The organism is Clostridiales bacterium, from assembly GCA_017569285.1.
GTDB lineage: Bacteria > Bacillota > Clostridia > Christensenellales > Aristaeellaceae > Aristaeella.
The window spans coordinates 2,704,655-2,762,325 of the sequence record CP069419.1; the positions used below are offsets into that span (position 1 = coordinate 2,704,655).

Here is a 57,671-nt window from a genome sequence, read left to right on the forward strand (position 1 = left end):
TATGCCTGCGATATCACGCTGGGGGACCGGCCAGAGATGATCGCCGTGCTGGGCCACCTGGACGTGGTGCCGGCCGGGGACGGCTGGAATTATCCGCCCTTCGGCGCGGAAATGGACGGGACGCGGATCTACGGGCGGGGAACCAGCGATGACAAGGGCCCCGCGCTGGCGTCGCTGTACGCGATGCGCGCGATCCGCGAGGCGGGAATCCCGCTGAAGAAGAGCATCCGCCTGATCCTGGGCTGCAATGAGGAAACCGACTGGAAGGACATGGAGTGGTATTCCGCCCACGCGGAGATCCCCGCGGTCGGGTTCAGCCCGGACGCCTCCTTCCCGGTAATCAATACGGAAAAGGCGATTATCCACCTGCGCTTTACCGCGCCGGAGACCGGCAGCGGCCTGCAGGTGGTCGAAATGTCCACGGGCGAACGCCCGAACGTCATCCCCGGGGAATGCACCGCCGTGGTGCGGGGCGGGGAGGAGCTGGCCGGGAAGGTCCGGACCTGGGGCCTGGAGAAGAACCTGCCGGTGAACGCAGAAGTAGTGCCGGAAGGCGTCCGCATCACCGCGGAAGGCATCCCGGGACACTCCGCTTATCCGGAAGGCCGGCGCAACGCGATCGGCATGATGATCTGCCTGCTGCGTGACCTGGGGGCGGAAGGCCCGCTGAAGGTGCTGGCGGACGCCGTGGGGATGACCCATGACGGAAGCGGCCTCGGATGTGCCTGCAGCGACGAGGTCTCCGGACCGCTGACCTGCAACATGGGCATCCTGCACCTGAAGGACGGCGCATGGACGGGCACGCTGGACATGCGCTGCCCGGTGAACGCGGACCTGCCCGCGCTGCGGGACGCTGCGAAGGCGCACCTGCCCGGGTTTGAGGTGGAAACGCTGGAGATGAAGCCGGCCCACCATGTGCCCGCGGACAGCGAGCTGGTGACCCAGCTGCTGGCAGCCTACGAGGAGGAGACCGGCCTGCCGGGCGAGACGATCGCCACCGGCGGCGGCACCTACGCGAAGGTGCTGAGCCAGGGCGTCGCCTTCGGCGCGACGTTCCCGGACGACGAGGACCTGGCGCACCAGGCCAATGAATACGCGGACATGGACCGCCTGGTCACCGCCGCGAAGATTTACGCGAATGCCCTGATCCGGCTGGCCGGGGATTAAGAACGAACGAATCGGAATGAGGTAGACAGACCATGATCACAGTAAGCAACGTATCCCTGACATTTGGCGGGCAGAAGCTTTTCTCCGGCGCCGACCTGAAGTTCCTGCCGGGCAACTGCTACGGCATCATCGGCGCGAACGGAGCCGGGAAATCCACGTTCCTGAAGATCCTGAGCGGCGAGCTGGAGCCGACCACCGGCTCGGTGACCATTCCGCCGAACGAGCGGATGAGCACCCTGAAGCAGGACCAGTTCATGTATGACGAGTATCCGGTGATGGATACGGTGATCATGGGCAACCAGCGGCTGTACGACATCATGAAGGAAAAGGACGCGCTGTACGCCAAGCCGGATTTCAGCGAAGCGGACGGCGAGAAAGCCGCGGAGCTGGAAGGCGAGTTCGCCGAAATGGACGGCTGGAACGCGGAAAGCGACGCCGCGACGCTGCTGACCGGCCTGGGAATCCCCGCGGACGAGCACTACACGCAGATGGCGGACCTGCAGGCGGGCGACAAGTTCAAGGTGCTGCTGGCGCAGGCGCTGTTCGGCAACCCGGACATCCTGCTGCTGGACGAACCGACGAACAACCTGGACAACCGCTCCGTGGCGTGGCTGGAGGAGTTCCTGATGGATTTCCCCGGCACCCTGATCGTGGTGAGCCATGACCGGTGGTTCCTGAACAACATCTGCACCCACATCGTGGATATCGACTACAACCAGGTGAAGCTGTACGTCGGCAACTATGACTTCTGGTATGAATCCAGCAAGATCATGCAGGCGCTGATGAACGACCAGAAAAAGCGCCGCGAGGACAAGATCCGCGAGCTGCAGGCCTTCATCCAGCGGTTCTCCAGCAACAAGTCGAAGGCGAAGCAGGCCACCAGCCGCCGCAAGCTGCTGGACCAGCTGACCATCGAGCAGATGCCGGCTTCCAGCCGGCGGTATCCCTGGGTGAGCTTCACGCCCGACCGGGAAGCCGGCAAGGACATCCTGCAGGTGACCGGCCTGAACTACACACAGGACGGCGTGCAGCTGCTGAAGGACGTTTCCTTCCTGGTGACGAAGGGGCAGAAGATCGCCCTGGTCGGCAACGAGCAGGCGCAGACCGCGCTGTTCCGCATCCTGGCGGAGGAAATCCAGCCGGACAGCGGCACCGTGAAGTGGGGCGTGACGATCAGCACCAGCTATTTCCCGAAGGACAACAGCAAGTACTTCGACGGCTGCGACATGACGATGATGCAGTGGTTTGCCCAGTACTCCCCGGAACAGCTGGAGACCTACATGCGCGGCTTCCTTGGCCGGATGCTCTTCAGCGGAGACGACGTGTACAAGCCCGTGAACGTGCTGTCCGGCGGTGAGAAGGTCCGCTGCATGCTGAGCCGCATGATGCTCTCCGGTGCGAACTTCCTGATGCTGGACCAGCCGACCAACCACCTGGACCTGGAATCCATCACCGCCGTGAACAACGGCTTGATCAACTTCCCCGGCAACGTGATTTTCACGAGCCAGGACCACCAGTTCATCAGCACGGTGGCGGACCGGATCATCGAAATCCGGGATGACGGAACCATCGCCGACTACCTGTGCAACTATGAGGAATACCTGGAGAAAGTCAAGGAAACGTTTGCGCCCATTAAGTAAGTATGCTATACTGCCCACATATGGCCGCCCGGTTGTCCGGTGCGTGCCGGACGAATGCATGGATGGAGGTAATTGCCCATGAAGTTCGGTCATTTTGACGACAAAGCGCGGGAGTACGTGATTGAAACGCCCCGGACACCGTATCCCTGGATCAACTACCTGGGATGTGAGAAGTTCTTCGGAATCATCAGCAACACCGCCGGCGGCTACTGCTTCTACCGCGACGCCCGCCTGCGCCGGATTACCCGGTACCGCTACAACAATATGCCGGTGGACAACGGCGGACGCTATTTCTACATCAATGACAACGGCACCGTCTGGAATCCCGGATGGAAGCCTGTGAAGACCGAGCTGGATGAGTATTCCTGCCGCCACGGCATGGGCTATACGATCATCACCGGCAAAAAGAACGGCCTGAAGGCGAGCCAGAAGAGCTTTGTTCCGATGGGCTTTGACGCGGAAGTGCACCAGGTTTCCCTGGCGAACGAAAGCGACAGCGCGAAGGACGTCATCCTGACCAGCTTTGTGGAGTTCTGCCTGTGGAACGCGCAGGACGACATGCTGAACTTCCAGCGCAACTTCTCCACCGGCGAGGTGGAGGTGGAGGACGGCGTGGTCTACCACAAGACCGAGTACCGCGAGCGCCGGAACCACTATTCCTTCTATGCCGTGAACGTGCCGGTGGACGGCTTCGACACGGACATGGAAACCTTCCTGGGCATGTACAACGGGTTTGACGCCCCTCAGGCCGTTTTCAGCGGAAAGATGGGCAATTCCGTCGCGTCCGGCTGGCAGCCCATGGCGGCGCACCAGATCAGGGTGCACCTGGAAAAGGGCGAGGAAAAGAAATTCAACTTCGTGCTGGGCTATGTGGAGCTCCCGGTCGAAGAGAAATGGGAAAAGAAGGGCATCATCAACAAGAAGCCCGCGAAGGCCATGCTGGCCCAGCTGTCTACGGACGAGCAGATCGACAAGGCCTTCAATGACCTGAAGGCGCACTGGGACAACCTGCTGAGCGCGTATGTGCTGAAGGCGTCCGAGGAGAAGCTGAACCGGATGGTGAACATCTGGAATCCCTACCAGTGCATGGTGACCTTCAACATGAGCCGGAGCACCTCCATGTTCGAGAGCGGCATCGGCCGCGGCATGGGCTTCCGCGATTCCAGCCAGGACCTGCTGGGCTTTGTGCACCAGATTCCGGAGCGCGCCCGCGAACGGATCCTGGACATCGCTGCGACCCAGTTCCGGGACGGCGGATGCTACCACCAGTACCAGCCCCTGACCAAGAAGGGCAACAACGACATCGGCGGCGGCTTCAACGATGACCCGCTGTGGCTGATTGCCGGCACGGCTGCCTACATCAAGGAGACGGGCGATTTCGCCATCCTGGATGAGCCGACCCCCTATGACTGCAATCCGGATGACTGCGGCACGCTGCTGGAGCACCTGGAAGCGAGCTTCATGCACGTGGTGAACAACCGCGGACCGCACAAGCTGCCCCTGATCGGCCGCGCCGACTGGAACGACTGCCTGAACCTGAACTGCTATTCCGATACGCCGGATGAAAGCTTCCAGACCTTCTCGAACCCGAACGCGCCGGACGAGCGCGTGGCGGAATCCGTGCTGATTGCCGGCATGTTCGTCTCCATCGGGCCGGAGCTGGTGGCCATCGAGCGTATGAAGGGTGACAACGCCAAGGCCGATAAGTACCAGGCGGACATCAACGAGATGATCCAGGCCGTGGAAAAGGACGGCTGGGACGGCGAATGGTTCGTCCGCGCGTACGACGCCATGGGCCATAAGGTCGGCAGCAATGAGTGCGAGGAAGGCAAGATCTTCATCGAATCCCAGGGCTACTGCGTGATGGCCGGTATCGGTGTGGAGAACGGCAAGGCGGAGAAGGCGCTGCAGAGCGTCCACGAGCGGCTGGAAACGAAGCACGGCATCGTGCTGCAGCAGCCTGCCTACAGCGAGTACCACATCGAGCTGGGCGAAGTGAGCTCCTACCCGCCGGGATACAAGGAAAACGCCGGTATTTTCTGCCACAACAACCCGTGGATCATCGCCGCGGAGACTGTGGTGGGACACGGTGACCGGGCCTTCGATCTGTACAGCCGCATCGCTCCCGCCTGGCGCGAGGAGATTTCCGAGCTGCACAAGGTGGAGCCCTATGTGTACAGCCAGATGATCGCCGGCAAGGACGCGAAGAACTTCGGCCAGGCCAAGAACAGCTGGCTGACCGGTACGGCCGCGTGGAACTTCTACGTGATCAGCAACTACATCCTGGGCATCAAGCCCGACTGGAACGGCCTGAAGATCGATCCGTGCATCCCGCACACCTGGGACGGATATACGGTCAGCCGCCGGTTCCGCGGCGCGGTCTACGACGTGGAGATCAAAAACCCGAAGCACGTGTGCCGCGGCGTGAAGGAAGTCACCGTGGACGGAAAGAAGACGGAAGGCAATGTGCTGCCGGTCTTCGCCGACGGAAAGAACCACAAGGTGGAAGTCATCCTCGGATAAGTGGAAAACCAACCCCGAACCATCATCAGCGCCCGCCGCAGACCGCGGCGGGCGCTTTTGGACGGATTCCCGCACAATGACATGAAGAAAGCCCCGGCAGAACTGCCGGGGCCCCTTTATATAGGAGGTTGACTCTGGATGGCTTGGGATTATTCGCCGAGGAAGGCCTTCAGCTGGGCGTTGGCTTCGTCCACGACCTTCTGCATTCCGGCACCTTCCAGCTTGGAGAGGAGCTCGGGCAGCTTTTCGTCCACGTCCACCGCGCCGGTGCACAGGCTCAGGGAGTAGGCTTCCTTGATGTTGGCGATCTGGGCGATTTCGGTTTCAACGGGCTTGCTGTCGAAGGTGAAGCCGTAGATCGGAAGCTTCTTGGAGCCGGCATAGAACTCAGCGAACCGCTGCTGGAAGTCAGCGCCCTGACCCTTCTGCGGGGGCAGCAGGGTGACGTTGCCCAGGCCGTTGGTCCAGGGGGAGTAGGTGGAACGGGCATCGGTGAATTCAACTTCACCCGCGTCGTTCAGGTTGTAGTGGATGCCTTCCACGCCGTAGTTCATCAGGGTCATGACATAGGGATCGGTGTTCAGCAGGTTCAGGAACTTCATGGCCTCGACCGGATGCTCGCTGTTGGCGGAAATCGCCATCATGGCGCCCTGGACGGAGGTGTTGTCGATGTAGGGGGCATCGGTGGTCATCACGTAGGCGACCTGGATGCCGCGCTGCTCGGAAGTGGTGAACTCATAGCCGTAGAGGGAAACTTCGGAAGAGATCAGGTAGTTCGCGGTGTTCTGGGCATTGCGCCAGGTATCGGTCGCGGTTTCGCCGATGGCGATGGCGGGATCGATGTAGCCGGCCAGGTAGTATTCACGCATCTGCTTGGCGAACTTCTCGAACTCGGGGGTCGCGAACTTGTTGAAGATCACGTTGCCGTAGGCACCGGGGGTGGAAACGTCTTCGGTGTTCATGTAGTAGCTCAGCAGGCCGTTGGCATCGCCGGTGACGATGGGCGTTCCGGTGACATAGCGTTCCACGACAGCGCCTTCAAAGATGAAGGGGTAGAAGACCTTTCCGTCTTTTTCCTCGCCGGCCTTCACGGTCGCGAAGATGTCATTCCAGCCGTAGAAGCCGGCCTTTTCCACGTCTTCCAGGGTGTAGCCGTATTTCTCGAGCAGGGTGACGTTGACGTCCCAGGTGTTCATGGTGGCAAAATCCTTGAAGCCGGGAACCGCGTAGATGCCCTTTTCTCCATCGGGACCTTCGGTCAAGGCGCCTTCAAACAGCAGCTCGGGCAGGACGGTCTTCAGCTCCGCACCGTACTCGGCGAGCAGGTCGTCTTCCGGGTCATCCAGGCGGACGTAGGCGCCCTTCTTGGCGTAGGGAGCATACTCGTTCGCGGTCCAGGAGCAGGTGAACAGGATGTCGTATTCGGAACTTCCGGAGTTCACCGCGTTCTGGGCGGTCTGGTCAAAGTTGCCCCAGGTTCCCCAGGTGGGAACGATGGAGACGCCGATCTTTTCGTTCAGGTAAGCATTCAGCTTTTCGAGGACGGCGGCGTCATCAGTGACGTTGTTGCCTTCCAGCAGGATGGTGATTTCCACGGGGGAATCCGCCATTGCCGGGACCAGGGAGAGCAGCATCATGGCTGCCAGGATGAGGGCCAGGAACTTCTTCATAACAGTACCTCCAAATAAGATTTTGTATTTGCAAGCAGCGGCAGGACCACCGCTGTTCTTACCGGGGATTAATCGCAACCTCAATCGGCGCAACTCCGCACTGCGGAGATTGCTTGTTTCGGTTGAATTCAGAACCGATGAAATATCCGCCACAGGCGGTCATCGGTTCTTCATCCCTTGACCGATCCTATCGTCAGTCCGGCCACCACATAGCGCTGGAAGAAGGGGTAGGCGCAGGCGATGGGCAGGACGATGAACACGACGACGGCCATCCGCATGGTCTGGCTCGGGAGCGCCGCGATGGCGGACGCGCCGGAGGCGCCGATCATCGAGGAGTTGCGGGCCAGGAACTCGGCGTTGCGCTGCATCTCCATCAGCAGGTACTGCAGGGGATACAGGTCGCGCTTGGTGACATACAGCAGGCACAGGAACCATTCGTTCCAGTAGGCCAGGGCGGTCAGCAGGGCCACGGTGGCGATGCCGGGTTTGACGATCGGCAGGATGATGCGCACCAGGGTGGTGTATTCGCCGCTTCCGTCGATTGTGGACGCTTCGATCAGGTCGAAGGGAACCGACGTCTGGAAGAAGGTGCGCATGATGATGATATTGAACGGGCTCACCAGCATCGGGACGATCAGGGCCGCGTAGTTGTTGCCCATGCCCAGCAGGTTGCGGCAGATGATGTAGGTGGGGATCAGGCCGCCGCCGAAGATCATCGTGAAGAAGCTGAGGAAGCTGAAGAACCCGCGGAGCTTGTAGTCCTTCCGGAACAGGGGGTAGGCGTACAGGACGCACATGCTGACGCTGAGCACCGTACCGACGATCGTGATAAAGAAGCTGTTGAAATAGCTGCGCCAGAGCGCGTCACCCAGGTTGAACACCTGTTTGTAGGCATCCAGGGACAGGGCGGCGGGAGTGAAGGAATAACCGATCTGCCGGATGCTGTCCTCCGAGGAGAAGGAAATGATGATGACGAAGATGAACGGGATGATACAGGCCAGGGCAAAAACGCCCAGGATCAGGTGAAAAACGCTTTCGGTTTTCCGGCTGATCATGTTCAGGCGGAAGGCGCCGGCTTTTTTCTTCACTGCGGTCGTCATGACGTTTCCTCCTTCCTTTATTACAGTGTTTAAAACAAGCTGCTATCCGAATCCAGTTTCCGGACAATCCCGTTGGCGGCCATGATGCATACGAAGCCGACCAGGTTCTGCAGGAAGCCGGCCGCGGTACTCATGCCGACGTTGCCGGTGGAAGTGTAGGCGCGGTATACGTAGGTATCGACCACCTGGGTGACCGGGAACAGCGGCGCGGAGTTCATTGGGACGGACCAGAAGAGGCCGAAGTCTGCGTTGAAGATCTTGCCGACGTTCATGATCAGCAGGATGATGATCATGGGCTTCAGGTGGGGCAGGGTGACATGGATCACCTGCTGCCACTTGGTGGCACCGTCCACGGAGGCCGCCTCATACTGCGTGCGGTCGATGCCCGTGATCGCGCTGAGGTAGAGCACGGTGGAATAACCGGTGTTCTTCCAGATGGAGCAGATGGTGAGGATGTACGGCCAGTAGCCCGGTGAGTTGTACCAGTCGACCACGTCGCCCCCGGCGGCCCGCTGCGCGCGGACGATCATGCCGTTGGTCGGATCCAGGAAGGCGAACAGGAAGTAGGAAACAACGACCCAGCTGAGGAAGTAGGGGAAGAACATCATGGTCTGGTAGGTCTTGGCCAGGAATTTCCGCGTCAGCTCGCTCATCATGATGGCGAAGGCGACGGAGATCAGCAGGCCCAGTACGATCCACAGGGCGTTGTAGCCGATGGTGTTGCGGATCATGGTGACGCTCTCGCTGGTGAAAAGGAACTGGAAGTTTTTCAGCCCGACCCAGGGACTCTTCAGCAGGTTCATCGGGAACGGGATCTTCCGCGTCGGCAGCTTGTAGTCCAGGAAGGACATCATGATGCCGAACATGGGAAGGTACCGGATCAGCAGCAGCCAGATGGTGGCCGGCAGCATCATCGTGGTGAGCCAGAATGTTTTCTTCCGGGAAGCGGAAGGGGTGCGGCGCATGCGGAGATCGGCCTGGCGGGCTTTTGTTTGCAGCGTGGACATGGAACCATTTGCCTCCTCTCCGTAGTGCCTGGTTTTGCTTTGTCCTATCTGGTACCTGAATTCTACAAAAAAGACAGGAGCCGTGTCATTATCTCCGTTTGTGAATTCTTGCCTCCGGTTGTTGTGTTGGCAAAACCGGACAATTGGGTATTGAAAACCGCCGGAATCTGCGATACCCTAACATCAGAAAACAGAACAGGAGTGTGGGAATATGCTGATCCGGAATGCCCGGCTTTATATAGGAAATGATTTCGAAAACGGTTCGGTCCGCCTGCGGGACGGAAGGATCGCGGAGGTCGGGAAGGACCTGCGCGCGGAAGCCGGGGAACGTGAGACTGACCTGGGCGGGGACTTCCTGCTGCCGGGATTTGTGGACGTGCATATCCACGCGTTCGGCGGAAGGGACACCATGGAGGGCGAGGACGCGGTGCGGGCGATGAGCCGGGAACTGCGGAAGCTGGGTGTCGCGGCATTCTGCCCGACCACCATGAGCGCGGGCCCGGAGGACACAAAGAACGCCGTCGCGGGCATCCGCGCGGTGATGGAGAAGCCGGAGAAGGACGGAGCCCTGGTCCTCGGCGCGCACATGGAGGCGCCTTTCCTGCAGGAGAGCAAGGCCGGCGCCCAGCGGAAGGAATTCTTCCTCAATCCTTCATTTGAAAGACTGGAAGAAATGACCGGGGGAGATCCCGGAATCGTGAGGCTGATCACCATGGCCCCGGAAAAGGACGGCAGCGAGGCATTCATCCGCCGCGCAGCGGAGGCCGGGATCCATGTGTCCATCGGCCATACGGCGGCCACGGCGGAGGAGACCCACCGGGCGGCGGAATGGGGCGCGGACCATGTGACCCATACGTTCAACGCGCAGACGCCGCTGACGCACCGGGCGCCGGGAGTCCCCGGCGCGGCGCTGACGGATGACCGGCTGTACTGCGAAATGATCTGCGACGGAATCCACCTCCACCGGGACACCGTGCGCCTGCTGGCAAAGTGCAAGGGACCGGAGCGGGCGGTGGCAATCACCGACGCGATGGAAGCTGCCGGCCTGCCGGACGGGGAGTACGCCCTGGGCGGGCAGAAGGTGTTCGTGAAGGACGGGGCCGCCCGGCTGGCGGACGGAACGCTGGCCGGATCCGTGCTGACGATGCCGCAGGCGCTGGAGAATCTGATCCACCGGTTCGGTATCCGCCCGGAGGACGCGTGCGCCATGTGCACCTGCACCCCCGCGGATTCCATCGGGGAGAAGCGGACCGGCCGGATCACGGCGGGCGCGCCGGCGGTGCTGACCCGCTGGAGCCCGGACTGGCACATGGCCGGGGTGATCACCGGAGACGCGGAATAAACAAGGACGCCAAAGAGAGACAATAAAGCACAACCCCATTCCTTGAACCGGATTTTGCGGAAGGTATAATAAAATCAGGAAAACCTGAATTTTATATACAGAACGGGGATGTGAATATGCGCTACGGTTTTTTTGACGATCAGGCGCGGGAATACGTGATTGACCGCCTGGATACCCCCCAGTCCATGACCAACTACCTGGGCACCCAGCGGATGGGCACCGTGATCTCCCACAATGCGGGCGGGTACTCCTGGCTGGACAGCCCCCAGCACCACCGGATTACGCGGTTCCGGCCGAACGGCGTGCCGATGGACTGGCCGGGGCACTACGTCTACCTGCGGGATGACGAGAGCGGAAAGTACTGGTCGCTGAGCTGGCAGCCGACAGGGCTTCCGGAGGGCGAAGCGAAGTATGAGGCCCGCCACGGGCTGAGCTATTCCCGCTTCCGGTGCGAGGCGCAGGAAATCGCCGGGGAGCAGGTGCTGTTTATTCCCCGGGAGGACGGGGACGACGATCCCGTGGAGATCTTTGACGTGAAGGTCCGGAACCTGTCGGACCGGCCCCGGAAGATCAGCGTTTACGGATATGTGGAATTCTCTTTCCATGAAATCGATATGGACAACCAGAACTTCCAGATGAGCCTGTATGCCGCCGGCTCCCACTACGAGGACGGCGCGGCGCTGTGCGAGCTGCACTATGAACAGGACGCCTGGCAGTTTTTTGCGGGCAATTTTGAGCCGGACAGCTTTGACGGTGTCCGGGAAGCCTTTATCGGGCCGTACCGCACGGAGCGGAATCCGCTGGGCGTGGAAGCTGGAAAACTGACCGGCTCCACGGAACTGGGCGGCAACCCCTGCGGCGCGCTGCAGAAGAAGCTGGAGCTTGCGCCCGGGGAGGAAGCGCGCGTGCTCTTCTACCTGGGAACCGGCCGGGGAAAGGCGGTCCGGCAGGCGAGGGAGAAGTATGACGAAGCCGGGACTGACAGGGCGTTCGCGGAGCTGAAGCAGTTCTGGGACGAAAAACTGGGACAGCTGCAGGTCTCCACACCCCATGAAAACATGAACCGGTCCCTGAACATCTGGAACCTGTACCAGAGCGAGATCAACGTGCTGTTTTCCCGCTTCTCCTCCTTTATCGAGGTGGGCGGGCGGACCGGGCTGGGCTACCGGGATACGGCGCAGGACGCCATGTGCATTCCGCACGCCGAACCGGACATGTGCATGAAGCGGATCCGCCAGCTGCTGCACGGGCAGATGCGCATGGGCTACGGCCTGCACCTGTTCGATCCCGCGGTGCTGGAGCAGGGAGAGGAGGACGGGTTCAAATCCCCGACGGTGATTCCCGAAACGGATAAGAAGAGCATGTTGCACGGGATCAAGGACGCCTGCGCGGACGACGCGCTGTGGCTGATTCCCGCCATTGTGGAGAATGTGCGGGAAAGCGGCGACGCATCCTTTCTGGATGAGGTAATCCCCTTCGCGGATGAAGGCGAGGGCACCGTATGGGAGCATATGAAGGCTGCGCTGGACTTCTCCTACAGCCAGATCGGCGCCCACGGCATCACCAAAGGCCTGCGGGCGGACTGGAACGACTGCCTGAACCTGGGCGGCGGCGAGAGCGCGATGGTCGCGTTCCTGCTGGTGTGGGCCACGAACCACTTCCTCGATGCGGCAAAGGCGCTGGGCCGGACGGAGGACGAAAAACGGTACACGGAGCTGAAGGCGGGCATGGAGGAAACCTGCCGGAAGACGCTGTGGAACGGGGAGTGGTTCCTGCGCGGGTTCACGGCGGACGGCCGGGAAATCGGTTCCCGGGAGGCCGCAGAGGGCAAGGTCCACATGGAGAGCAATACCTGGGCGGTGGTGAGCGGAACGGCCACGCAGGAGCAGGGCCTGTCCTGCATGGACGCGGTGGACGAGTGGCTGTACACGCCCTGGGGCCTGATGCTGAACGCGCCGTCCTTTGTGACGCTGGACGACAGCATCGGGTTTGTGACCCGGGTATATCCCGGCGTGAAGGAAAACGGGGCGATCTTCAGCCATCCGAATCCCTGGGCCTGGGTGGCGGAATGCATGCTGGGCCGCGGAAGCCGTGCCATGAAGTTCTACGACGCGCTGCTGCCGGAAAACCAGAACGACAAGATGGAAATCCGCCAGGCGGAGCCCTACAGTTACTGCCAGTTCATCATGGGACGGGACCACACGGCCCACGGCCGGGCCCGGCATCCCTTCATGACCGGCTCCTCCGGCTGGGCATACTACGCGGCGACCCGCTATATGCTCGGTATCCGCCCCGGCTTCGACACGCTGACGGTGGATCCGTGCATTCCCGCGGACTGGGACGGCTTTGAGGCCGTGCGCCGGTGGCGGGGCGCGGAATACCGCATCACCGTGCGGAACCCCTGGCATGTGGAAAAGGGCGTGCGGTCCATCCGGGTGGACGGCGTGGAAGTGGCGGATATTCCTGCCTTCGAAAGCGGCACCCATCAGGTGGAGATTGAGATGGGAGGCGCGGCCGTATGATTCAGTTCGGTACAGGCGGCTGGCGGGCCGTGATCGGCGACGGGTTTACCCGGGACAATATCCGGCGGATCGCGGCGGCACTCGCCCGGCGGATGGTGCGCGAAGGCTGCGCGGGGCAGGGAATCTGCGCCGGGTATGACCGGCGCTTCCTGAGCCGCGAGGCGCTGATCTGGTTCTGCGAGGTGCTGGCGGGGGAAGGCGTGAAGGTGCGCTTCGTCAACATGTCCTGCCCGACACCGCTGGTGATGTTCACCGTGAAGCGGATGGGCCTGCCCTACGGCGCCATGGTGACGGCCAGCCACAACCCGGCCATCTGGAACGGCATCAAGCTGTTTACCGAAGGCGGCCGGGACGCGGCGGAAAACTATACGCGGGAGATTCAGGAGGAGGCCAACGCCCTGGACGAGGCCGGGATCCGGTCCGTTCCCTTTGAGCAGGCAAAGGCGGAAGGAAAGATTGAACTTGTGGACCCGCGGGACGAATACCTGGATTCCATCCTGCGGCAGGTGGACACGGACGCCATCCGGAAACGGCGGCTCCGCATCGTGCTGGACCCGATGTTCGGCGTGAGCCTGACCGGGCTGCAGACCATCCTGTACACGGCCCGGTGCGACGTGGACGTGATCAACGACCGGCATGACGCCTTTTTCGGACGCCACCTGCCGGCCCCGAACCCGGAGACGCTGGTGGACCTGCAGTACGCGGTGAAGGAACACCGGGCGGACGTGGGCATCGCCACGGACGGCGACGCGGACCGGCTCGGCATCATCGACGAGAACGGCCGGTATGTGACCGCCAACGAAACACTGGCGCTCATGTACTATTATCTGTTAGAATATAAGGGATGGCGCGGGGCGGTGGCCCGCAACATCGCCACCACCCACCTGCTGGACCGGATCGCGGAAGCCTACGGGCAGGTGTGCGCGGAGGTGCCGGTGGGCTTCAAGTACATCTCGGCCGGCATGGACGAGCATGATGCCCTGATCGGCGGGGAATCCTCCGGCGGCCTGACCGTCCGCGGGCATATCTCCGGCAAGGACGGCCTGTACGCGGCCAGCCTGCTGGTGGAGATGATCAGCGTGACCGGGAAGAAGCTGAGCGAGCTGGTGAACGACCTGTTCGCCCGCTTCGGGGAGCTGCATACGGCGGAGTATGACTGGCCGCTGACGCAGGAGCTGAAGGACCGCATCTTCCGGATGATCATGGAGGAGAAACGGGTTCCGGACCTGGGCCGGAAGGTTGAAAAAATCAGCTATATGGACGGATGCAAGGTTTACCTGGACGGCGGATGGGTGATCGTCCGCTTCTCCGGAACGGAACCGAGGGTCCGGATTTTCGCGGAGGCGGAAACGGAAAAGGCGGCGCGGAACCTGGTGGAGATCATGGCGCGCCATACCGGACTGCCCTGGACGGAATAAGAAACAAACCGGGAAGGAACGAAGGATACCATGGCAAAGGCAAAGGAAGGGAAGAAAGCATCCGGCGGATGGTTCCGGCGGCTGAATTCCCTGCGGAACCAGGTGGGCGCCATCGTGGTGCTCAGCTACCTGATTCCGGCACTGCTGCTGGGAACATTCACCGGCACCATCCTGCTGCGCGGGCTGGAGGAGAAAACGCGTTCGGCGGTTTCCTCCAGCGCCGAGCATGCCTTTACCATGATCCAGCAGAACGTGACCCGGGCGGTGGAGCTGGCCCGGGGCGCCACCTATGATGGGGAACTGACCTCCGCCTGGCAGAGATGGCAGGACGGCAGCGCCGCCCATACGGAGTTCCTCCAGATGTGCCGCCGGTACCTCGAGCGGAAATACAGCCGGGAGCCCCTGTTCAATTTTGCCGGGTTCTTCCCGGCGGGCCGGCCGGACCTGCTGAGCTATATCCGCAGCAGCGAGAGCCATACCCAGGAATACCTGAACAACCTCCTGGCGGAGGTGGCGCGGGCCGGGGAAACGCTGGATACCCGCAGCCGGTTTATCAGCTTCGGGAACCGGATGTTCCTGATCCGGAACCTGCTGGACCTGAAGATGGAACGCTACGGAATGCTGATCCTGGGGGTGAATCCGGACCGGATGTTCGAGCCCCTGAACGGCCTGCAGGAATCCTGGCAGGCGGAGGTGTCCGTGCGCCTGGATGACTACGCGCGCGGGGAGCCGGTCACGGACTGGAATACCCTCCGGGACGGGCTGACGGATGACGCGAAGGCAGGGAGGCTGCTGTACACGCAGCTGTCCGGCGGGGAGGAAAACATCGCGGACCTGATGCTCTCGGTGGACCGGCGGCAGCAGTTCAGCGACATGTATGCCTTCCGGCGGCTGACGATCGGCATGTTCCTGGCGCTGATTCCCTTCCTGATCCTGATCGCGGTCTACCTGCACCGGCGGATTACGAAGCCGATCAAGATCCTGTCGGACGCGAGCCGGCGGATCGAGGAGGGGGAGCTGGGCGTGACGGTTCCCATGCACGGCAGCGATGAGCTGGGCCGGCTGGGTGAAACCTTCTCCCACATGTCCCTGCGGCTGAAGGAGCAGATTGACAAGACCTACAAGGAAGAAATTGAACTGAAGAACGCACAGATCCTGGCCCTCCAGAGCCGGATCAACCCGCATTTCATGAACAACGCGCTGGAGGCGATCAACTGGGAGGCCCGCATGGAGGGATCGGAGACGATCTCCTCGATGGTCGGATCCCTTTCCATCCTGATGAACGCCACCATGGGCCGGAAGGAACGGCGCCTGGTGACGCTGCGGGAAGAGATGGAGGTTGCCGATGCGTATATCTATTTCGTCCAGCAGCGCTTCGGGCCGGAGCTGACCATCCGGCAGGAGATTGACGAGCCGGCGTATGACGGCATCCTTCCGCTGCTGACGGTGCAGCCCCTGCTGGAGAACGCCGTGGAGCACGGGATCGCCCCGGCGGGCGGCGGCGAGATCAACATCAAGTGCACCCGGGGCGGGGAATGCCTGCACCTGGGCATCATCAATACCGGAAAGACCGCGGACCCGGCCGACCGGGCGCGGATCGAGGCCGCGCTGCAGGGAAGGGCAGAGGAGCACCACCTGGGCCTGGCCAATATCGTGAACCGGCTCCACCTGATCTACGGGGAGCAGGTGCAGATCCGCGTGGATACGGACACGCCCGGGGAAACGGGCGTTTACCTGGATATTCCGCAGGACGTGACCGTAAGGGAGGGAAGGGAATGAACCTGAAGAAATGCCTGGCCGCGCTGCTTACGGCGGTGCTGCTGCTTTCCGCGGCGGGCGCCGCGGCCCAGGGGATTACCCTGCACACGATCAGCTGCTTTGCCGGCCCGGATGCCTCCGATGAGATTTACGTGGATATCCTCCGCCGCTATGAGGCGGAAACCGGCAATACGGTCCTGGACTCCTCGTCCGCCAGCGATGAGGCATGGAAAACCTCCGTGCTGAACGAATTCGCGGTGGGCAATGAGCCGGACGTGCTCTTCTTCTTCGCCGCCGGGGCGGACTCCCGGCCGATCCTTTCCCGGGTGGTCCCGCTGGAGGAGATTAACCGGGAATACCCGGAGATCCGCCTGCCGGAAACGGAAGCCCTGCGGGAAGAGGACGGCTCGGTCTACGCGGTTCCGGTGCGCGGCTACTGGGAAGGGCTGTATGTGCATACGGACCTTTTTGAGCAGTACGGCGCGCCGCTGCCCCGGGACTGGGATTCCCTGCTGGAAGCCATCCGGATTTTCCGGGAGAATGAGATCATCCCGATCGCCATCTCCCTGTCGGATATCCCGCACTACGTGGCGGAGCTCGCCATCCTCGCGTGCGCGGAACAGGAGGACCAGCAGGCCCGGCCGAAGACCCTGGAGGAAGTGCCGGCATCCTGGGTGGAGGCCATGCGGGTGATCCGGGAGCTGGCGGAGGCAGGCGCCTTCGCGGACAACGCCTGGGCGACCTATGACAGCGCAGCCACGGACGTGTTCCTGACCAAGAAGGCCGCCATGCGGCTGGACGGCAGCTGGTTTGCGACGTCCATCTCGCCGGCCTGGATGGATACGATGGAAGTGCTTCCCATGCCCCGCCGGAACGGGGACGGCGTATCCGACTGCTATATCGGCGGCGTTTCCATGGGATTTTACCTGACCCGCCGGGCATGGAATTCCACGCGGCGGGATGCCGCGGTGCAGCTGCTTTCCGTGCTGACGGCGCCGGAAAATGTCGCCCGGCTGGGGGATACGACCCTGACCGGCCACCTGCAGGCGTCCGCGGAGGAGATGCAGGAGGGAAGGACGATGCTCAGCCCGCTGCAGGACTCCATGAGCAAGAACGCCCGGGAGGTCTGGCTGCTGGAATGCATTCCGGCGGTGGCGGACGGCAGCATGACGGCGGAGCAGTGCTGGGAGAAAGTGATGGCGCTGGCTCCCTTCGGAAAGTAAGGTGAAGGAATGTACCGCGTAGTTCTGGTGGATGACGAACGCCTGATTATCCGGGGCCTTTCCAGCGTGGTGCCGTGGAAGGAGCTCGGGTGCGAGGTATGCGGCACCGCCTATGACGGGAAAACCGGGCTGGACCTGATCCGCAGCCTGCGGCCGGATATGGTGATTACCGATATCCGGATGCCGAACATGGACGGACTGACCATGCTCGCGGCGCTGCACAGCGAATATCCGGATATCCAGACCACGGTGCTGACCGCGTACCGGGACTTCGAGTATGCCCGGCAGGCCATCACCCTGGGCGTCTGCCGGTACCTGCTGAAGCCCAGCGACCTGGAGGAGCTGAAGGAAACCATCCGCCTGATGGCGTCCCGGCTGGACGCCCTGCCGGTCCGGAAGGAAGAGGGACCGGAGGAGGAAACTGTCCAGGCGGCCGGGAACCACCTGGTGCGGGCGGCACTGGCCTATATGAAGGAGCACTGCGCGGAGCAGCACCTGTCCCTGAATGAGGTGGCGGACCATGTGTACGTCAGCCAGTGGCATTTGTCCAAGCTGCTGAACCGGGAAACGGGGCAGAGCTTTTTCGACCTGCTGGGCTCGCTGCGGATTGCCCGGGCCAAGGAACTGCTGGGGAGTTCCCAGATGCGGGTCCATGAAATCGCGGAGGCCACGGGCTTCTCCGACGTGGCCCATTTTTCCCGCAGCTTCAAGCGGATTGCGGGCTGTACGCCCGGGGAATACCGCAACCAGCGGGACTGACCGGCCGGATGTGGCAAATGGTCAAATTTTTTTTCAAAAAGAACAAAATCCGGAAGGAATTGCCGCAAATCTATCGAAATATATAAACAGAAAGACAACGGAAGGATGTGGTGCCCATGGCACACACAGGATTACGGGCCGGCAGTCTGAGATGACAGCGCGGGCACCGTAATAGTTTGGCTACCCATCAATATTGAAAGGAGCCCGTTGGCAATATGAGACTGACGATTACAGCGCGCAACATGTCGGTAACCCCGGCGATCACCAAGAGGATCGAGAAGAAGACCGAAACGATGGGCCGTTACCTCTGGCCGGAAACGGAAATGCAGATCAAGATGCGGAAGGAAAAGAACGACCGCCGCATCGTGGAAATAACGGTTCCGATGGGAAAGAACGTGATCCTGCGCAGCGAGTCCTCCGCGGACGACAACCTGTTCCTGGCGATTGACAACGCCCTGGCCAAGATGGAACGGCAGATCCGCAAGCACCGGACGAAGCTGGGCAAGAACCTGAGGGACGAAGCCTTTGCCGAGGTGCCCGAATACATTGAGGAAGATCTGGCGGAAGAAGAAGAGCGGAAGGTGGTCAGACGGAAGACCTTCCCGGTGCGCCCGATGAGCGTCGAGGACGCCGCGATCGAAATGGAACTGCTGGGACACAGCTTCTTCGCCTTTATCAATATTGACACGGACCGGACGAACGTCCTGTACCTCCGGAAGGACGGGAACCTGGGTCTGCTGGAGCCGGAAGCGTAATAAGACATCAACGTTCGGAATGAATGATCAGGAAAAGCTGTCAAACGACCTGGGCCAATGAAATGATTCAGCCAGCAGAGAAAACACCTTTTGTGTAACCGGACAGCTGAACCGAAATCCTGAAATCCGGACGGACAAAGTACCCCCATCCCCGGGGCCGCAGGTGCGGCCCCATTTTTCATGTCTTGCCCTAAATGAAGCGGGATGGTATAATTTTCCTGTTATGGACTTCGGGGAGGTGCGGGAATGCGCTGCAGCTGCAAGGAATGCGGAACGTATATGATCCAGGCGGAAAGCGACCACCTGGGCTGTGTATGCCCGGACTGCGGGTACCGGTGCAATGACTGCCTCGGAACCGATACGGTCGTGAGCCGGGACCAGCTGAAGAACCTGGCGTTCGATCCGCGGTTTTCCCCGGAAAGCCTGGCGGCTTCCTTTGAGAAGGAAGACGACGAAGAATGGTTTGACGACAGGCCGGATGGGCGGTAAGCCCGGGCAAGGCCGGATCCGCACGGACGGAAAACCCGCGCGGATGATTTCGGAGGAATATATGCTGAAACATTATGTGATCTCATTCCTGATTTCCATGGTTCCCCTGATCGAGCTCCGGGGCGCCCTGCCCTATGCGCTGGCCAACGGAATTCCCACCCTGCCGGCGTACATCGTGTGCATGGTGGCGAACATGCTGCCGGTGCCGATTATCTTCTTCTTCGCCCGCAAGGTGCTGGAATGGGGCGCGGACAAGAAATACATCGGCCGCTTCTTTACCTTCTGCCTGGAGAAGGGTCACAAGGCGGGCAAGAAGCTGCAGGAGAAAGCCGGAACGAAGGGGCTTTTTATCGCGCTGCTGCTGTTCGTCGGCATTCCGCTGCCCGGCACCGGCGCCTGGACGGGCACCCTGGCGGCGAGCATCCTGGATATGGATTTCAAGTCCAGCATCACCGCGGTCCTGCTGGGCGTCCTGCTGGCGGCCATCATCATGGGCGTGGGCAGCCTGATTGTGATCAACGGCGTACAACTGTTCGCCTGAAGGGAAGGTTAATTCAATGCTGCAGTGGTTTCTGGATATCCTGCGCGGTGCAGTGATCGGTGTTTCCAATATCATCCCCGGCGTATCCGGCGGGACCATGGCGGTATCCATGGGCATCTATGACCGTGTGATCTATGCGGTGAATAACCTTTTCAAGCAGTTCAAAAAGAACTTTAAGGACCTCCTGCCGATTATCATTGGCGTGCTGGTGGGCCTGTTCGCTTTTGCCGCGCTGATCGGCACCCTGCTGGGCACGAAGAGCGAGGAGATCCCGATCACCCGCCTTCCCACCAATTTTGCGTTCATCGGCCTGATCCTCGGCGGCCTTCCCGCCATCTACAAGCGGGTGAATATGAAGAGCGCCGGAATCCCCGGCATTCTCCTGTTCCTGGTTTTCCTGGCGCTGGTGGTGGTCCTGCCCCTGCTGAATCCCCCGGAAGCCCGGACGGTGGATCATTCCATCGGCACCATCCTCCTGATGATCCCGCTGGGCGCGATCGCCTCTTCCACCATGGTCATTCCCGGCGTATCGGGCTCCATGATCATGATGCTGCTGGGATACTACAATTCCGTGATCAATGCCATGAATGACCTGCGGGGCGGAGACTGGTCCAGCCTGGCAATCCTGCTGCCCTATGTGATCGGCCTGCTGGTGGGCATCGTGTTCATCGCGAAGCTGATGAACTTCCTGCTGAAGAAGTTTGGCGCGCTGACCTTCAGCGCGATCTTCGGCCTGGTGATCGGGTCCCCGGTGGCATTGCTCATGCAGAACCGGGAATGCTTCGAACTGGCGAATACCGGCAACTGGATTGCCAGCATCGTCTGCCTGGTGGTCGGTTTCGCAATCGCCTGGTTTATGTCCACGCTGGACAGGAAACAGGAGCTGGAAAAGCAGGCGTAAACCGGCCGGTACACAGCGGTTCAGGGAGCCTTTCCGGGGGAAGGATCGGTGGGGAATACAGACGGATTCCGCACGGTGATTTTTTCTTCCTGAATCGAAAAAAAAGTGATTGACAAACCCTGAATTATTGTGTATATTATCAAAGTCGCCTGCGGGAACAACCGCGGGAAGGATGCACCGGGGTGTAGCGCAGTCTGGTAGCGCACGTGCTTTGGGAGCATGGGGCCGGGGGTTCGAATCCCTTCACCCCGACTCGTCAAAAACCCTGTACGTGGCTCCGTGGTCAAGAGGCCTAAGACACCGCCCTTTCACGGCGGCTACCCGGGTTCGAATCCCGGCGGAGTCACTTTTCTTCCTTTCCGATATGGGCCTTTAGCTCAGTTGGTCAGAGCGGCCGGCTCATAACCGGTTGGTCCGGGGTTCAAGTCCCTGAAGGCCCACAGCCTTTCAATGGCCCGGTAGCTCAGTTGGTTAGAGCGCCAGCCTGTCACGCTGGAGGTCGAGGGTTCGAGCCCCTTCCGGGTCGCCACTTTTCGGGTGAATCCGCTGGACAATGTCGGGAAGAGCTTCGTGCTGGCGTAGCTCAATTGGCAGAGCAGCTGATTTGTAATCAGCAGGTTGCGGGTTCGAGTCCCATCGCCAGCTCCACCCTTTGGGTCAAGAGGGAAACATATGGGTAGGTTCCCGAGTGGCCAAAGGGAGCAGACTGTAAATCTGCCGCTATCAGCTTCGGTGGTTCGAATCCACCCCTGCCCACCATCTTCTGCGGGAATGGCGGAATTGGCAGACGCGCATGATTCAGGTTCATGTGTACGTACGTACTTGCAGGTTCAAGTCCTGTTTCCCGCACCACAGAACCCTTGATTTTTCAAGGGTTCTGCTTCTTTTTGGCGGCCTTCCACCCCAACCCCACCCCAACGGACCTGAAATTGGGGTGGGGCTATACACCATGGGACATGGTTGGGTGAAATTTTCTATTATTGTTCATCGTTTTACAACCCGGCGATGAACTTTTCCATGCGGTTCGCGCTTTCCTTCTGCATGGTAGCGGTGACGTGTGCGTAGCGATCCAGCGTGAATGCCGAGGAGTAATGCCCGGCGTTCTGCTGGATCGTTTTTACGTCATCCCCCGCCATAATGGAACTTACCACATAAGTGTGTCTCAGATCATGGAAGCGATGGGCGTCGATGCCCGCTGCCACCAGGATCTTGTGAAGAATCTTCCATGCGGTCGGCTGGGACAGGTGGCTGCCATCCGGATGCGTGAACACCAGGTTGGGGAAGCCGCCATTGTTCCATGCCGGCCCCAGCGCTTTCCGCTGTGCTTCCTGTTCTTCCTTGTGCTTCTTCAGCACCTGGAAGACCGTAGGAGCGGGAGCGATCGTGCGGGGCTTGCTGTTCTTCGGTGTCGCAAACCGGAAGACTTCGCCTTTCTTTCTCGGCTGAGCCAGCTGCTTGGTGACCCGAATCAGACCGTTCTCAAAGTCCACAGAATCCCAGGTCAGCCCCAGCAGCTCGCCGGACCGCAATCCGGTGAAGATTGCGGTCACGATGAGCGCTTCATGCTCGTGGCCTTTCAGAAAGGCCAGCAGCTTGGACAGTTCCGGCGTATCCAGCGGATGAATCTCCGCTTGTTCGATCCGGGGCAGGATACAGTTGCTGGATGGATTCTTGCTCAGATAGCCGATCCTCACTGCCACATCCAGTGCCTTATGCAGGCAGCCGTGAATGTTTTTGATGGATTTCGGACTGAGCCCTTCCTCACGTTTTTTATTGTAGAGACGCTGGATCATGGGCGTCCGGAGTGCCGACAGCTTGACGTCTCCGAGCGCGGGGATAATGTGTACCCGAATCTGCATTTCGTAAGTATCCGCAGTGCCCAGTTTCACATTCCCCAGGTAGTCGCGGTGCCACATGGTCAGCCATTGGCCGAGGGTCAGGCCGCTGTCCTCTCTGAAATCACCATGGTCGATGGTGACGGAGACTTCGGTCAGCTTCTTCCGGACTTCCACCTGGGTTCTGCCATAGACCGAATGCCGTTTTCCATCGGCACAGTATCGGGCTTCCCAGCTTCCGTCAGCCCGTTTTCTGATGGTTCCTTCGCCGTTAGCACGCTTTCTTGCCATTCGTATCTCCTTCCGACAGCCAGTCCATGAGCGCCTGGCGGGCGATCACAATCTTCTTTCCCACGTGGATGGATGGAATCTCATTGCTGTGAATGAGCTCATACATCTTCGGCTTGCTGATCCCGATCAGCTCGGCGGCTTCCCGGACGGACAATGTCATTTTCGTGCCCGGCGATGATTGCTGAGATGTGCTGTTGTCAAGGTGCTCCGGCTCCCGAGCGGGAGCGCTTTGATTATTCAGAGCGTTGAGCGCTGCCTCAACGACCTGAATAACCTCATCTTTAGTATAAAGCCTGTTTCTCATCATTTCAATATCCTTTCGCACTTTAAAGTGATAAAAAGTTGTAAACTTTCTTCTGTTTGATTGCTCCTGCCGTTTTGTTACCGGTTTAGAACCCCATTTTTGATGGGGACGATATATTTATCGTTCACCTTCAAAATTGCCCTTTTTCGTGCCCGGAACCCCTTGAAAAATAAGGACTTTTTCTTTCCTAAAGCGTTTCAACCGGTAACAAAACTTGTTTGATTTCTGTGAAAACTCATAATGCATAGAAGCGCTTTTTCCCCGTTTTGATGCGTCCATGCGTCCGGTGATCGTGGCTCAGGGGTGGTCTTTCTCCTTTGGCGTCCGGACGCATGGACGCTTTATTTGGGGCAAAAGTTGCTTTATGCATCTTTGAACGAGTTGTCGTCAGGATCAACCTTCTGCCATCCACCTTGCATGTAACCAGACGGGCTGATGATGGATCCGATCCCCCTGAAGCCTCTCACCTCGCGTCCCGCACTGTTGGTGAGATGGGTGGTGTACCGGATGTCAAGCTTCTCCTCATTGGCGCTCAGGTATTCCACAAACGTCTTTCGCTTCATAGGCGGGTAGGCGTTTTCATCGCACCAGGTACAGTACACGGCATACAGATCCTTGGAGCTGATGGAGCGTTCCGGATCGCGGACAATGTACCCCTTCGACTCCAGGAACAGCTCAATGTTGTTGGCGTCCTTCTTCACCATCTCCCGGTTCAGCTTCGCCCGACCGCTCTCTGTGAATTGGAAATTGTTCTTCACCAGCCGCAGCAATCCCGCCATAGCCCAGAGGAAGATGCCCTCCATTTCTTCGCAGAGCTTTTCCGAAAGGTTGGGATCATCGATTCTGTCCGGTGGCTTTCGCTTCGTCGTCAGGATCAGCTGCCGGCGGAAGAAACCATCGCTCCGATCATAGAGGGAAACCAGATCGCCGTTGGAGAAGGCCAGGATGCGGGCATACATGAAGCCCTGATAGCTCTGCTTGCCCTTCCGTTCCAAATCCATTTTTCCTTTCGCCGTGACAATCGCTTTGATGTAGTTCGTCTGCTTCAGCGCTTCCAGCCGCATGTCGTCGTCGATCATCAGGTGAATGTGCTCCAGATCGGCACGGGCGAATGGGTTTTCAGAAATCTTTCCGACGCTTCCGTCCTTCGCGTTGGGGCCGAACATCCGGGACAGCACATGGCCGATCTGACTCTTGCCTTCACCGCCGCTGCCCTTGATCACCATCATCTTCTGTCCGGCGTTGCTGGGGATCAGGCAGTATCCGATGAACTCCTGAAGCGTGGGAATGTCTTCCGGCCAGAACAGCTCTGACAGAAATCTCAGCCAACGCTCCGGCTTATTCACTTTCGGATTGAACCGAACAGGGAACCGGCTGCGGACAATTTCATTCTTCGCTTCGATGAAGCTGCCGTCCAGAAACACCGTGCCATTCTGGACATGAACCCGATCTGTCTGCGGCAGCAAGCCTGTCACCTGGGCTTTGATGCGAAGATCCTTCATGATGTCATCCACCTTTTTGCTCATCCCAGTGACGATGAAAGGCTCCAGCTGCTGATAAATGGTTTGGCGCATGGCGTTCTCATCGGTGACCCTTCCCGCTGGGGTGAAGAAGGAATTCTCGGTGTAGGCCAGATGGTGCCGCTCCAGAAATTCACGGCAGAAGATGGGCTCATTGATTGTTTTCCCCGTGAACCATTCCGGCCAGGTATCAAGCCGCTCGATCTTTTTCTGGGCCATCGTTCATCACCTCCTGACATCCTTCGTTGAGGAGCTCTTCAATTTTTGCAACAGCGTCTGTGCTCCTGATGTGATCCATGACCTCTTTTCGTTCGTCCGGGTCAGATGAAAACAGACGATCAATGGCATCGCTCAGGGGTGGCAAGTGATGAACAGCGTGCACGAATCGGTCATCCCAGTTTTCATCTTCGGGATCAGAGGGAACGAACTCTTCCTTCCATTTCTCCAGGAGCCGCTCGTACTCGATCAACACTTTGAGCACGCGCTGCTCCTCTTTTCTTTCGATCACGGCTGCAGGCAGCTTCGGGATCGGCGCGCTTTGCACCGGCGGCAACGGCTGAATGTTGAAATCATTCGCCAGCTTTTTTGCCGCGTCATACAGTGAAAGATCGAACAGCTTTGCCGTGAAGTCGATCACATCGCCTGTGGTGTGGCAGCCGAAGCAGTAAAACCGTTCGTCGATTTTCATGGAAGGGTGATGGTCATCGTGGAATGGACAGCAGGCCATGCCGCTGCGATTCACCTGTATGCCGTAACGTTCTGCTGCCTGATGGGTAGTGACTTGAGATTTGACTTTGGTAAAAAGTAAACCCATGTTTCCTCCTGTTGTTGATTTTGCTGTTGTGCTTTCTGCTGTATGTCCGATCACACAGCAGGAGGACATCTCGCCGTCCTGCGTTCGGATCATGCTTCGCGACGGCATGACGCAGGACGGCTTTATGTGAACGCGCAGGATAGCTTTTCCTGAGCGGGAAGTCGTGGGGATAAAACCTTAACCTTCGGCTTTCACCGACACCATATCACACTGCCTTCAAAATCGTTTTCACGTTTTGAAAACTTCGGAAAGCGTTGCGGCGTAAGGCTTTGCTGGCATTTTTGTGTCTTCACGAATCCTTGAAATGACGGTTTTACTGGGTTTCCCGGGCCAAAAGTTTTCACGAAATGAAATTTCTTTTTTTCCGGAATACAATTCCATGCCCTCCAGAAAGCAGGCCTAGAGCATAGTAGCAAGCAGGGCAAAGGTAGCACCTTTTGCACTTTGCTTGTTGGATGGCACGGCCCCCAAGCCCCTTTTTACCAGCGCAAGCGCTGTGGTTGTTATGCGAATCAGCGAGATTCGTCATCGTGGTTGGCACCGTGTTCATCGTAGTGGTGATCTTTTGGTATGACATGTTGGTTATCATTTGGTGCGCTGTCCCGTTCCAGAATTTCGTAGTTATACCGAATGTGCTTGAGTTCAGTCAGCTGTGGTTTCAGTTCATCGAGCGCTGCCTGATCGTCATCTTTCCGCTTCTTCATCTCATCGTATTCCGCCATCAGTTCTTTCAGCGTCGGCATCTTTCCATCATGAGAGGAATAAACAGCCTGGGCATTCCTGTGATCTTCAATCTCCTGCCGATGCTCCTGATAGAATTTCACCGACCAGCCGGATTCCCGATACTGGGTATAAATCTCTTTCGTCCGGCTGTAATCCCGGATCGCTTGACGCTGCCGGTTGATCTCCTTCATCCGATTTTGCTTTTCTCGTATGGAAGCTTTCAGAGAATCTCGCTGATCGGTCAGCTCCTGAATCTGATCATTCAGTTCTTCCAGCGAACCGATGTGATGCTCTTTCAAGAAGATCACCATCTGCGCTTTCGCGTCGATGTTGTTCCGCTCCGCCCATACTTGATAGCCTTTCCCTCTGCCGGCGCGAAGCTTTGCTTCAATGTCGATCAATCGCTTGATCTGACTTTCGGTATAATCGCCCCGCGGGATTTTCGGGATGTGCACATGATCGCCTGTCAGCGTCCGGCGCAAAGATGCTTCATCGTATTCCTCCCCAAGCGTATCGAGCCGGATATATCGATTTCCCTCCGGCGGCTTGATGCTGATATGCGCGCCGCGCTTGATGCGGCAGCCGACGTCTTCCAGCAGCTGCATCAGCGCATCAAAGCCGTCAGGCTGCATCCGCAGTACAGCGTCAATGATCATTCGCAGCTCGTCCCGATGGGTGAACCTTCTCTGATTGCCCTGCCATTTGTCGTAAGTGACGGTCTTATCCTGCGGGTTCTGAATGACTGACAAGCTGTGTTCCCAGCAGAGCGAATCGCTGATCTGCGCCAGATCCTTTGCCGATTGCTTCACGTCCCGGTATTTATGCTGCCCATCCAGATCGGTGGAACAGATGATGATGTGATTATGGATGTGATGCTTGTCGATGTGTGTCGCAACGACGTAGGCGAACTGATCGTTGGTCATCCGGGAGGCCAGCTCTTTACCAATTTCGTTTGCTTCCTCCGGCGTGATTTCATCCGGCTTGAAAGCCTGCCGGACATGATAGCCGATCACTTCGTTTTCCTGCGTGCGTCCTGTGTTCGCTTGGTACTCCTGGCGGAAAAGCATGAACTCATCCGCCGCCGTTTCAGGCGAGCAAGCGTAAGTCGAAACCAGAATTCCGCTGTCCGTCTTTTTCGGATTCATGATGTAGTCCAGCCGGTCCCCAATACATTGCCGGGCCGTTTTCCCTTTGTTGATGTGAATGGACATGATTCTTGTGGCTGCCATGGATACTCCTTTCAATGTTGAATCTGATCCAGCCTGCGAAGAATGCTGCTTAGTATCGTCCGCAGCTCTTTCTGCCGATCTGTTATGTCATCGATTTCAGTTTCAAAGATGGACCCACGTTCGTTTAACCGTCTGGCGATTTGATTGACATTTTTGCTCAGGCTGCCCATCAGGCGAACCGCATCATGCAGTTCCGGCAGGTCCAGCTTCAGCACATATCCGTTCAAAGCCATGGCACGAATGAAGGCTGATTGATTTGTGATCCCGAAGGTTTTCATCTTTTTCTGGATGATGGCGTCCTCTTCCGGTGTCGCTTTGAAGCTGTAGTGAATTGTGCGCTTTTTCTTTTCTGTCACTGTTCTTCCTCCAATCCTTGAAATTCGTTTGTCATGGTGGCTTTGGCCAAAATTCATTTCATTGCTGTTTGGTTCGGGCTTATTTTTCACTGCTGCCTCTGGCAAGAAACCTTGTTTGGCTCACTGCCGGTCCTTTCGGCGTTCCCTTCCGAAGAGGAAGATCTTCGCGGTTTGGACAGATCTGGAAACATGGCCCTGGTTGTCAAGGTGCGCTTCGCTGGCGATACCAGCGAATGTTGAGGGGAAATTCATCGCCTATAAATGGCGAAAATCAGCGATTTTGGAAACACCTGAGCAAAATTTTTTTGCCGGGGCGAAACTCACGCTGCGCATTTGGCCAGACACCCCTTACCTCTACATGGGAAAAATCGGGCAAAATGGCACCGCCTCCATAAGATTTTTTCAGCACGTGGATCGTCATCGTCGTTTTCTCCCTTCACTCTTAAATGTCCAAATTCGAGCTTTTTGGAAACCACTTTCGATAATTTTTTGAAATTACTTCGCACGAGTATCAACAGCCATTGATTACGCCCATGAATCATGTCGGCATCACCTCCTGTCAGCGGCTGTATATTGCCCGCTACCCTTCTATGTAAAAATCGAGGCAAAGTGACACCACCTCCAGAAAATCTTTTTCAGCACGTGAGTCATCATCTAATGTCCAAAATCGGGCCTTTTGGAAACCACTTTCGAAAAATTTTTGAAATTGCTTCGCACGAGTATCAACAGCCATCGATCACCCCCGCGAATCATGCCATCATCGCCTCCTGTCAGCGGCTGCATATTGCCCGCTGCCCTTCTATGTAAAAACCAAGGCAAAGTGGAAACACTTTTGGGAAATTTTCTGATACGCAGCGTTTAGCATCGTCTTCAGAGGGTATTATTGCCCTCATGCGGGCAGCGCTCCTTTCATTTGCCCCTCCATATCTACATGGCGAAAATCAGCGATTTTGGAAACACCTGAGCAATAAAATTTTGTCGGCATGAAGCTCGTGCTATAAATTGCCCTACGCTCTAACATGTAAAAAATCGAGCAAAGTGACACCGGCAAAATCTAATTTTGTAGCAGATGTGACCATGAGGAATTGTATGCGCAAGTTATCGCATCATCTTGAATGAAGGTTGCAGGCACAAAAATAGCCCTGTGCATTCAGGCGCAGAGCTTATCAGGGAGGAAAAACAGTTGGAGTTTTTTGCCAAGGGGATGAAGAAAAGCACCAGCATATGCCGGTGCTTTCGATCCATTTTACATGATACATTTTACCACTGATGCCGGGTGGCCTCAAGGTGTCTTTGCAGTGTGGTTAGGGTGTCTTTTGAGTGTCTTCTTAAAATGGGTCAAATGATAAACGATCATATTCAGCATTTTGAATTTTTCATTGATCTTTGGCAATTCATCCTTCAGCCAGGGATACTAATTGATTGGGTCAGACAGCCGGGTTTCTCTCGTGATCTCCATATCGTTCCTTACACTTTTACATCCGGATTCTTTTCCCCGAACTTTTCCTTGAGCGTTTCGCAGATCTCACCGCGGTCTTTGCCCTGCTTTTCCATGCTCTTGATGGTCTTATAGGCAGCGAACAGCGTGGAGGGCCCAATTTCGCTGCTGAAATAGCCAATGCCCTGGTTCCAGGCCAACAGCTCGAACACATCATCCAGCGCAGCGCTGTCCAGGCCGTGGATATAGGCCTTGACCAGCTCGCGGGCGGCCTGACGCATCCGTCCCGCGCCGACAGCGTTGGTCAGGGAGAGCAGCAGCCGGATCTCATAGGGCAGGTGGCGATGTTCGTCATTCCAGGTCAGATCCCAGAAATTCACCGCGATATTGCCCAGCTTTTCGTCGATCAGCGGCATATTGGTCAGCGCTGCCGGACGCATGGGGATGTCCTTTTCTTCCTGCTTGACCTCTTTGCGATAAAAGTAAGCATGGAATTCCGCTTCACCTTTCTGCTCCGTGAAATGCTCAAAGCCTAGGCCCTCCATCACCTCGTACAGAGGGATGGGATCAAAGCTCTGTACGATCTCCAGCCCGCTTCCCGCAGGCAGCTGCATGGCCTGCTTTTTCAATCCCTGAAAGAAATTGCCCTGAATACCGCGCACGTCGATCTGTTTGAAGGTGCTGATCCTGTCTTTCCACTCCATGATGCTGCCTCCTCAGTCCAAAATGTCACCGTCTCGGGAAATGGTGACCACCTGCCAGGGAATGAATTTGCCGCTGGCCTGCAGCGCGTTCTGTGCCGCCCGCTGCAATCCGCCGCAGCAGGGCACTTCCATGCGGACGATGGTGACGCTTTTAATGTCGTTATCCCGGATGATGGCCGTCAGCTTGTCCGTATAATCCACATCATCCAGCTTGGGGCAGCCGATGATCGTGACCTTGCCGCGCATGAATTCTTCATGCATGTTGGCATAGGCATAGGCGGTGCAGTCGGCGGCGATCAGCAGCTTTGCGCCGTCAAAGAAGGGGGCCTGGGTCGGCACCAGCTTGATCTGGCAGGGCCACTGGGCCAGACGGGAAACGGGCTTTCCAGCGCTTACGGGCGCGTTCTCCGTCTCGTTCTGCTTGAACTGCATCATTCTGGAACCGGGGCATCCGCCTGCGGGGTGTTCATGCTTCGTCTCGTTCATCTTTTTGGCCTCCTGTGCTTTCTTGACCGCCGCTTCGTCGTATTCCGGCGCTTCTCTTTCTTCAAAGGTAATGGCTCCTGTGGGGCAGTTGGGCAGGCAGTCGCCGAAGCCGTCGCAGAAGTTTTCCCTGACCAACCTGGCTTTTCCGTCCACGATATCAATGGCTCCTTCATGGCAGGCCTGCGCGCACAGCCCGCAGCCATTGCACTTTTCTTCGTCAATGTGAATGATCTTCCGAATCATCGTGTCTTCCTCCTCTCGGGTACGGCCTTATGATACACGATCATAAAGAAAAAATCTGTATCTGGAGATACAATGCTAAAGAAGAATTGATGTATAATAGAGGCGACATTCAGGAAAGGAGCCCTATGATGGATTATTCTACGCTTGAAAACAGCTCCCTTTTTCAGGGAATTCCGGCGAAGGATCTGCGGGACGATCTGGAAAAGATACCGCATCCCGTCCATTGCTATGCCAAGGGCGAAACCATTTTCCATCTAATGGAAAGCGCAGAACGGATTGGCATCGTTCTGGAAGGACATGTACAGGCGCAGAAAACCTTTCCCAACGGGAGCCAGGTGAATGTATCTGTTCGCAGCCCCGGCGAATTGATCGGTCCTGCGGCTGTATTTTCATCAAGCAAGAAATACCCCTGTGATGTGGTAGCGATTGATCCCGCCACCGTGATGATGTTCCGGCGGGAAGATGTGCTGGCGCTGATGCAAAAGGACATCCGCATCCTGGAGAATCTGATGACGGAAATCGCCTCCGCCACCTACATGCTGCAGCAGCGTCTGGAGCTTTTCTCTTACAGCGGCATTGCGCAGAAGGCGGCATTCTGGTTATTGACGCGGGCTAGGCAAACCGGGAAGCATCAAATCATGATTCCTGAATCGGTTTCCAAATGGGCGATGATGATGAATGTCTCCCGACCCTCTCTTCACAGAGAAATAAAGAGGCTGGAATCGGAAGGCGTAATATCTTATTATCCGCCAGTGATCAAGATTCTTGACAGGGATGGGCTGGAAAAAACTCTGAGCATATAAAACGGCAGCTTCCATAACATAGAAATCAATAAAAAGGCTATTGCTTATTAGGCGGTAGTTCGACTTCCGTCTCATTCTGAATGTTGAGCGGCCCCGTAGCAGAAAACCTTGGTTTTGTCCACATTTCAGCTTGTTCTAGAAGAGTGATGGGCCGCTTTCCGCCGTTGTTAGAAAAACCCCCATAAGGAGTTTCTTCGCAGCATGCCTTGAAAAACAAGGCTTTTCAGCGTATAATAGTAAGCTGTGTCTAACAAGTCCTTTTTCGCCCATCCTGCAGATATTTAAGATGGACGGCTGCGGAAAGGGCTTTCATTCAAATCTGTGGTTAGCATCAACTAACATCAGATTGGCAAATTCATATAATAACGAGAGTTGTCATGATAAGGAGCGAGAGATTTGAAAGATTACGAAGCGTTATCCAAGAAGCATTTTGACGGGCAGGCCGCTGAATATGACCAGCGGGATACCTATTACTATTCGCAGAACGGAAAAATAAGCTGCCGCGACATTGCGGAGCAGGTCAAAAATGTTCCCTATGAAGCGCTGCTGGACGTGGGCTGTGGGACAGGGTTCCTGATCGATCTCCTTGCAGGGCAAAAAAAAGCAAAATACTGCGGTTTGGATTTGTCTGACGAGATGATCCGTGTGGCGAATGGAAAAACAATTTCCGACGCGGAGTTCATTGTGGGTTCTGCCGACAAACTGCCGTATCCGGACGGGAGCTTCGATATCGTTGCCTGCTCCCAGAGCTTTCATCACTATCCTTATCCCGAAAAGGCTATGCTGGAAGCAAAGCGCGTGCTGAAGCCCGGCGGACTGTATATTCTCTCCGACACCGGCATTGGCGGCATCGGCGCGTGGATCGACAATCATATTCTCTTCAAGCTGATGAAAAGCGGCGATTGCCACACCGCGAACCGGAAGGGCATTGAAAGAATGATGGAAAGCGCGGGATTTACCATTATGGACTCCCGACAGATCAAAGGCATGATCTATACCGTCACGGGGAAAAAGGAGACCCGGTGAGATAGAAGGAGGACATATCTATGAGGATCCACGATGATGGAGTGAAAAGTGCCCCGATCATGATCATGCTGCCGGGTTCCTTCTGCAATGCGGACAGCATGGCAAACATCATTTCCCGGTTGGAAACGGAGTTTCGTATTCTGGCTGTTGATTACAGCGGACAGTATGCGGAAAGCGAAAAGCCCTTTACCTCACGGGCTGGCGAAGCAGAGGAAATCATCCGCTATTTACAGACGCACGCCATATTTTCCGTCGCTTTGGTATACGGCCAGTCCATGGGCGGCGAAATGGGCATGGAGCTGATTGCGCAATGCAGAAAAAACGGCATAGCGGTCCATGCCGCCTTCTTAGACGGCGGTCCTTTCCTTTGCTTCCCAAAGATCGTTTCCAGGCTGCTGGGAAAGAAATTCAAAACCATTGTGGGAAACCTGCGGGGCAAGACGCTGGAGGAAGCGCTGCGGGAGCCGACGATCGTGAAATTTTCCGGTGGGAAGCCGGAGCGATACAGCAATCTGCTGGGGCCGATCTGCCAGAACGCCGCTTTTATGAGCGATGAAACCCTGGAGCGGGAGGCAGACGCCTGCGTCACCTTTGACTATCCGACCATGGACGAAGAATTCCAAAGGCATATGTACTTCTTCTATTCCAAAGAGGAATCCGCCTGGCGTTTCTGCCACAGGAAGCTGAAAAAGGCGTATCCCCTCGCGCGGTACAAGCTGGTCAGCGGATACGGCCACGTGGGATACCCGGGCGAGCATTTGACGGAATACTGTGGCTGGCTTGCCGCGCTGGCCCGGGGCGATCATCCGTTTGCGGAATAAGCGGGAGGCCGGAGTACGGAAGGAGTTTTGGTAATGAAAAACAGCTACCATCTCAAAGAGGACGGCTTTGAAGCCCGCTGGTTTGAGGGAACGAGCCACAGGGACAAAGCGATCATCTGGATGCACGGGTCCGGGATGAACGAAAAGCATTGCCTTGCGGATTCAGAATATCTGCGCAGGGCCGGATACTCGGTTCTGGTTCTCGGCTTCTATTTCTGGAAAGGCATGACAAAGGCGATGCGCGCCATCCCGGTGGATTACGTGGAAAAAGCGGTGGAAGAACTGAGGCACAGCGGCTTTGAAAAAATCGGTATTCACGGGATCTCCTCCGGCGCGGCCTATGCCCTTTTGTGCGCCTCGCTGATTCCGGAGATCAGCCTGGTGCTGAGCATCTGTCCCTTTGATTATGTCATGGAGGAGCCGAAGATCTTCGGCAAGCCCACGGGCAGATCATGGTTCAGCTATCGAGGAAAAGATTGCCCCTGTTCCCTGTTTACCGGTCAGCGAGAGAAAGGATTCTTTGGTTCCCTGCGGGCGTATCGCCGGCAGGATACCGAGCATCGGGGCGAATTTCTGCGTTCCCTCTATGAAAATGCGTCGCTGACGGAGAAATCCCGCATCAAAGTGGAAAACATGAGGGCGGATGTGCTGCTTGTTGCGCCGGAGCGGGACAACGAATGGCCCTCTCCCGCGGCGGTAAGGCGGATGGAGCGGAGGTTAAAGGAAGCGGAATACCCGTATCGGGTACAGACCGTCATCTATCCCCATGCCAGCCACCTGCTGGGCACTTACCCGCCGGAATCCTGGAAAAAAGCCTTCCCGGCGGAGAAAAAATGGCCGGAGGAATGCAACGACGCAAGAAAAGATTGCTTCGAGCAGGAGTTCCGTTTTTTGGAGGAATGGCGATAAAAGGGCAAAGAGGAATCGCAGGGGAGGTGTCTGCTTGAGCCTTGGCGCGAAAATGGCAGTGGCGGTGATGCGCTGCATCAAGAAAACAGGTCTGATCAAAGGTCCGAGCGCGGATCTGGACGCAGCGCTCAAAAAAGCAAGGGATTATAATCGGAAGCACCCCTTTAAGGAGCCGACAGACCGAAAGGCCGACTATCAAACGATCCAAGTCGGGCAATATCCCTGCCTGATCATCAAGCCCGAGAACGGGACAAGGAAAGCAATCCTGTTCCTTCATGGCGGCGGAGATCATGACGCCTGGAAAATGGAGGTGTCCTTCGCAAGAAGGTATGGGAAACGGGCGGGAATGGATGTATATTATCCGCTCTACCCACCGTTTACAGAAGCATCTCCGGCTCAGACGGCGGAATTCATTTTCAATGTGTATCGGGAAATGGTGAAGCAATACGGTGCGGACAAGGTGGCCGTCGTTGGTGGCTCCTACGGTGGGTTTCTCGCCATGCAGCTTTTGACACGGATCAACCGGAACAACGCGGAAGCGGCGCAAGCGCGCGTAGAGATGCCGAAGCTCCTAATCATGAATTCTCCCTTCGCATATCCGAAAACAGAGGAAGAATGGAAACGGGCGGCGGATCTGGAACGGGACGACGCAATGATCACCCCCGGTGCATTCCGCTGGATGCTGGCGCTCACCATGAAGCTCTCACCGGACACACCGGACTGGCTTCTGTATCCTGCGGATATGGACTTCCGTAACGCGCCCGAGGCCTACGCGTTCTACACGGTAGAGGCCTGCTCCGCCGTTGCTGATGCGATCCAGCATAGCTATGTGCAGGCCGGAGCCGGCGAGAAAATGCATATGCACATGGAAACAGGCATGATGCATTGCTATGCGTCCGCGCCGGTGTTTCGGGAAAGCAAACGGGACTTTGGCAAACAGATTGCACTTCTCAGACAAATCTGACAAGTGGGATACGCAAGGTGAAAACGAAGGAGGCAGGAACATGGAACACAGTTGGATTTTGCTCATTGCAATGATCGGACACGTCCTTTGCGTGTTCGCCGACAGGCTGCTGCTCTGCACGCCCGGCGGCGTATTCAGTTTTTCTGATATGAAGGATAACAAGAGAATGGCGAAGCTTTTCGCCACCAAGCCGGAGAGCGAGCCTTTGCGCTCGATCGCCTTGGGCACCCTCGCCATGTTTATGCAGTTCTTTGGATACCTGGCGCTGGGGATCTGGATGCGCCCGTATTCCGCCCTGTGGGCAAACCTGATGATCGTCGGCGCGGCGATGATCTACACCTTCGGCCTGGCGCATCACATCCTGGGCTGCGCGGCGGAATGGATCTATATCAAGAGCGATCACACCGAAGAAGGGCGCAAGCTGACTTCCGATTTCTTCGGAAAAACCTCAGTGACGATGATCGGCTGCTATGGGGGTATCCTGCTGTTCTCGGTCGCCCATTTCATTCCGGTGGTGACGGGCATGACGCCGCTTCCCGTGTGGGCCTGCGTGTTCAATCTTCTGCCGCTGTTTCTTGTGCAGGCGCCGTTCAACATCCCTGGCGCGGGAAATATCGCCGGCGCAGTCATGTACCTGGGGTTGTTTATCCTGTTTTTCATTTGATGCTGCTCATGCAACACTGATAAGGAACGGTGAAATCATACAATGTTTGACAAGCGATTGATGCTCATGTGCCCGGAGAGCAAAAAGTATATCCTGGGCAATATCCTGCTGCAGTTTCTGGAGCTGTGCCTGAACGTTGGGATGATCGTGACCATCGCCGTGACTGTGCAAAGGATCTATGATCATACCTGGGCAATACAGAACCTGCCCCTGCCTATGCTGATTATTCTGGGCACAGTGATCCTGCGCTTCTTTACCACCCGGTACGCGGTGCGCATGAGCTATCTGGCCTCCCGCACGGTGAAGCGGGTGATGCGGGAAAAGATTTACGGAAAGCTGCTGCGCCTGGGCACCTCCTACCGGGAGCACGTGACCACGGCGGAGCTGGTGCAGGAGGCCGTGGAAGGCGTGGACCAGCTGGAAAGCTATTTCGGTCAGTATGTACCGCAATTCTTCTATGCCTTCATGGCCCCCATCGCCTTGTTTTTCCTGTTCGGCTTTGGCGGCAGCTGGAAGGTGGCGGCGGTGCTGCTGATCTGCGTGCCGCTGATCCCCGGGGCCATCATGATGGTGCAGAAGATCGCCAAGAAGATATTGGCGAAATACTGGGGTCAGTACACGCAATTGGGCAGCACCTTCCTGGAAAATTTGCAGGGCATGACCACCCTGAAAACCTACCAGGCGGATGCTTATAAAAACGTGGAAATGAACAAGGAGTCCGAGCATTTCCGCAAGGTGACCATGGCTGTTTTAACCATGCAGCTCAACTCCGTCACCATCATGGATTTCGTGGCTTACGGCGGCGCGGCCCTGGGCATTTTGCTGGCGGCGCAGGCCTTTATCAGCGGCAGCATCGGCCTTGCCAACGTGATCTTCATGATCCTGCTTTCTGCCGATTTCTTCCTGCCCATGCGCAGGCTGGGAAGTTATTTCCACGTGGCCATGAACGGCATGGTGGCCAGCGATAAGATCTTCAAGTTCCTGGGCGAGGAAGAACCCAAGGAAAAGAAAGAAACGGTTCAGCGCGGCAGCATCGAACTGAACAACGTGCGTTTCGCCTACGAAAAGGAACGAGAAATCCTGCACGGCGTCAGCCTGACGATCCCCGAAAACGGTTTTATCGGCATCGTGGGTGAAAGCGGCAGCGGCAAGTCCACCATCGCTTCGCTAATCATGGAAAGGAACACCATCAGCGACGGATCGCTGACAATCGGCGGCAAAGAAATCAATGCTTTGTCGGAAGACAGCCTGATGCGGGCCATGACCTACGTGGGCACGGGCTCGGTGTTTTTTAAAGGCACCGTCCGGGAAAACCTGCTGCTGGCAGCGCCTCATGCCGACGACGCGGCGCTGTGGAAGGCGCTGGACGACTGCGCCCTTTCCGATTATCTGAAAACGCAAAACGGCTTGGACACGCTCTTGCTGGAAAACGCCGGCAACCTGTCCGGCGGGCAGAAGCAGCGGCTGGCCCTGGCCCGGGCCATGCTGCACGATTCGCCGGTGTACATCTTTGATGAGGCCACCTCCAACATCGACATCGAGAGCGAGGAAACCATCCTTTCCCTGATCCGCAGCCTGACGAAAACCAAAACGGTCATTATGATCTCCCACCGACTGGCGAATGTGACGGACACCGATTGCATCTACGTGATGCAAAGCGGCGCGGTGGCGGAAAGCGGCAAGCACAAGGAGCTGCTGGAGAAGAACGGCGTATATGCGAACCTGTGGCGCGTTCAGGCCGCCCTGGAAGCCTACGGAAAGGAGGCGGTGTAAGTGAAAAAGCAAAGCAAGATTCGCGTACTTTTGCGGATGGTGAAGCTGGTCAAGCCCCTGACGGGCTTTATGCTGCTGGCGATTTTCATGGGCACGCTGGGCTTCCTGTGCGCTCAGTTCATCCCGGTTCTGGGCGGCTATGCCGTGCTGCACGGGCTGAAAATCAACATTCCTCTCTCTATTAACTTCCTGTGGATTGCGCTGATCGGCATCGCCCTGCTGCGCGCTGTGCTGAAATACGCGGAACAGCGCACCAACCATTACATCGCTTTCACCCTGCTGGCCATCATCCGGGATCGTGTTTTTCAGGCCCTGCGCCGTCTGTGCCCGGCCAAGCTGGAGGGCCGGGACAAGGGCGATCTGATCTCCCTGATCACCTCCGACGTGGAGCTGCTGGAAGTGTTCTACGCCCACACCATTTCGCCCATTTGCATTGCCTTCCTGGTGGAAATCATCATGGTGATTTTTATCGGCTCCTTCCACTGGAGCCTGGGGCTGCTGGCGCTGGTCGCCTTTATCAGTGTGGGCATCCTGCTGCCTGTCATCATTTCCAAGCGCAGCGGCACGCTGGGGGATGAACTGCGGGCGGATAACGGCGAGCTGTCCGCTTATGTGCTGGAGAGCATCCGCGGCCTGGATGAAACCATCCAGTACGGCGGCGGCGAAGCGCGGCTCCATGGCTTAACGAACAAAACCAGCGCCCTGTCGGAAAAGCAGGGAAAGCTGAACAAGCTGACCGGCATCAACTTAGCCTTAGCCAATACCTTTATTCTGGTTTTCGACGTGGCTATGCTGGCCCTGTGCGCCTTCCTGTATAGCAAGAATATCGTCGGATTTGACGGCTTCCTGATTCCACTCATTGCGCTCATGTCCTCCTTCGGCCCGGTGACGGCCCTGGCCAGCCTGGGCACCATCCTGCAGGCCACGGTGGCCAGCGGCGCGCGCGTGCTTCAGGTGATCGACGAAACACCCGAAACGGAAGACATTACCGGACAGCGGGAAATCGCCTTTAACGGCGCGGCCGCCGATCATGTGACCTTCAGCTATGGAAACGAGACCGTACTGAACGATCTGTCCCTCACCTTCCCGGAAGGCAAAATCATCGGTATCGTGGGCAAAAGCGGCTGCGGCAAATCCACGCTGCTGAAATTGCTGATGCGCTTCTGGCGGGTGCAAAGAGGAGAAGTATCCATCTCCGGCAGGAGTGTGGAAAGCATCAACACGAAAAACCTGCGGAATATGGAAAGCTACATGACCCAGGAAACCCAGCTGTTTAAGGATACTATCGCGGGCAATATCCGGGTGGCCAGGCTGGACGCCACGGACGACGAGATCGTGGAAGCCTGCAAAAAAGCCTCCATCCACGATTTCATTATGACGCTGCCCCAGGGCTACGACACCCCGGTGGGCGAATTGGGCGACACCCTGTCCGGCGGCGAGCGTCAGCGCATCGGCCTGGCCCGGGCCTTCCTGCACGACGCGCCATTCATGCTGCTGGACGAGCCCACCAGCAATCTGGACAGCTTGAATGAAGCGGTGATCCTGAAATCCCTCAAGGAAGAAGCCAAAGGTAAAACCGTGGCACTGATATCCCATCGTACATCCACCGCCCGGATCTCCGATACAGTCATTGAAATGGAAAGCGGACGGGTATCATGAAGAACGCGCAAACTAAGCGGGAGCGGGAGAAACGCATGGTCAGCGAAATGATTGCGCTGTACTGCCGCAAACAGCACGGAACCCTCAAGGGCGGTCTGTGCCCGGAATGCGAAGAACTTGCAGCTTATGCCAGGCAGCGCAGCGACCGATGCCCCTTCATGGAAACCAAAACCTTCTGCTCCAACTGCAAGGTGCATTGCTACCGGCCGGACATGCGGGAAAAAATCCGCATCGTGATGCGTTTTTCCGGCCCTCGCATGATGTTCCATCACCCGATTGCTGCCATCCGGCACGTCGTTTCCACAAAGACTGAAAAGAGGAGGCTTCAAAAGAAATGAAGGTCAAGAAGTATATTTTTGTTGTATTGGGCTGCATCTGCCTGGGGCTCGGCACGGTGGGTGTGTTCCTGCCCATTTTGCCCACCACGCCCTTTTATCTGCTGACCGTGTTTTTCTTCGCCAACAGCTCTCAAAAGCTGCATGATTGGTTCCTGAGCACCAAGCTCTATCAGAAGCATTTGGATTCCTTTGTGAAGCAGCGTGGCATGCTGCGCTCCACGAAAGTCTCCATCATCTGCACGGTGACGCTACTGATGGGGTTCGGTTTTTTCATGATGGCGAGGAAAGGCATCTGGATTCCCTGCGTGATCCTTGCCATTGTCTGGCTGGCGCATATTCTCTATTTCACGCTGCGGGTGAAGACGATCCCGGCGAAATGACAGATATCATGAATACGGATATCATGTAAAATCAACCTGCGTCGGGATGCTGATCGTGCTTCCCGGCTGCCTGGTGATCGGACTTGTCGTGCAGGTGATTGCCTGGATCGCAGCCTGAGGAAAGCATAAGTTCATAACGATGGGAGGAACGAGAAAAGCATGAAATACGTTGGGCTCTACTGGACGGTTTTTGCGCCGCTGATGAAAAAGAGCATCCAGAAGCGTTTCAATAAGGAGCTGGCGGATCAGGCGATCCGGCGCGGAAAAGCCGAATATAGGGGATTGCTCTCCCGTGCGGACGATCTGGGCCCGGGAAATCCCATGGCGCAGAATGCTTACTTTGCCTATGTCTTTGCAGGAGCCTGGCTCGGCAGCGGAAAGAAAATCACGCCGGATGAGATGGCATTGGTGATGACCGATGTGCTGGAGAGCAGATTACTTCGCACGATATTTGGCATGACGGATTTGAATAAGACGCCGAAAAAGTGGGAGCACGACATGCGGAAGTATGAGGCCTGGTACAAGGCTCACGGAAAAGACTATCCCGTCAACTGGGTCGTGCGCTTTGATGAAACCCGCCATCAGGAGGGAAGCTATTATTGCTTTACCCGCTGTCCCATCTGTGAATTCTGCCGGCGGGAGGGCATCTCAGAGCTCATGCCTGCACTCTGTTCGACGGATGAGGTGATGTTCCGGCTGCAGCATGGAAAGCTCCACCGTGAGCACACCATCGCAAACGGGGACGGTGTCTGCGACTACTGGATCGTTGGCGATCAGGTGAACAATCCAATCTAAGAGCAATTGGAAAATGAAGAAACCCATCTCTTATTTTGTTGCTTGAATAGAAAGTAGCCGGGAGGGCAGATTTATCTGCCTCTCCTTGACTGGCAGCAGTGTTTTATTCCCACATCCCTTTCTTAAACAAAAACTCTGGTTTCCGATTTGGATCACCAGAGTTTTTTGTCCCAATTCTGTTTTTATCTCACTGGCTGCTTGACAGGAGGCGGCTCATTTGGAGGCACTTTCCTATGCCCGCATGTACCGTTTAACGATGCCTACCCTGAGGCCATTTTGAACCCGGCTTCCGGGGTTCCCGGGTTCAACGTTGCATTGTATAAAATAGCCAGATGAGATAGAGAATATGCACCAGTCAGACAATGGCAGGGACCACGCATTCCAGACCGGGTATATCGTCGTAACGTCTTGACCTTGGCGCACATACTGCCCGATCTTTTCCGCGACCGTGAAAATATCTGTCTTTCTCAAAACAGAGCTCACAGACATATCGTCATCTCCCTTTTTCAGATGCTCCAGTCCGCGCTGGCCGCCTGCAATTGCGTCATGCGGCGGAAGATGCTCTTGTCCTTCGCCATGAGCTCCGCAGGGCTGCCCTCCTCAGCCACCTGGCCATCAGCCAATACCACGATTTTATCTGCGGCCTCTACCGTGCGCATCCGGTGAGCAATTACCAGCACGGTTTTGCCCTGCAGCAGCCGGGACAGCGCGCCTTGCACCCTGGTTTCGTTTTCCACGTCCAAGGAGGCCGTGGCCTCGTCCAGCAGCACGATGGGCGCGTTCTTGAGCAGCGCCCGGGCGATGGAGATTCGCTGGCGCTCGCCGCCGGAGAGCTTCGCGCCGTTTTCCCCGATGGGCGTCTGATACCCTTTGGGCAGCTTTTCCACGAACTCATCACAGTTGGCGGCCCTGGCCGCGGCGCGTACCTCTTCATCCGTCGCGCCGTGTTTGCCCAGGCGGATGTTCTCCATCACCGTGTCGTCAAACAGCACCACGTCCTGGAACACCATCGAATAGTCCGTCAACAGCACTTCCGGATCAACGGTGGAAATATCCACGCCGCCCACCGTGATCTGTCCCTGATCGATGTCCCACAGCCTGGCCGCAAGGCGGGCGCAGGTGCTTTTGCCGCCGCCGGAGGGGCCCACCAGGGCGGTAACTTCGCCTTCCTTCGCCGTGAAGCTGACGCCCTTCAGCACCTGCTTGTCGTCATAGGAGAAGCCTACATCCCTGAATTCGATATCATGTCCATTCGGCGCAAAGCGTTCCGCGCCTTCCGCCGTGGGTGTGTCGTAGATTTCGTTCAGCCGGTTTGCGGACACCTGGCTCATGAACATTTCCGCAATCAGTGCCAGGGCCTGGTCGAATGGCGAGTACACCCGCGTGATCACCAACAGGAACATGAACAAAAGCAGAAAGTCGATCTGGCCGGAGAGGATCAGCCCGGTGCCGGTCAGGATGGTGGTGGCGACGCCCAAGCGCATGATCACGCTGGCTCCATTGACAAACAGACCGGTCACCAGTTCGCCATGGATGTTGGTCTTTTCATGCCGGTCGATTTTGTCGTTCAGCGTTTGCAGAAAACGCGCCTCCTGGTTGGTGGCCCGGATCTCCCGGATGTTCTCCAGTGTTTCCTGGATACCATCGGACACCTGCAGGCTGTCCTTCTTCAGCTTTTCGGAATTGCGCCGGGACAGCTTCCGGCTGCCGAACAGCAGCGCGAAGGCCACCGGAACACCCCACAGCACGGCGATTGCCAGCCGCCAATCATAGCAGAACAGCACAATGGCGATGATCACCGTGGAGATGATCGCGCCGTGCAGGTACCCCAGACAATGGGACCATACGTGTTCCAGCCGGTTCACATCGCCCATGACGGTTTCGGTCAGGTCAGCCAGGTCACGCTTGCCAAAGTATCCCAGGGGAAGCTTGCGTAGCCGTTCCGCCAAGCTCAGGCGGGTGGCCTTCACCTCGCCGTATACCAGGCCGTAGGTAGCTTTGTACTGCTGAATGTGCGTGATCAGAGAAAGAACGATAAAGGCCAGCACCAGTAAGATGAAAACCCATGCGTTGGGCAGCGGCGAACCCTTTGTCAGCGTGTCCATGTATTTCGCCATCATCAGGTACAGGATGCCCATGCCGCCCATGACCACCAGATTGACGATCACCGTCCAGAAAGCACCCTTTTTTGTATTCTTCACGCCCTGGTCGGTGAGGGCGTAACGGCGCTGAAACGCTTTGCCAAACATTTACTTCGCCTCCTCTGCGGTGATTTTCCATTGTACGGCCTGGTTGTAATCCTTCCACATCCGGGCGTACAAACCATTCCCACGCACCAGCTCGGCGTGAGTGCCCTGCTCGGCCACCCGGCCTTCGTTCAGCACGATGATCTGATCCGCGTTCACCACCGTGGACAGGCGATGAGCGATCATGATCACTGTGCGGCCCTGCGTCAGCGCGGCAAAAGCCTTTTGGATCATCGCCTCGTTTTCCGGGTCGGCAAAAGCAGTGGCCTCATCCAGCACCACAATCGGCGCGCTTTTCAGGATGGCCCTGGCCAGCGCTACCCGCTGCTGCTCACCGCCGGAGAGATAGGTGCCCTCCGTGCCGATCACGGTGTCGATGCCGTCCGGAAGCTTGGCGATGATATCATCACATTGCGCGGCGGAGAGCGCTCTTTTCACTTCCTGCCGTGTGGCGTTTGGACGGGAGGCACGCACGTTTTCCAGGATGCTGGCTTTGAACAGCCGGTTGTTCTGGAACACGAAGGCCACCTGGTCCATCAGCACATGGGGATCGGTGTCCCGCACGTCCACGCCGCCCACCTTCACGGCGCCGGAGGTGACATCCCAGAACCGGGGGATCAGGCTGGCCGCGGTGGTCTTGCCGCCGCCGGAGGGGCCCACCAGCGCCACTGTCTGGCCGGGCTTCACTGAGAAGGATACATGATCCAGCGCGGGCAGCTCTGCCCCGTCGTAAGTGAAGGACACGTCCTCAAATTCCACGCTGTTGTCCCTGGGCGTTTTCGGGTGATCGGTGATTTTCAGCGTCGGCGCGCTCATCACCTGGTCGATGCGGCCCAGAGCGGTCTTGGCCAGCATCATGCCGCTGGCGGCGAACATGATCCGGGCCAGGGCGGTGGAGATGATGGCTGAAAACACTGCGTAGAACGCGAAGTTGGTCACAAAACTCGCGAAGGTTCCGGCACTGAAGGCGGCGGGAGCCAACAGCAGGGCCACAGGAACCAGGAACACGAAAGCACCTTCCGTGGCGGTCAGATTGACAGCCTGGGGTACCTTGCACACGTCGGCCTGATAATGCTCTGCCTTGGCGCTGTAATCCTCGATGGCCTGCTTGAAGGCCCTGAAGGAATACACCGTCTGCTGGAACACCTTCACCACCGGGATGCCCCGCACATATTCGGTACCCGCCTTGCTCATCGTGTCCTGGGCGGCCTGGTATTCCGCCATCAGGCCGGCGTTTTTGCCGCCCATCATGGTGAACAGCGCCCCGATGGATACCACCGCCGCCAGCAGGCAGGCCGCGCCCATCCGCCAGTCGAACCAGAACATCAGCACCAGCGTCGCGATGAACATGGCGACGGTGCCCACGATGTCGGCCAAGTTATGGGCCAGCAGGGTTTCCGTTTCGGCCGCCGCACCGTCCAGACGGTTGCGCAAAAGGCCTGAAGCGTTGCTGTCAAAGAAGCCCAGCGGCGCTTTCATCAGGTGCGCCATACCCTGCTTTCGAATGTTGGACGCCGTACGGAAGGCCGCCAGGTGGGTGCACATCAGGGCGCAGAAATAGACTACAATGCCCGCCAGCGCAAAGGCGAAGGCCATCCAGCCGTACCGGGCGATCCCCGCTGCCTGCGTCCAGTTGGGGGCTACGGCGATCAGATCCCGGGCCACCAGCCAGATGCAGATGTAAGGAAGCATCCCCAGCACCATGGCCACGGCCGACAGGCCCAGCCCCAGGAAGGTGAGCCCCTTGTGCCTGCCGGCATAGCCCAGCAGTCGGGACAGTGTTTTCTGTTTTTTCTCTTTCAATGGAATTCCCCGCTTTCCCGTCAGTATCCTCATTGTTGCGGACAAAACAGACGGCGGATGCTGAAACGGCAGCACCCGCCGCGTGAAAGAATGACGCTTATTCAGCCTGGCAGTCTGTCACTTCATAGCTTGTCGGCTGATCGAACGGAGGGCCGTAGACGATCATTTCATCGGAGAGAAAGCCGCCACCGACGAAATCTCCGACGTATTCCGCGTCTTCTCCCGTCGTGATCGTCACATTCTTCGTCCGGCAACCCGTCACCTGTGTGACAGGGACGCCCAGCTCCGCCGGCTCATAGCCGCCGCAGTATCCGGTGATCCCGCCAATATAGGAGCAGCCGTCACCGACAGTGATGGTTACGTCTTCAGCCACGCAGCCCATAAAGTATTCCGAACCGAACCCGCAGCCGGAGACGCCGCCGATGCCATAACAGTTGCTGCCGACCTGAATACTGCCGTGCCCGATGCAGTTCGCGACGCTGGTGTTCTGCCAGCCGCCGCCGACAATGCCCACGTTGGCAGTTTTTCCTTCCTCGATGACGATATCCGCGCGAGCCTCGCAATTCGTAATCACACTGCCCATGGACGCTCCAACGATGCCGCCGAACATGCCTTCCTCACTCATCTCATTGGGAATCACGTGGACAGTGCCGTTCTCCAGCTTCACATCCGAAACGGTGGACATGAAGGCATATCCCACCACATCGGAGACCATCAGGAAGCCTTCCGCGCGAACGTCCTTTACTGTCAGGTTGGAGAGGGAGGCGTTGGCCAGGCAGCCGAACAGACCGGCCGTATAGGCTTCCCCCTGAGAGATGGTAAAGTTGCTGATGGTGTGGCCGTTTCCGTCAAAGGATCCTGTAAAGGCGTATTCCGTGTCCGGAAGTTCAGTGGGCTGGCCGTTTTCATCAGAACCGGGTACGAAAATGCCCAGTGGCGACCATTCAGCGCCGTTCAGATCAATGTCTGCGGTCAGCACATAATGGCCGGAAAGATTCTGACTGACAGTGGCCAGTTCCTCGGCGGTGGCAATCTCGATTACTTCGGCTGCCGTTCCCTGTTTGACCCAGCTGATGGCGCCGTCGTCAGCTGTCAGCGTCAGGACGGTCTGGCCGTTGTCGTTCACAGAGAACGCGTAAGGGGCGGCCTCGGCCTCGAATTCCAGGTTGCTCCATGCCACATAGAGGCCCTGGCCGTCGCCTTTCTCTCCGTTGTCCACAGCATAGGCTTCAAAGTCAGCGGTCTGCGTCCCGTTCATCATCGTGACGCCATGGCCGTTTTCATCGATGGTCATGGAAAGATCGACGCCTGCGTATTCCTCGCCGAAGGCAGACAGGTCGGCCTTCCACGCACCTACAAAGCCAAGGCCGTCCAGCTGCGCAAGCGCTTCCGGCATATGCGCGGAGTAATCCATGTTTTCCAGGCAGAACAGGGCAATGACCTTGCGGATCGTCTCTTCGTCCGCGTCCGCGTCGATGCCCGCGGCCAGCCAGTAGGCATAGGGGCCCACCAGATAGCCCTTCAGTTCTTCCAGATCCTTGCCATAGCGAAACTCAATATGATAAGTTTCTGCCATGGTGTCTTCCCGCAGGAGAAAGTAGTTGAACTCGCCTGCTTCATCCGTGCTCTTGTAGGCATCCACCGGGAAAGCCATGGAGATTTCCGTCCCCTGATACATCATGGTTTCGGTTTCGCCCACGTTGACCTGCCCAAGGTATTCATAGGTGTGGGTTTCGCTGGTGCCGTCCGTTTTCAGGATCGTGGCGGTATTGCCGCTGAAGGTGATGCGCTCCGCGCCGTTGATGAAATCGCAGTCGAAGGCGTACCCGCCGTCCGCGAAGGCTTTGACGGCCGCTTCGCCGTACAGCTCCGAGGTGATGGAGCTCTGGAGCCTGCCGGTCATCTCCGGCGCGGCATCCTCGCCGATGACCGCCGCGATGTAGTCCTGCCACACAGGAGTCCACCGATCGCTGATAATGACATCGAACAGGCTGACATAGGCAGTGCCGTTCTCCCCGGCGATGGCGGGGAACACGCCGCCGAAGGCAGCGGCTTCCGCAGTGACGTCAGCTTTAGTATAGGAGAAGACCAGCTCGGGGTAGCCGAAAGCAGCCACGGTCACCGTATACTGTTTTCCTGCTTCAAACAGGGGGCTCTCGCTGCCGTTGCGGGCCTTGACCACTCCGTCCGCGTTCAGCACGCCGTTTTCATCCAGCGCGATGAAGGTGCCAACCGTACCGTGATGCCCCACAATTTCCTGCTCAACAGGCTTTTCAGCGCTTTCAGCCAGGATCTGAACATGCTGGATATTGGCCAGGTAATCGGTCATGGAGCCAGAAGCCAGCACGATACTCTTTCCGTCAAAGGCGATGTCTTCGGCGGTCAGGCCGCTGTCAATGATGAAGTAAGGCGCTTGCGCCGCGGCGGGGCCGCCCTCAAAGGACGGGGAGCGGTACTTGCCGCTGGCGTCCGCCACGTTCACATAGTAGTATCCGGGCTTCAGGCCCGCGGCATCCCGGAAGGTGATGATCACCTTGCTGTCCGCGATCTCCACGGTATAGCTGTCGGCGGGGACAATCTCCTCGTTGCGCACGCCCCAGCGGATGTCCAGCACCTGGAGATCGAAATCTTCCGGCAGCTTACTGACCAGGGTCACCACGCCGCCGTCAACAGCTTCCACCGGCAATACGGAGCCTTCCACTTCCAGGAAGGTCTTACCGGCTTTGCCGTCAAAGGCGTTGAGTACAGCTTCTTGGGCGGCCGCGCTGACCATGGTTGCGCCAGAGATGGCATCAGTGCCACCGGAGGTCATGTCCATGGCGGCCACTTCGTCCTGGGTCTTGCCGACGAATTTGTCCAGCAGTCCGGCGTTCACCGCGGCGTCAAAGTAAGGCTTATTCTTGCTGGCCCAGAATTCCTCATTGCCTTCCTGGACGGAACCGGGGCCGCCGGTGCCGTTGTCCTTTACGACGGTAATGACGCCGCTGTCATCCACTTCAACCGTCAGCCTGACGTTGTAAAACGGGGGATGAATGAAAGGCGCGGTGGAGGGGTAATTGCGCTGATCCACATTGGCGTCACCCTCCAGGGTCTGATCAGCGAGCGCGCAGCATACGGACAGCGCAAGACAAAGCGCGATCACGAATGCGGTCATCAAGCGAGATTTTTTCATAGCGAAACCTCCTTCATATTGTTCCGGGTCCTGTCAAGCGAGTGCCGCGCCAAGCGCCCTGCAGGCAGCCAGGCCGTCCTCGTCCGGAGCTTCGTTCACCGTTACGCTGTCAGCGGTCAGGGTGATGCCCTTTTCCGCGCAGCGCGCCTCCCAGGAGCGCATCCATTCGCCGTCGCCCCAGCCATAGGAGCCGAACAAGGCCGTCTTTTTACCGGGCAGCGCCGCTTCAATGCTCTCCAGCATCGGGAGGAATTCGCCGTCCTCCAGTTCTTCCGCGCCCATGGCCGGGCAGCCCAGCGCCACAGCGTCATAGCCATCCACGCTGTTCACATCCGCGCAGGTCAGCAGATCGGCCTCCGCCCCAGCCGCCTTCGCGCCTTCCGCCACGGCTTTTGCCATGGCCTCGGTGTTGCCGGTTCCGCTCCAGTAGATCACCGCTACTTTGCTCATGAGAAATCCTTCCTTTCTTTTTTCTGGTCTATTCCAATCCCTCAAAGGGTTATGAATAGCAATCCTATCTTGCGACCGCCAGTTTCTCCAGAGAAAACCCGCGGGACAGGCAGTCAAGATATACCTCCGTACAGCGCCTGCAGCGGGCAAACTGCCGGATCGCGCTTTCTATGTCGTCATACACCTTCCACAGCCCGCTGAGCTTGCATTCATCCTTCCGGTGCATGAATCCATCCACATCAGCCGGGGGATAGCCCAGGAACAATCCCACTTCATGGGGGAAATCCTCTTCAGTGCGCAAACGCGAAATCAGCCGGGCAAGACAAACATTGGCGTCCTCACCCGTGTATCCGCATTCTGACAGAAGCTTTCGGGACAGGGGGTCGCGCAAATCGCGCTCCAGCAGTTTCGGCCGGTACAGATACAGCAGCGCTTTCCCGTCGCGCCATCTCAGGGGCAGAATGCGAAGGCCTTTATGGCTCAGCCGCTGGTTCAGCTGCCGCAGCTCTTCGGTCATTTGTTTTCGGCTGTCAAACGCGCAGTTGAACATATTCCCGGTTTTCAGGCAGGCCATGGTCGGAGCACAGCAGCGAATCAGGGTTTCGTTGGACATTTCAGCCTCCTTCGATAGGGCCAGTTGCGGTGTTAGATATGACTAACCTCTATTCTTAAGAAAAGCCGCGCTGGCATTCCTGCGATCGCCTCTTACGTCGCGGCTGATGTTAGTTACAACTAACATTGATATCTTATCATAGGATCTGTATGCTGTCAAGACTGTTTGATTGCCTTCTATATACAATAATGTGATGCTTCGTCATTTCTTCGTCATCACGGCCACCGCGCAGGGGATACGGCCCTCGGCCAGCGTAACCTGAATATCCTGATATCCGGCGCCCAGGAAGAACTGCCGGTAGCTTTCCACAGTGAACTGGCGCTTGAAATCTGCGCCGGCTTTCCCGATCACCGAGGCAAAGCCGCTGGTATTGCCTTTCTGATTCTTGTTCATGTACGTCGGAATGATCATCATCCCGCCGGGCTTACACACGCGATTTAGTTCATTCAGGGCCTTCAGCGGCTCATCCAGCAGGTGGATCACGTTCCCGGCGACCACCTTGTCGAAGGTGCTGTCCGGAAAATCCAGTGACAGGATGTCCGCCTGTCGGAAGGTCACATTCGTGAATGCAGAGCAGTTCTTCTCGGTCCGCTTCAGCATATTCGGCGCAAAATCCGTAGCGGTCAATTCCTTGCATCTGGGGGCGATCACCGCGCTGAGCAGCCCCGTGCCGCAGGCACATTCAAGCACTGTATCCCCGGGCTGAATCAGCGAACTCACAATCTGCCGCAGCGCCTTGTGCGTCTTCCCGTTGATAACATTGACGAATATATCATAGACACCGGCCACTTGATTCCAGAACACAGAGAACTCACCCCTTTGTCTTTTTCCGGTATCCGCAATCGCAGTATGGCCCGCCGGAGGCCAGTGTGTATTCGCGGATAAAATCACAGGCCCCGCCCGCTTCGGCCATGGTATAGTCCAGGTGGCACATGGCGGGGACAAGATCATACAAGCCCAGCTCCTTCATCAGCGTGCAGATGCCGCATCTGGTGAAACGGGCTTCATAGCCGCTGCCGTCCGCATAGGGCAGGAATTCCATGTTCCAGGAATAGGGATTCCTGTCTGCCGCTTTCAGCGCTGCCGTGGCCTTCATGCCCTGAATATCCTGTTTGTTGAATTTCTTTTTGCCCATCACTCGGCAGAAGAACCGCATGGGGCCGGTCATCATTGCCTTTGCGTAGTACTCCGTCAGTTTCTCTAAAGACGGTCGTTCCTTCATTGAGAGCACAAAAGCTGAGAGCATGGCGCAGTTGACGATGTTCATCTTGAAACGGTCTGCCTTCTCGAACTCCGGGAGCTTTGCGATGATCTCCCTGTACTTAGGTTTCGCAGCTGTTGTTACCCGCGCAGCTTCTGTTTCGGTGAAGCCAAGCACGGATACAAGATGATTCCGGAAGGATCTCCGGAACAGGATCCACATGCCCATAGGCATACCGGCGTATTTCATATCAGACATTCTCCTTGATCAGGCGGGTTTGCATCATCCCGCAGGCTATCCCTCACAGGGCTGAAAAGCAGGACTTCCGCTTTCACGCTTCTTCCCGGAAGGTGATCTTTACGATCCTCATCCTGACAAGACCGTCGCAGAACCGGATCATCAGTTTGTGCAGCGGGCGGACATGTTCGTAAATGTCCCGGTAGCCCCGCATATAGCTTTTCGCGGTGACGGAAGCGAACTGGCTGCTCCAGCCTTCCAACTCCCGTTCGTCCTCCAGCGAGAAGAACGCGCTCACGTCTGTAATCCCCGCTTCCTTCAGCCAGGTGGAACGCATCATCTTCGCGCCGCGCCGGTTGCAGGAATCAAAGGCAAGGACGGAGCCGGGGAAGCGTTCTGCCATGCGGGAGAACAGGGTTTTGACGTCCTCCGTCCTGAAATAATAGAATACGCCTGCCGCGAAGAATACAGCACCGCCGGAAGCGTCCACGGCGTCCATCCAGCGCGGATCATTGAGGTCGCAGGCGATGTTCCGCTCCCGCTTCCCGGAGGGCAGCAGTTCGTTCCGCACGGCGATGACGTCCGGCAGGTCGATGTTATAGCCATGGCAGCGCCCGTTGTCGCATTTCCGGAAGGTGTCGTCCAGCCCGCAGCCCAGGTTGACCACGGCAGTTTTGGGGTGGTCCTGAAGATATGCCTCCACTTCACACCGGAGGTCATATTGGCGCTGCGCCACCTCAAGCGCTCCGAACAGGCCGAACGCGGATTCCATCTTTTTGCGTTTCTCCGCGAAGTCATAATCCAGGGAATCGCAGATGCGTTTTGCCTCCGGATCGGAAAACAACTGCGGAAAACGCTCGGAGCAGACCAGCCGGCCAAAGAGAGGGATCACCAGGGTCTCCTGTACGGTATTTTTCTCAATATGGTATTTCATCGGCATTCCCTCTTTTTTACCAGACGGATCGTCCGGGCTTTTTCTTCGGTATCGTCATCCTCGATATAGCCGTCGTATGGCGCTTCCGGGTCGGTGTATTTCTTGATGAAGGGCTTGCAGATCTCATCCCTGTGGCGGAAGACGAAATCCAGGTCGTCCGTCCAGCCGGTGTGCCCGGTAATGACAGAGATGGGGCGCTTTTTCGCCCGAATGTTCCTTTCCAGCTTTCCCAGGCTCTGCACAGCCAGCTTATTGTCCTCCGCCAGGGTGCTGATGAAGCTGTACCCGCCGTCCGCGCCGAACCAGATGGTGTCGCCGGTGAACAGGTATTGATCGTCGATCAGGTACACCATGTGTCCCCAGGTATGGCCGGGCACAAGAATGCACTCAATTTTGATATCGCCGATGCGCAGCACCTGGCCGTCCTTCAGCAGCACCCGCTTGTTGTCTGTTTTCACCATCGGCAGTTTATAGAAGCCATGGAACACTTTGCGCCGGGTTTCACCTGTCAAATAGCGGTTCTCGATCTCGCCGATATACACTGTGGCGTCCCGGAACAGCTGCTCACTGTCGGTTTCCAGAGCGCCGACGTGGTCCGTATCCTGATGCGTAATGAAGATGTGCTGAATCGACGCCGGGTCGATGTCCAGCCAGTTCATCTTCTCCCGCAGCCGCTCATAGTTGTAGCCCGCGTCGATCATGATGGTCACACCGTTCTTCGTATAGAAGAAGATGTTGGCGATCCACTCCCGCACGCAAGCCACGTTTTCATTGATCCAGCCGGTATTCAGAGGCTTGAAAATGGCTTTGCCCCGGAATAACGCGCTCATGGATTTTTTCTGGTGCTCCGAATCTTTCCTGGCCATGGCGATCCTCCTTTATTTGCTTCAGCTTCCTCCTGTTATTTTATCCCAACGTGACATCCAGAATCATCATAGTCACAAAGCCCAGTGAGAAAGCGATCGTACCAATATTTGAATGCGGTCCCTCCGACATTTCCGGGATCAGCTCCTCCACCACCACATACATCATAGCCCCGGCGGCGAAGGCAAGAAAATAGGGCATGACCGGCGTCACCAGCCCGGCAGCCAGGATGGTGATGATCGCGGCCACAGGCTCCACCGCTCCGGATAGCACGCCCATCCAGAAGGTCTTTGCTTTCGGCATGCCCTCCGCCAGCAGCGGCATGGAAACGATGGCTCCCTCCGGGAAATTCTGAATGGCGATCCCCAGCGCCAGCGCCAGCGCGCCAGCGGCGGCGATGCCGGTGTCACCGGCGAGAAAGCCGGCATACACCACGCCCACCGCCATGCCCTCAGGAATATTGTGAAGGGTCACGGCCAGAATCAGCTTTGTGGTGCGTTTGAAGCCGCTGCGAGGGCCTTCATTCTGCCTGTCCATATGCATGTGCGGCGTGATCATGTCCAGCAGAAGCAGGAAACCCACGCCGATCAGGAAGCCGAGGGAGGCAGGCAGGAAAGCGAACGCGCCCATGCTCGCGCTGCTCTCCAGCGCGGGCTGCAGAAGGCTCCAGAAGGATGCAGCCACCATCACGCCCGCCGCGAAGCCTGTCAGCGCCTTCTGCACGCCGGATGAGATCTGTTTCTTCAGAAAGAAAACCATTGCCGCTCCCAGGCTGGTGCCCAGAAAGGGAATCAGAACGCCCTCAAGAATTTGGATATTCATCAGTTGTCCTTCACTTTCTGCCGGTCAGCAGCGCGGAGCCGCTGAGCGCCATCCATGCGGCTTCGGACTTCTTCATGAACCTGCCGTCCGTCGTGTCGATCAGCTCCACCTGGCTGTAACCCGTGTCACGGAGTTTCTTCACAAAGGCCTGCATATCACCGTACCTGGATTTGGAGAAGATGTCGTGCAGGGCGAAAGTGCCGCCCTTTTTCAGAGTGCGCAGGGTTTCCAGAAGGTATTGCTGCCGATCGCCCGGGATGTTGTGATACACATAATTGCTCACCACGGCGTCAAAGGTCTCGTCCGGGAAATCCAGATGGGTAGCGTCACCTTGCTGAAAGGTGATCCGGCTGACGCCCTCGGCTTTGGCGTTGCTTTCGCACAGTGCTTTGCTGAAAGAAGCGTACTCCTTGCCCCAGCGGTCGATGCCGATGATCTCGGCTTTGGGATTCCGCTTGCCCACAGCGATACCCAGAGCACCGCTGCCGCAGCCCACGTCCAGCACCTTGCCGCCCTCCGGCAGCTTCACACAGGCTGCCGTGCCCTCGATGATCTGCCGGGCCATCTGGCGTTTTCCGTTGTAATCAAAGGCGCGGTACATTTGGGCGGCCCAGACGGTTAGGCCGCAGAAGACGAACGCGATCACCGCAAACGCGACAGTCAGCACCGTTCTCAGTGTGCCGCCCGGTAGCAGCAGACCAAAGACCGTGGCGGCAATGCCGCAGCCAAGGAAAGCAAACAGAAAGGAATACACCATGCCCTTGGGCATCCAGTTTTTGTAATCAGGCTTCATGCCGGTTCCTCCTTACTTTTTCGCAATGACAGTGATCCACGGCTTCGACGGATGATGATCACAGGTCACTTCGGAAAAGCCAGCCGCTTTCAGCGCTGCTTCAAGCTGCTCCGCCGTGTAGCAGGTCATGCCGTCGATGATGCCCTCGTATTTCTTTCCCGTGGCATCCGTGCCGTCCGATTCGTTGCAGATCATGAAGACACCGCCCGACTTCAGGATCCGGGCAACCTGGGCGAAACACCTCTCCAGCCCCGGCCAGAAGTAAACCGTCTCAAAGGCGGTCGCCAGATCGAAGGAACTGTCCGGAAGATGAAGTTCGGACACGTCGCCCTGCCGCACCTCGCAGCGACCCGCAGCAATCGCCGCATGGTTGAAGGCCTTCGCCTTTTCCACGGACAGTTCGGAATAGTCGATGGCTGTCACATGCGCCTTTGGATACTTCTTCAGCAGCTCCCCGGCATTGCGTCCGCCGCCGCAGCCCAGGTCTACAGCCTTCTCAGGCGTGATGGGCGGCAGGTGGGAAAAGCCCCAGTCGGCCATGGCGGCATGACCGGAGTTCATGCCGCTCAGCATCACTTTTCCAAGAAAACCTTCCGGCTTCCTTGTCTGGCTGACAAACTTCTTGAACAGTCCCATTTTTGCAGCTCCTCTCAAATACTTTTTGTTCTTTCCCAGCCGTCCCCGGCATCGGTTTCGTGGCGGACAAAGTCAAAGTCGCAGCAGTCTCCGCCCTGACAGAGGGTCTTCGTCCGCTTGAAATCCGTGTAGGGCAGGTTCCCGAAGTTGATCACGTCGGAATGGCAGAACATGGCCCCCAGCTTCATCAGGCCGCGCTCCTCGAAGATGTGCCGGTAAAGGCACTCCCTGCACTCAAAATGAAAGCGGTCTTGGGGATCGGTATCCAGGTGCCATTCATAGCGCCAGCCGGCGCCGCTGCCATGCCGGAAACCGAAGGGCAGGATTTTTTTCATCACCGGCAAAAACCAACTGTGCCGTGCCAGTTTCCGGTAGGTATCCGGCGTCAGCTGCTTCCACATCTCGGTGGAGACGATCCGGAAGGCTTCCTCCTCAGCCTTTCCGTGCTGCTGCAGCACCTCATACAGCGCGATGGACGTGAGGATCTGGGCGATATGCTTATAGTTGCCTTTGTCGCACCAGCGCTTTTCCTCTTCCAGCAGCACACGCATGCGGCTGTATACATCCCGCTGGATTTCCACCGGCAGCGTTGGGAAATAGACTCGGTACCGACTGCTGGCCACCAGGGCTTCCGGTTCATACTTTTTCATATTGCATTCGCCTCTTTTTTGTTTTCCGCGTAATATCTGTGCATCGCCCGTATCCTCCAAATGGTTGAACATCAGAGAAGAAACATGAGTCCCAGGAACATGACCGCCCCGGCCCAGTTGCCCGATCCGCCTACCCGTGTCGGCATCAACACCAGCATCAGCGGCAGGATATTAAACACGCACGCCCAGCGGGGCAGCGGCGTCCATCCGCTGACCACCGGCACAAACAGAGACACACCGAAGATCAGGAACCCGAGATAGCAGACGATCAGGGTGACAGACGTCTTTTTGAAAAACTCCGTGATCAGCTGCCGGGCTTCCTCCGTCCGGCCCATCTTCACATACAGCCATTCAGGCATGCCGCAGAACACATGGTGCGCCACGCCGAAGGTCAGCACCATGACCGTGCTGATCAGCATCAGCACCGTGCAGGGCTCCGAGAAGGCGCGCATCCAATGCGCCAGCGCCAGATAGCCAAAGGCAAAGAGGAACATGGCCAGGCAGCCCAGCAGCATGGACAGAAGGGAGTTCCGAAGCGGCATGCCCTTGAACACGGCGGAAAGCCTGCCGTTATCCTTCATGTCCTCGAAGTGAAACCGTCCGCCCGGCATATAGGTCAGCAAGCAGTCGCACACACCGCAAAGCAGATGCCCGGCGATTGCGAGCAGAAACGTGATTTTCAGAACGCTCATTTTACATCCTCCGTCAGAAAAGCATATTCAGTCCCGCCACCGCTAGCCCGGCGATGGGACAGACGATCAGCGTCCACAACAGTCCGTGCTCCGGGATGGCCAGTGTCTTCAGCCACTCCCAATGTTCCCATGCCTTGCAGTGCTCTGCGCCCTTGATGAAAGGTTTGGCCTTCGGCGGCAGCCAGCAGTCCAGGATGATGAAGTCAGAAAGGCTCACCATGGTCATTTCCACATAGCCTGCCCAGAACAGGTTCCAGAAGCCGGTCATCTCCGCAAAATGCGCGCTGATGGCCCAATAGACAAACAACACCAGATACAGCGGATACAGGATCAGCTTCATGGTGCGCACATCCTTCTTTTCCACAAAAGGAGCCGCTGCCCGTCTGATTTCCTTCGGGAACATGGTGCTGTATGCCTGCGGTACCAGCAGGAAGCCAAGCCCGGCCACCGCGTTGAACAGCAGGGACATGGACAGCCCGTCCAGAATGATTCTCGGCCAGTTCATTGCGATTTCCTCCTCCGAATGATTTCATCGTGGCAGGCGTCCCCATCCGACAGGTCCGAATGCCGGATGAAGGTCACGTGCCGGCGCAGGTTTTCATACGAGGTTGTGTCCGTCATGCAGAAGATCTTGCACAGACTGCGGATGCCGTAGGTCTCGAACATTTCGACGTACACGCATCTGGAGATGCGGTATTCGATTCTGTCTTCGCCGACATCAAATCGGTCATAGGTGATGCTGCCATCTCTGACCCGCCTGTCATGATCGGATATATTCCATTTTTTCGCGATACTGAAGCTGTTCGGCAGCAGATCAATGGCGCGGATGATCCGCCTGAAGAAGTTTCGCCGGCGCACAAATCCATGGTTGATCGTCTCGATAATCTCCGTGTCGGTGAGGCCGAGCGCTTTCAGCTCCAGACACATGGCGATCACGGCATAGACATGGGTTGTATTCGTAGTGGGATAAACGCTGTGCGCTTTGAATCCGTCCGAGGCGTACATCGCCCGCAGCCGCGCTTCATAAGCTGCAGTCTTTGCCTCGATCTCCCGGCAATGCCGGAATAGCAGTGCTTTTCGGTACACGTTGCCGTATTTCTGGATGGCTTTCTCCATCAGCGCTTCACCTCCCGATGAGCAGCGTGACCCACGCCATCAGCGCGCACACAAACGGGAACGCGATCAGCCGGATCATCTGGTTTTTTGTATTAAAGCTTCGGTCATCCCAGCTTTTGCAGCCCTTCGTCTCCGGGTAGAATTTCACATAATACTTCCTGGTAATCACGATATATTGATCCTGCACCAAAATATCGAACAGCTTGTAGCCGTACAGAAAGAGCATGAACCGCCCGAACAGCAGCCAGAAGCCGTAGCCGCGCCGGAGACCGTCAGCACCGAGAAAGAAGAGCAAACCGACGTATCCCGCCGCCGCCAGAGCGGTCATCAGATAACCGATTATTTGCCTGCCCAAAGACGGATCAGGATGCGTTTTCGCCGCCTCCCGGATGTCCCGCGGCAGAAAGCGCATGAATATCTTTGTGGCCGCGAAACAAGGGATGATCAGAATGAACGCCAGGGAGAGCAGGCAAACGGCCGCCAGAGCGGAAAGCGTTGTGATCATGCCGCATCCCTTCTTTCCCAAATCAGCATGATGCCAAACCAGAGGAT

Annotated in this window: 54 protein-coding genes and 7 tRNA genes (2 of these 61 running past the window's edge); 31 read left to right on the top strand and 30 right to left on the bottom strand. The window is 57.4% G+C overall.

Annotation, left to right across the window (positions count from 1 at the left end; all coding sequences use genetic code 11):
- The 3 genes from JNO48_11915 to JNO48_11925 form a co-directional block, all read left to right on the top strand.
- Positions 1–1,167, top strand: partial view of a M20 family metallopeptidase gene (locus JNO48_11915; protein ID QTE67888.1) — the 3' portion only. 198 nt of this gene lie to the left of the window's left edge; only the last 1,167 of its 1,365 coding nucleotides appear in the window; its start codon lies off the left edge, out of view; it ends in the stop codon at positions 1,165–1,167.
- A gap of 32 nt (positions 1,168–1,199) precedes the next feature.
- Positions 1,200–2,807: an ABC-F family ATP-binding cassette domain-containing protein gene (locus JNO48_11920; GenBank protein QTE67889.1), complete on the top strand. Its 1,608-nt coding sequence runs from the start codon at positions 1,200–1,202 to the stop codon at positions 2,805–2,807.
- A gap of 78 nt (positions 2,808–2,885) precedes the next feature.
- The gene (locus JNO48_11925) at positions 2,886–5,330 is read left to right on the top strand and encodes a glycosyl transferase (protein ID QTE67890.1); all 2,445 of its coding nucleotides are present in this window, start codon (positions 2,886–2,888) and stop codon (positions 5,328–5,330) included.
- Between the two features lie 149 nt (positions 5,331–5,479).
- Here the strand turns inward: JNO48_11925 and JNO48_11930 are convergent, their stop codons facing one another.
- The 3 genes from JNO48_11930 to JNO48_11940 form a co-directional block, all read right to left on the bottom strand.
- Entirely contained in the window at positions 5,480–7,000 is a 1,521-nt protein-coding gene (locus JNO48_11930; protein QTE67891.1) for an ABC transporter substrate-binding protein, read from the bottom strand.
- 170 nt (positions 7,001–7,170) lie between these two features.
- A complete protein-coding gene (locus tag JNO48_11935) occupies positions 7,171–8,100 on the bottom strand; it encodes a carbohydrate ABC transporter permease (GenBank protein ID QTE67892.1) in 930 nt (309 codons plus the stop codon).
- 29 nt (positions 8,101–8,129) lie between these two features.
- Positions 8,130–9,065, bottom strand: a complete 936-nt coding sequence (locus JNO48_11940) for a sugar ABC transporter permease (GenBank protein ID QTE69762.1) — start codon at positions 9,063–9,065, stop codon at positions 8,130–8,132.
- Positions 9,066–9,318: 253 nt separating this feature from the next.
- Here JNO48_11940 and nagA point away from each other — a divergent pair, with 253 nt between their 5' ends.
- The 17 genes from nagA to JNO48_12025 all read left to right on the top strand — a co-directional run bounded on the left by nagA (position 9,319) and on the right by JNO48_12025 (position 21,667).
- A complete protein-coding gene (nagA, locus tag JNO48_11945; GenBank protein ID QTE67893.1) occupies positions 9,319–10,449 on the top strand; it encodes an N-acetylglucosamine-6-phosphate deacetylase in 1,131 nt (376 codons plus the stop codon).
- A 116-nt stretch (positions 10,450–10,565) separates the two neighbouring features.
- On the top strand, positions 10,566–12,971 hold the full coding sequence (locus tag JNO48_11950) for a N,N'-diacetylchitobiose phosphorylase (GenBank protein ID QTE67894.1): 2,406 nt from the start codon (positions 10,566–10,568) through the stop codon (positions 12,969–12,971).
- Positions 12,968–14,389 (top strand): phosphoglucomutase/phosphomannomutase family protein, encoded by a 1,422-nt coding sequence (locus tag JNO48_11955; GenBank protein QTE67895.1) that lies wholly within the window; start codon positions 12,968–12,970, stop codon positions 14,387–14,389. The genes JNO48_11950 and JNO48_11955 overlap by 4 nt, the downstream gene beginning before the upstream one ends.
- A 30-nt stretch (positions 14,390–14,419) precedes the next feature.
- A complete protein-coding gene (locus tag JNO48_11960; protein QTE67896.1) occupies positions 14,420–16,168 on the top strand; it encodes a sensor histidine kinase in 1,749 nt (582 codons plus the stop codon).
- Entirely contained in the window at positions 16,165–17,370 is a 1,206-nt protein-coding gene (locus JNO48_11965; protein ID QTE67897.1) for a carbohydrate ABC transporter substrate-binding protein, read from the top strand. Before JNO48_11960 ends, JNO48_11965 begins: the two co-directional genes overlap by 4 nt.
- A gap of 9 nt (positions 17,371–17,379) precedes the next feature.
- Complete coding sequence (locus tag JNO48_11970; GenBank protein ID QTE67898.1) at positions 17,380–18,129, top strand: response regulator; 750 nt, start codon at positions 17,380–17,382, stop codon at positions 18,127–18,129.
- A gap of 215 nt (positions 18,130–18,344) precedes the next feature.
- Complete coding sequence (gene raiA / locus JNO48_11975) at positions 18,345–18,884, top strand: ribosome-associated translation inhibitor RaiA (GenBank protein QTE67899.1); 540 nt, start codon at positions 18,345–18,347, stop codon at positions 18,882–18,884.
- Between the two features lie 246 nt (positions 18,885–19,130).
- Positions 19,131–19,373, top strand: a complete 243-nt coding sequence (locus JNO48_11980; protein QTE67900.1) for a hypothetical protein — start codon at positions 19,131–19,133, stop codon at positions 19,371–19,373.
- A 61-nt stretch (positions 19,374–19,434) separates the two neighbouring features.
- On the top strand, positions 19,435–19,914 hold the full coding sequence (locus tag JNO48_11985; GenBank protein QTE67901.1) for a small multi-drug export protein: 480 nt from the start codon (positions 19,435–19,437) through the stop codon (positions 19,912–19,914).
- 16 nt (positions 19,915–19,930) lie between these two features.
- Positions 19,931–20,815 carry a DUF368 domain-containing protein gene (locus tag JNO48_11990; protein QTE67902.1) on the top strand — a complete coding sequence of 295 codons (885 nt, stop codon included), beginning with the start codon at positions 19,931–19,933 and terminating at the stop codon, positions 20,813–20,815.
- Positions 20,816–20,993: 178 nt separating this feature from the next.
- A tRNA-Pro gene (locus JNO48_11995) sits at positions 20,994–21,067 on the top strand.
- Positions 21,068–21,088: 21 nt separating this feature from the next.
- Positions 21,089–21,161, top strand: a tRNA-Glu gene (locus JNO48_12000).
- Positions 21,162–21,181: 20 nt separating this feature from the next.
- Positions 21,182–21,255 (top strand) — tRNA-Ile (locus JNO48_12005).
- Positions 21,256–21,267: 12 nt separating this feature from the next.
- Positions 21,268–21,344 (top strand) — tRNA-Asp (locus tag JNO48_12010).
- Between the two features lie 43 nt (positions 21,345–21,387).
- Positions 21,388–21,463: transfer RNA gene (locus tag JNO48_12015), tRNA-Thr, on the top strand.
- Between the two features lie 26 nt (positions 21,464–21,489).
- Positions 21,490–21,574 (top strand) — tRNA-Tyr (locus JNO48_12020).
- A gap of 6 nt (positions 21,575–21,580) precedes the next feature.
- Positions 21,581–21,667, top strand: a tRNA-Leu gene (locus JNO48_12025).
- A gap of 140 nt (positions 21,668–21,807) precedes the next feature.
- On the opposite strand, the gene JNO48_12030 is transcribed toward JNO48_12025, so the two are convergent.
- The 9 genes from JNO48_12030 to JNO48_12070 all read right to left on the bottom strand — a co-directional run bounded on the left by JNO48_12030 (position 21,808) and on the right by JNO48_12070 (position 30,758).
- On the bottom strand, positions 21,808–22,941 hold the full coding sequence (locus tag JNO48_12030; GenBank protein ID QTE67903.1) for a tyrosine-type recombinase/integrase: 1,134 nt from the start codon (positions 22,939–22,941) through the stop codon (positions 21,808–21,810).
- Positions 22,922–23,101, bottom strand: coding sequence for a helix-turn-helix domain-containing protein (locus JNO48_12035; protein QTE67904.1), 180 nt, complete (start codon positions 23,099–23,101; stop codon positions 22,922–22,924). The genes JNO48_12030 and JNO48_12035 overlap by 20 nt, the downstream gene beginning before the upstream one ends.
- Positions 23,102–23,607: 506 nt before the next feature.
- Positions 23,608–24,984 carry a DNA primase gene (locus JNO48_12040; GenBank protein QTE67905.1) on the bottom strand — a complete coding sequence of 459 codons (1,377 nt, stop codon included), beginning with the start codon at positions 24,982–24,984 and terminating at the stop codon, positions 23,608–23,610.
- Positions 24,956–25,579 (bottom strand): DNA primase, encoded by a 624-nt coding sequence (locus JNO48_12045; protein QTE67906.1) that lies wholly within the window; start codon positions 25,577–25,579, stop codon positions 24,956–24,958. Before JNO48_12045 ends, JNO48_12040 begins: the two co-directional genes overlap by 29 nt.
- A gap of 512 nt (positions 25,580–26,091) precedes the next feature.
- Positions 26,092–27,531: a relaxase/mobilization nuclease domain-containing protein gene (locus tag JNO48_12050; protein QTE67907.1), complete on the bottom strand. Its 1,440-nt coding sequence runs from the start codon at positions 27,529–27,531 to the stop codon at positions 26,092–26,094.
- 11 nt (positions 27,532–27,542) lie between these two features.
- Positions 27,543–27,887 carry a plasmid mobilization relaxosome protein MobC gene (gene mobC / locus JNO48_12055; protein QTE67908.1) on the bottom strand — a complete coding sequence of 115 codons (345 nt, stop codon included), beginning with the start codon at positions 27,885–27,887 and terminating at the stop codon, positions 27,543–27,545.
- 271 nt (positions 27,888–28,158) lie between these two features.
- Positions 28,159–28,308, bottom strand: a complete 150-nt coding sequence (locus JNO48_12060; protein QTE67909.1) for a hypothetical protein — start codon at positions 28,306–28,308, stop codon at positions 28,159–28,161.
- A gap of 1,046 nt (positions 28,309–29,354) precedes the next feature.
- Complete coding sequence (locus JNO48_12065) at positions 29,355–30,029, bottom strand: DUF2249 domain-containing protein (protein QTE67910.1); 675 nt, start codon at positions 30,027–30,029, stop codon at positions 29,355–29,357.
- A 12-nt stretch (positions 30,030–30,041) separates the two neighbouring features.
- On the bottom strand, positions 30,042–30,758 hold the full coding sequence (locus JNO48_12070) for a 4Fe-4S binding protein (GenBank protein QTE67911.1): 717 nt from the start codon (positions 30,756–30,758) through the stop codon (positions 30,042–30,044).
- 128 nt (positions 30,759–30,886) lie between these two features.
- Here JNO48_12070 and JNO48_12075 point away from each other — a divergent pair, with 128 nt between their 5' ends.
- The 11 genes from JNO48_12075 to JNO48_12125 all read left to right on the top strand — a co-directional run bounded on the left by JNO48_12075 (position 30,887) and on the right by JNO48_12125 (position 40,890).
- Positions 30,887–31,561 carry a Crp/Fnr family transcriptional regulator gene (locus tag JNO48_12075; GenBank protein QTE69763.1) on the top strand — a complete coding sequence of 225 codons (675 nt, stop codon included), beginning with the start codon at positions 30,887–30,889 and terminating at the stop codon, positions 31,559–31,561.
- 396 nt (positions 31,562–31,957) lie between these two features.
- On the top strand, positions 31,958–32,587 hold the full coding sequence (locus JNO48_12080; protein ID QTE67912.1) for a methyltransferase domain-containing protein: 630 nt from the start codon (positions 31,958–31,960) through the stop codon (positions 32,585–32,587).
- A gap of 20 nt (positions 32,588–32,607) precedes the next feature.
- Entirely contained in the window at positions 32,608–33,408 is an 801-nt protein-coding gene (locus JNO48_12085) for an alpha/beta hydrolase (protein ID QTE67913.1), read from the top strand.
- Between the two features lie 33 nt (positions 33,409–33,441).
- Entirely contained in the window at positions 33,442–34,317 is an 876-nt protein-coding gene (locus JNO48_12090) for a hypothetical protein (GenBank protein QTE67914.1), read from the top strand.
- A 34-nt stretch (positions 34,318–34,351) separates the two neighbouring features.
- Positions 34,352–35,281 carry an alpha/beta fold hydrolase gene (locus JNO48_12095; GenBank protein ID QTE67915.1) on the top strand — a complete coding sequence of 310 codons (930 nt, stop codon included), beginning with the start codon at positions 34,352–34,354 and terminating at the stop codon, positions 35,279–35,281.
- Positions 35,282–35,321: 40 nt separating this feature from the next.
- Positions 35,322–35,945, top strand: coding sequence for a hypothetical protein (locus JNO48_12100; GenBank protein QTE67916.1), 624 nt, complete (start codon positions 35,322–35,324; stop codon positions 35,943–35,945).
- Positions 35,946–35,987: 42 nt separating this feature from the next.
- Complete coding sequence (locus tag JNO48_12105) at positions 35,988–37,718, top strand: ABC transporter ATP-binding protein/permease (protein ID QTE67917.1); 1,731 nt, start codon at positions 35,988–35,990, stop codon at positions 37,716–37,718.
- Positions 37,719–37,754: 36 nt separating this feature from the next.
- A complete protein-coding gene (locus tag JNO48_12110; GenBank protein QTE69764.1) occupies positions 37,755–39,377 on the top strand; it encodes an ABC transporter ATP-binding protein in 1,623 nt (540 codons plus the stop codon).
- The gene (locus JNO48_12115; protein ID QTE67918.1) at positions 39,374–39,715 is read left to right on the top strand and encodes a nitrous oxide-stimulated promoter family protein; all 342 of its coding nucleotides are present in this window, start codon (positions 39,374–39,376) and stop codon (positions 39,713–39,715) included. Before JNO48_12110 ends, JNO48_12115 begins: the two co-directional genes overlap by 4 nt.
- On the top strand, positions 39,712–40,095 hold the full coding sequence (locus JNO48_12120) for a YbaN family protein (GenBank protein QTE67919.1): 384 nt from the start codon (positions 39,712–39,714) through the stop codon (positions 40,093–40,095). The genes JNO48_12115 and JNO48_12120 overlap by 4 nt, the downstream gene beginning before the upstream one ends.
- 159 nt (positions 40,096–40,254) lie before the next feature.
- Positions 40,255–40,890 (top strand): L-2-amino-thiazoline-4-carboxylic acid hydrolase, encoded by a 636-nt coding sequence (locus JNO48_12125; protein ID QTE67920.1) that lies wholly within the window; start codon positions 40,255–40,257, stop codon positions 40,888–40,890.
- 506 nt (positions 40,891–41,396) lie between these two features.
- Here JNO48_12125 and JNO48_12130 read toward each other — a convergent pair.
- From JNO48_12130 to JNO48_12215, 18 genes are all read right to left on the bottom strand, one after another.
- On the bottom strand, positions 41,397–43,139 hold the full coding sequence (locus JNO48_12130; protein ID QTE67921.1) for an ABC transporter ATP-binding protein: 1,743 nt from the start codon (positions 43,137–43,139) through the stop codon (positions 41,397–41,399).
- A complete protein-coding gene (locus JNO48_12135; protein QTE67922.1) occupies positions 43,140–44,939 on the bottom strand; it encodes an ABC transporter ATP-binding protein in 1,800 nt (599 codons plus the stop codon).
- A 97-nt stretch (positions 44,940–45,036) separates the two neighbouring features.
- Positions 45,037–48,111, bottom strand: coding sequence for a hypothetical protein (locus JNO48_12140; protein QTE67923.1), 3,075 nt, complete (start codon positions 48,109–48,111; stop codon positions 45,037–45,039).
- Positions 48,112–48,144: 33 nt separating this feature from the next.
- Positions 48,145–48,561: a flavodoxin gene (locus JNO48_12145; GenBank protein QTE67924.1), complete on the bottom strand. Its 417-nt coding sequence runs from the start codon at positions 48,559–48,561 to the stop codon at positions 48,145–48,147.
- 64 nt (positions 48,562–48,625) lie between these two features.
- Positions 48,626–49,174: a DUF3793 family protein gene (locus JNO48_12150; GenBank protein QTE67925.1), complete on the bottom strand. Its 549-nt coding sequence runs from the start codon at positions 49,172–49,174 to the stop codon at positions 48,626–48,628.
- A 201-nt stretch (positions 49,175–49,375) separates the two neighbouring features.
- Positions 49,376–49,978, bottom strand: a complete 603-nt coding sequence (locus JNO48_12155) for a methyltransferase domain-containing protein (protein ID QTE67926.1) — start codon at positions 49,976–49,978, stop codon at positions 49,376–49,378.
- A 7-nt stretch (positions 49,979–49,985) separates the two neighbouring features.
- Positions 49,986–50,624 carry an L-2-amino-thiazoline-4-carboxylic acid hydrolase gene (locus JNO48_12160; GenBank protein ID QTE67927.1) on the bottom strand — a complete coding sequence of 213 codons (639 nt, stop codon included), beginning with the start codon at positions 50,622–50,624 and terminating at the stop codon, positions 49,986–49,988.
- Between the two features lie 82 nt (positions 50,625–50,706).
- Positions 50,707–51,546 (bottom strand): class I SAM-dependent methyltransferase, encoded by an 840-nt coding sequence (locus JNO48_12165; GenBank protein ID QTE67928.1) that lies wholly within the window; start codon positions 51,544–51,546, stop codon positions 50,707–50,709.
- On the bottom strand, positions 51,543–52,412 hold the full coding sequence (locus JNO48_12170) for an MBL fold metallo-hydrolase (protein QTE67929.1): 870 nt from the start codon (positions 52,410–52,412) through the stop codon (positions 51,543–51,545). The genes JNO48_12165 and JNO48_12170 overlap by 4 nt, the downstream gene beginning before the upstream one ends.
- 40 nt (positions 52,413–52,452) lie before the next feature.
- The gene (locus JNO48_12175; protein QTE67930.1) at positions 52,453–53,232 is read right to left on the bottom strand and encodes a ZIP family metal transporter; all 780 of its coding nucleotides are present in this window, start codon (positions 53,230–53,232) and stop codon (positions 52,453–52,455) included.
- A gap of 10 nt (positions 53,233–53,242) precedes the next feature.
- Positions 53,243–54,025: a class I SAM-dependent methyltransferase gene (locus JNO48_12180; protein QTE67931.1), complete on the bottom strand. Its 783-nt coding sequence runs from the start codon at positions 54,023–54,025 to the stop codon at positions 53,243–53,245.
- 12 nt (positions 54,026–54,037) lie between these two features.
- A complete protein-coding gene (locus tag JNO48_12185; protein ID QTE67932.1) occupies positions 54,038–54,661 on the bottom strand; it encodes a class I SAM-dependent methyltransferase in 624 nt (207 codons plus the stop codon).
- A 14-nt stretch (positions 54,662–54,675) separates the two neighbouring features.
- Positions 54,676–55,311 carry an L-2-amino-thiazoline-4-carboxylic acid hydrolase gene (locus JNO48_12190; GenBank protein QTE67933.1) on the bottom strand — a complete coding sequence of 212 codons (636 nt, stop codon included), beginning with the start codon at positions 55,309–55,311 and terminating at the stop codon, positions 54,676–54,678.
- Between the two features lie 71 nt (positions 55,312–55,382).
- Positions 55,383–56,003, bottom strand: a complete 621-nt coding sequence (locus JNO48_12195) for a hypothetical protein (protein QTE67934.1) — start codon at positions 56,001–56,003, stop codon at positions 55,383–55,385.
- 13 nt (positions 56,004–56,016) lie between these two features.
- The gene (locus tag JNO48_12200) at positions 56,017–56,508 is read right to left on the bottom strand and encodes a hypothetical protein (protein QTE67935.1); all 492 of its coding nucleotides are present in this window, start codon (positions 56,506–56,508) and stop codon (positions 56,017–56,019) included.
- Positions 56,505–57,119 (bottom strand): L-2-amino-thiazoline-4-carboxylic acid hydrolase, encoded by a 615-nt coding sequence (locus JNO48_12205; protein QTE67936.1) that lies wholly within the window; start codon positions 57,117–57,119, stop codon positions 56,505–56,507. The genes JNO48_12200 and JNO48_12205 overlap by 4 nt, the downstream gene beginning before the upstream one ends.
- 7 nt (positions 57,120–57,126) lie before the next feature.
- A complete protein-coding gene (locus tag JNO48_12210; protein QTE67937.1) occupies positions 57,127–57,624 on the bottom strand; it encodes a hypothetical protein in 498 nt (165 codons plus the stop codon).
- Positions 57,621–57,671, bottom strand: partial view of a hypothetical protein gene (locus JNO48_12215; protein ID QTE67938.1) — the 3' end only. 612 nt of this gene lie beyond the right edge of the window; the window shows 51 of its 663 coding nt (coding positions 613–663); its start codon lies off the right edge, out of view — the gene reads right to left on this strand; its stop codon occupies positions 57,621–57,623. Before JNO48_12215 ends, JNO48_12210 begins: the two co-directional genes overlap by 4 nt.

Excerpts from the sequence above, each read along its gene's own strand:
- JNO48_12150 (QTE67925.1), bottom strand. The coding sequence starts at position 49,174 with ATGTCCAACGAAACCCTGATTCGCTGCTGTGCTCCGACCATGGCCTGC.
- JNO48_12030 (QTE67903.1), bottom strand. The coding sequence starts at position 22,941 with ATGGCAAGAAAGCGTGCTAACGGCGAAGGAACCATCAGAAAACGGGCT.
- JNO48_11920 (QTE67889.1), top strand. The coding sequence starts at position 1,200 with ATGATCACAGTAAGCAACGTATCCCTGACATTTGGCGGGCAGAAGCTT.
- JNO48_12125 (QTE67920.1), top strand. The coding sequence starts at position 40,255 with ATGAAATACGTTGGGCTCTACTGGACGGTTTTTGCGCCGCTGATGAAA.
- JNO48_11960 (QTE67896.1), top strand. The coding sequence starts at position 14,420 with ATGGCAAAGGCAAAGGAAGGGAAGAAAGCATCCGGCGGATGGTTCCGG.
- nagA (QTE67893.1), top strand. The coding sequence starts at position 9,319 with ATGCTGATCCGGAATGCCCGGCTTTATATAGGAAATGATTTCGAAAAC.
- JNO48_11965 (QTE67897.1), top strand. The coding sequence starts at position 16,165 with ATGAACCTGAAGAAATGCCTGGCCGCGCTGCTTACGGCGGTGCTGCTG.
- JNO48_12210 (QTE67937.1), bottom strand. The coding sequence starts at position 57,624 with ATGATCACAACGCTTTCCGCTCTGGCGGCCGTTTGCCTGCTCTCCCTG.
- JNO48_11925 (QTE67890.1), top strand. The coding sequence starts at position 2,886 with ATGAAGTTCGGTCATTTTGACGACAAAGCGCGGGAGTACGTGATTGAA.
- JNO48_12190 (QTE67933.1), bottom strand. The coding sequence starts at position 55,311 with ATGAAAAAGTATGAACCGGAAGCCCTGGTGGCCAGCAGTCGGTACCGA.
- JNO48_12065 (QTE67910.1), bottom strand. The coding sequence starts at position 30,029 with ATGGAGTGGAAAGACAGGATCAGCACCTTCAAACAGATCGACGTGCGC.
- JNO48_12145 (QTE67924.1), bottom strand. The coding sequence starts at position 48,561 with ATGAGCAAAGTAGCGGTGATCTACTGGAGCGGAACCGGCAACACCGAG.
- JNO48_12105 (QTE67917.1), top strand. The coding sequence starts at position 35,988 with ATGTTTGACAAGCGATTGATGCTCATGTGCCCGGAGAGCAAAAAGTAT.
- JNO48_12185 (QTE67932.1), bottom strand. The coding sequence starts at position 54,661 with ATGGGACTGTTCAAGAAGTTTGTCAGCCAGACAAGGAAGCCGGAAGGT.
- JNO48_12205 (QTE67936.1), bottom strand. The coding sequence starts at position 57,119 with ATGGAGAAAGCCATCCAGAAATACGGCAACGTGTACCGAAAAGCACTG.
- JNO48_12085 (QTE67913.1), top strand. The coding sequence starts at position 32,608 with ATGAGGATCCACGATGATGGAGTGAAAAGTGCCCCGATCATGATCATG.
- JNO48_12090 (QTE67914.1), top strand. The coding sequence starts at position 33,442 with ATGAAAAACAGCTACCATCTCAAAGAGGACGGCTTTGAAGCCCGCTGG.
- JNO48_12120 (QTE67919.1), top strand. The coding sequence starts at position 39,712 with ATGAAGGTCAAGAAGTATATTTTTGTTGTATTGGGCTGCATCTGCCTG.
- JNO48_11935 (QTE67892.1), bottom strand. The coding sequence starts at position 8,100 with ATGACGACCGCAGTGAAGAAAAAAGCCGGCGCCTTCCGCCTGAACATG.
- JNO48_12050 (QTE67907.1), bottom strand. The coding sequence starts at position 27,531 with ATGGCAGCCACAAGAATCATGTCCATTCACATCAACAAAGGGAAAACG.
- JNO48_12160 (QTE67927.1), bottom strand. The coding sequence starts at position 50,624 with ATGAAATACGCCGGTATGCCTATGGGCATGTGGATCCTGTTCCGGAGA.
- JNO48_12170 (QTE67929.1), bottom strand. The coding sequence starts at position 52,412 with ATGGCCAGGAAAGATTCGGAGCACCAGAAAAAATCCATGAGCGCGTTA.
- JNO48_11955 (QTE67895.1), top strand. The coding sequence starts at position 12,968 with ATGATTCAGTTCGGTACAGGCGGCTGGCGGGCCGTGATCGGCGACGGG.
- JNO48_11970 (QTE67898.1), top strand. The coding sequence starts at position 17,380 with ATGTACCGCGTAGTTCTGGTGGATGACGAACGCCTGATTATCCGGGGC.
- JNO48_12200 (QTE67935.1), bottom strand. The coding sequence starts at position 56,508 with ATGAACTGGCCGAGAATCATTCTGGACGGGCTGTCCATGTCCCTGCTG.
- JNO48_12115 (QTE67918.1), top strand. The coding sequence starts at position 39,374 with ATGAAGAACGCGCAAACTAAGCGGGAGCGGGAGAAACGCATGGTCAGC.
- JNO48_12130 (QTE67921.1), bottom strand. The coding sequence starts at position 43,139 with ATGTTTGGCAAAGCGTTTCAGCGCCGTTACGCCCTCACCGACCAGGGC.
- JNO48_12060 (QTE67909.1), bottom strand. The coding sequence starts at position 28,308 with ATGACGATCCACGTGCTGAAAAAATCTTATGGAGGCGGTGCCATTTTG.
- JNO48_12075 (QTE69763.1), top strand. The coding sequence starts at position 30,887 with ATGGATTATTCTACGCTTGAAAACAGCTCCCTTTTTCAGGGAATTCCG.
- JNO48_11950 (QTE67894.1), top strand. The coding sequence starts at position 10,566 with ATGCGCTACGGTTTTTTTGACGATCAGGCGCGGGAATACGTGATTGAC.
- JNO48_12040 (QTE67905.1), bottom strand. The coding sequence starts at position 24,984 with ATGGCCCAGAAAAAGATCGAGCGGCTTGATACCTGGCCGGAATGGTTC.
- JNO48_12070 (QTE67911.1), bottom strand. The coding sequence starts at position 30,758 with ATGATTCGGAAGATCATTCACATTGACGAAGAAAAGTGCAATGGCTGC.
- JNO48_11985 (QTE67901.1), top strand. The coding sequence starts at position 19,435 with ATGCTGAAACATTATGTGATCTCATTCCTGATTTCCATGGTTCCCCTG.
- JNO48_12180 (QTE67931.1), bottom strand. The coding sequence starts at position 54,025 with ATGAAGCCTGATTACAAAAACTGGATGCCCAAGGGCATGGTGTATTCC.
- JNO48_11930 (QTE67891.1), bottom strand. The coding sequence starts at position 7,000 with ATGAAGAAGTTCCTGGCCCTCATCCTGGCAGCCATGATGCTGCTCTCC.
- JNO48_12100 (QTE67916.1), top strand. The coding sequence starts at position 35,322 with ATGGAACACAGTTGGATTTTGCTCATTGCAATGATCGGACACGTCCTT.
- JNO48_12110 (QTE69764.1), top strand. The coding sequence starts at position 37,755 with ATGGTGAAGCTGGTCAAGCCCCTGACGGGCTTTATGCTGCTGGCGATT.
- JNO48_12045 (QTE67906.1), bottom strand. The coding sequence starts at position 25,579 with ATGGGTTTACTTTTTACCAAAGTCAAATCTCAAGTCACTACCCATCAG.
- JNO48_12165 (QTE67928.1), bottom strand. The coding sequence starts at position 51,546 with ATGAAATACCATATTGAGAAAAATACCGTACAGGAGACCCTGGTGATC.
- JNO48_11980 (QTE67900.1), top strand. The coding sequence starts at position 19,131 with ATGCGCTGCAGCTGCAAGGAATGCGGAACGTATATGATCCAGGCGGAA.
- JNO48_12195 (QTE67934.1), bottom strand. The coding sequence starts at position 56,003 with ATGAGCGTTCTGAAAATCACGTTTCTGCTCGCAATCGCCGGGCATCTG.
- JNO48_12035 (QTE67904.1), bottom strand. The coding sequence starts at position 23,101 with ATGACATTGTCCGTCCGGGAAGCCGCCGAGCTGATCGGGATCAGCAAG.
- raiA (QTE67899.1), top strand. The coding sequence starts at position 18,345 with ATGAGACTGACGATTACAGCGCGCAACATGTCGGTAACCCCGGCGATC.
- JNO48_12175 (QTE67930.1), bottom strand. The coding sequence starts at position 53,232 with ATGAATATCCAAATTCTTGAGGGCGTTCTGATTCCCTTTCTGGGCACC.
- JNO48_11990 (QTE67902.1), top strand. The coding sequence starts at position 19,931 with ATGCTGCAGTGGTTTCTGGATATCCTGCGCGGTGCAGTGATCGGTGTT.
- JNO48_12140 (QTE67923.1), bottom strand. The coding sequence starts at position 48,111 with ATGAAAAAATCTCGCTTGATGACCGCATTCGTGATCGCGCTTTGTCTT.
- JNO48_11940 (QTE69762.1), bottom strand. The coding sequence starts at position 9,065 with ATGCGCCGCACCCCTTCCGCTTCCCGGAAGAAAACATTCTGGCTCACC.